This is a genomic window from Curtobacterium sp. VKM Ac-2922 (assembly GCF_022815645.1).
Taxonomy (GTDB): domain Bacteria; phylum Actinomycetota; class Actinomycetes; order Actinomycetales; family Microbacteriaceae; genus Curtobacterium.
This window is the reverse complement of record NZ_JALGRO010000009.1, coordinates 1-56684: the sequence shown is the minus strand read 5'-3', so window position 1 is coordinate 56684 and position 56684 is coordinate 1. Positions and strand designations below refer to the sequence as shown.

Here is a 56684-nt window from a genome sequence, read left to right as displayed (position 1 = left end):
GTGGCGGAGCAGCTCGTTCGGGTCGGCAGCGGGTGCGAGGTCACGCACGAGCACGATGCCGGGCAGGGGGAACGCGACGAGCGCACCGATCATCGAGTTGCGGATCAGCTTGCGACGGCTGAAGCCGGACTCCTTGTCGGCGAGCTGGAAGGCCTCGACGGCCTTCGCCCGAGTCGCTTCGGTGCCACGCGTGGGGTGGCGCATCTCGGTGATCTCGCGGTCGCTGACGAGCGACTTCGACCAGTAGACCGCGCCCAGGCCCAGCGCGAGCAGGGCGAGCGAGATGGACAGGCCCAGCCACAGGTTGGCGCTGCGGACCGTGCCGAAGTCGTCCGAACGGATCGGGAACGCGACGTACGCGGCGATCGACAGGACACTGCCCACGATCGACAGGTAGAAGAACGTGGCGACCTGACGTTCGGCCAGGCGCTGCTTCTTGGGGTCGACGTCGGTGCGACGCGCGCGGTGCGGCGGCTCGCCCGGGTTCTCGAACGGTTCCGCGGGCAGGACCGCGGTGCCGACCGGCTCCGTCGAGTCGTGCTTCTCGACAGCCGAGGACGAGGTCACTGCCTCGTCGTCGTGCTCTGCCATGGTGTTCCCTTCAGTGTCGTGCGACACGGACGATCAGTTGGACTTCGCGGTGAGCCAGACGGTCATCGCGACGACCGCGCCCAGTCCGAAGATCCAGATGAACAGACCCTCGGCCACCGGACCGATGGCACCGAGGCCGAAGCCGCCGGGCGAGGAGTTGTCCTGCACGTACTTGAGGTACGTGATGATGTCGGCCTTCTGCTGCGGCGTGATGTTCAGGTCGTTGAACACCGGCATGTTCTGCGGGCCGGTGAGCATGGCCTCGTAGATGTGCTTGCCGGAGACGTCCGTGAGCTTCGGCGCGTACTTGCCCTCGGTCAGCGCGCCACCGGCGCCGGCCACGTTGTGGCACATGGCGCAGTTGATGCGGAAGAGCTCGGCACCCTCGGCAGCGTCACCGCCGCCCTTGGTCAGCGAGGTGGACGGCACGGCGGGACCGGGGCCCAGCGAGGCGACGTACGCCGCGAGCTGGTCGACCTGCTCGTTGGTGAACTGCGACGGCTTCTCTTCGGCCTGCGGGCCCGATGCTGCCATCGGCATGCGACCGGTCCCGACCTGGAAGTCGACCGACGCCGCACCGACACCGATGAGCGAGGGGCCTTCACCCGTGCCCTGCGCCGACAGGCCGTGGCAGGTCGCGCAGTTCGAGGCGAAGAGCTTCTCGCCCTGGTTCACCTGGGACTGGCTCGACGCCGCGACCGTGCTGACGCTGTCGTCCGCGTTGGCCGACGAGCTGAACAGCGCGTACGCCCCGCCGGTGGTCATGAGACCGACGACGATGAGCGAGACGGTCGCCATCGGCGAGCGACGGCCCTTCTTGTTCTTGGTTCTGTTGAACATGCTGTGGGTGCTGTCCGTTTCCTACTTGAGAAGGTAAATGACGGCGAAGAGGCCGATCCAGACCACGTCGACGAAGTGCCAGTAGTACGACACGACGATCGCGGTGGTGGCTTCCTTGTGACCGAAGTTCTTGGCAGCGAAGCCGCGGCCCAGGGTCAGGAGGAACGCGATGAGCCCGCCGGTCACGTGGAGTCCGTGGAACCCGGTGGTGAAGTAGAACGCGGAGCCGTAGGCGCTCGAGGAGAGCGTGATGCCCTCGTGCCACAGGTTGGCGTACTCGAAGATCTGGCCGCAGACGAACAGTGCGCCCATGCAGTACGTGACGAAGAACCACTCCGTCATGCCCCAGTCGGTCGGCTTCCAGCTGGTGCGGTGCACCTGGAACCGCTCGGCAGCGAAGACCGCGAACTGGCAAGCGAAGCTGGACAGCACCAGCACGATCGTGTTGACCGACGCGAAGGGCACTTCGAGGTGGGACGTCTCGGTCGCCCAGAGCTCGGGGGAGGTGCTGCGCAGCGTGAAGTAGATCGCGAACAGGCCAGCGAAGAACATGACCTCGCTGCCGAGCCACACGATCGTCCCCACGGCAACGGGGTTCGGCCTGTTGAGGACCGTACCGCTGGCTGGTCTGGAGAGAGGGGTGCTTGTCACAACGTCCATTATGGCCGAAACCACCGACAGTGTTTTGCCAGCCAACTGGCGGGTCGTTCGAAAACACTACGATCGAGGTCATGTCCGACCTCCTGACCTGGCCCGCCGTCATCAGCGCCCTCATGGCGCGCGAGGACCTGTCGATCAGGCAGTCCACATGGGCCATGGAGGAGATCGTCCGCGGACAGGCCACGCAGGCGCAGATCGCGGCCTTCGCGGTGGCCCTCCGCGCCAAGGGCGAGACCGTCGACGAGGTGGTCGGCTTCCGCGACGCCATCCTCGACGCCGCCGTCCCGCTGGACGTCGACCCGATGGCGCTCGACATCGTCGGCACGGGCGGGGACGTCGTCGGCACGGTCAACGTCTCGACGATGGCCGCGATCGTGATCGCCGCAGCCGGTGTGCCCGTCGTCAAGCACGGCAACCGCGCGAGCTCGTCGAAGTCCGGTTCGAGCGACGTGCTCGCCGCGCTCGGGCTCGACCTGTCGATGGACGCGACGCGTGTTGCGGACACCTTCCGGCGCGTCGGACTGACCTTCGCCTTCGCCAGCGCGTTCCACCCCGGGTTCGCCCACGCCGCTCCGGTGCGCCGTGAGATCGGGGTGCCGACCGTGTTCAACTTCCTCGGCCCGCTCGTCAACCCCGCGCGGTGCGAAGCGAACGCGGTCGGCGTCGCCCAGCTCGAGCTGGTGCCGATCATCACCGGCGTGTTCCAGACCCGCGGCGCGACGGCCCTGGTGTTCCGCGGCGACGACGGCCTCGACGAGCTGACCACCACGGGTCACAGCCACATCTGGGAGGTCACCGGCGGCCGCGTCACCGAGCACGACCTCGACCCGCGCGACCTCGGCATCGCCCGCGCCGTGACCTCGGACCTGCTGGGCGGTGAGCCGGCCGAGAACGCCGCGATCGTCCGTCGGGTGCTCGCCGGCGAGACCGGCCCCGTCCGCGACATCGTGCTGCTCAACGCGGCAGCCGGCCTGGTGTCCTTCCGCCTGGCCGAGGACCCGGCCGAGTGGGACCGGCCGATCCTGCAGCGCTTCCGCGAACAGCTCACGGTGGCCGCCCAGGCCATCGACTCCGGCGCGGCCGAGCGCAAGCTCGCCGACTGGGTCGGTGCCGCCCCGGCACAGCAGTAGCCGGGCGCGCGGCATGGGCGTTCCCAGGCCAGCAGCAGCAGCACGACCAGGGCGTCCCGAGGGGGTGCACCGGCGACACACCGGAGGCCCGGTGCGGTGCGGTTCAGTGCAGGACTACTGCACGTCCTCGTCGACCCAGTCGAAGGTCTTCGTGACGGCCTTCTTCCACAGGCGCAGCGTGCGCTCGCGCTCGGCGGCGTCGAGCTGCGGCTCCCAGCGACGGTCTTCCTGCCAGTTGGCACGGAGCTCGTCGAGGTTCGCCCAGAAGCCCACTGCCAGACCGGCCGCGTAGGCGGCACCGAGCGCGGTGGTCTCGGCGACGACCGGTCGGACGACCGGCACGTCGAGCATGTCCGCCTGGAACTGCATGAGTGCGTCGTTGGCGGTCATGCCGCCGTCGACCTTGAGCTCGGTCAGGTCCACACCGGAGTCGGCGTTGACGGCGTCCAGGACCTCGCGGGTCTGGAGTGCCGTCGCCTCGAGCGCGGCGCGGGCGATGTGCCCCTTGTTGACGTACCGCGTGAGGCCGACCAGGGCACCACGCGCATCCGGACGCCAGTACGGCGCGAACAGACCCGAGAACGCCGGGACGAAGTAGACGCCACCGTTGTCCTCGACGGTCTTGGCCAGGGCCTCGACCTCCGGGGCGCTGCCGATGATGCCGAGGTTGTCGCGCAGCCACTGGATCAGCGAGCCGGTGACGGCGATCGATCCCTCGAGCGCGTAGTGCGTGTCCTGGTCGCCGAGCTTGTAGCCGACCGTGGTCAGCAGCCCGTTCTCCGAGCGGACGATGTCCGTGCCGGTGTTGAAGATCAGGAAGTTGCCGGTGCCGTACGTGTTCTTCGACTCGCCCTTGTCGAAGGCGGCCTGACCGAACGTCGCGGCCTGCTGGTCGCCGAGGATGCCCGCGATCGGGACCTCGCGCAGCAGGTTCGACGACTCGACGTGGCCGTAGACCTCGGAGGAGCTGACGATCTCGGGGAGCATCGACTTCGGGACACCGAAGTCGGCGAGGATGTCGTCACGCCACTGCAGCGTCTCGAGGTCCATGAACAGGGTGCGCGAGGCGTTCGTGACGTCCGTCTTGTGCACGCCGCCGTCGACGCCACCGGTCAGGTTCCAGAGGACCCAGGTGTCGGTCGTGCCGAAGAGCAGGTCCCCGGCCTCGGCCTTCTCACGGGCACCCTCGACGTTCTCGAGGATCCACATGATCTTCGTGCCGGCGAAGTAGGTCGCCAGGGGCAGGCCGACGATCGCCTTGTAGCGGTCGGTGTCACCGTCGGCGAGCTTGTCGACGATGGACTGCGTGCGGGTGTCCTGCCAGACGATCGCGTTGTAGACCGGCTTGCCCGTGGTCTTGTCCCACACGACCGCGGTCTCGCGCTGGTTGGTGATGCCGACCGCCGCGACGTCGTGGCGGGTGATGTCGGCGCGGGACAGGGCCTGGCCGATGACCTCACGGGTGTTGTCCCAGATCTCGGACGGGTCGTGCTCGACCCAACCGGCACGCGGGAAGATCTGCTCGTGCTCCTTCTGTCCGACCGAGATGATCGAACCGGAGTGGTCGAAGACGATGGCTCGGGTGCTGGTCGTGCCCTGGTCGATGGCGACGATGTAGTCGGCCATGGGTGCTCCTTACGGGTGTTCGGTGCCGGCCGGACCCGACGATGGGTCCGGCCGCCGTTGGCGGGTGGGGGTCAGGCGAGGGGGAGGAGCGCGTACGACAGCCCGGCGGCGATGGCGCCACCGACGAGCGGGCCGACGACGGGGACCCAGGCGTAGGCCCAGTCGCTCGAGCCCTTGCCCTTGATGGGCAGGAAAGCGTGGGCGATGCGCGGGCCGAGGTCACGGGCCGGGTTGATCGCGTAGCCGGTCGGGCCACCGAGGGAGACACCGATCGCGATCACGAGGAAGGCGACGGGGATCGCGCCGAGCTCGGAGGGGGTCTTGCCGTTGGTGAAGGCGATGACGACGAAGACCAGCACGAAGGTGCCGACGATCTCGGTCACCAGGTTCCAGCCGTACGAGCGGATCGCGGGGCCGGTCGAGAACACGCCGAGCTTGGCGGCGGGGTCGGGCTCTTCGTCGAAGTGCTGCTTGTAGGCGAGCCAGACGATGACGGCACCGATGACCGCACCGATGAGCTGGGCGAGCCAGAAGAGGAACATCTCGCCGACGGTGATGTTGCCGAGGATGGCCTGGGCCAGGCTGACGGCCGGGTTGAGCTGACCGCCCGACTTGTACGACACGGTCACACCGGCGAAGACGGCGAAGCCCCAGCCGATCGTGACCATGAGGAAGCCGGCGCCGAAGCCCTTGGACTTCTTGAGGGAGACGGCTGCGACCACACCGCCACCCAGGATGATGAGCATCGCGGTGCCGACGAGCTCGGACAGGAACTTGACGCCGATGTCGTCCATCGGTGACCTCCAGTGCTGTGAGAGGGGGTCCGGGCTGCTCCGGCACTCCCCATCGAGTGATTGGGGCGAGCATACTGCTGGGTTTTCACCCGGGGCGACGGGCACGTGAGCGATCGACGGGAATCTGCACGAACGTGCAAGCGGGGTGTGCGCAGCCCCTCCCTGCGGCCGTCGCGGACGGGATCCGCGGTGCACGAACGTGCATCGCGAGGGAACGCCCGCCCGTTGTAGATTGGCCGCACTCCGGACGACGTCGGCGGTGTGCTGACCTGTTCCGCGTGTGGAGACCCCGTGGAGGCCAGCTCATGAAGAAGCTCATCAACGACCCGCAGGACGTCGTCATCGAGACCGTGCGCGGGTTCGCCGCGGCGCACGCCGGTCACGTCGTGCTGGTCGAGGACCCGATCCACCTGCACCGCACCGACGCCCCGGTGGCGGGCAAGGTCGGCATCGTCAGCGGCGGCGGCAGCGGCCACGAGCCCCTGCACGCCGGGTTCGTCGGCGTCGGCATGCTCGACGCGGCCGTTCCCGGCCCGGTCTTCACCAGTCCGACCCCGGACCCGATCGTCGCGGCGACGAAGGCCGTCGACGGTGGTGCCGGTGTGCTGCACATCGTCAAGAACTACACCGGCGACGTGCTCAACTTCGAGACGGCCGCCGAGCTCGCCGGCATGGACGACGTGCGGGTCGAGACCGTCGTGGTCGACGACGACGTCGCCGTGCAGGACTCGCTGTACACCGCCGGCCGACGCGGGGTCGCGGGCACGGTCGTCGTCGAGAAGTGCGCGGGCGCCGCCGCCGAACGCGGCGACGACCTGGACGCGGTCGCGGCGGTCGCCCGCCACGTCAACGCGGTCACCCGCTCGATGGGCCTGGCGATCGCGCCCGGCACGGTCCCGCACGCGGGCGAACCCTCGTTCACCCTGGCCGACGACGAGGCGGAGCTCGGGATCGGGATCCACGGCGAACCGGGGCGCGAGCGCATCGCGATGGCCCCGGTCGACCAGCTCGTCGACCGCGTGCTCGAGCCGGTGCTGACCGACCTGGACGCCCCGGCCGGCTCGCGCCTGCTGCTGTTCGTCAACGGCATGGGCGGCACGCCCGAGTCCGAGCTCTACATCGTCTACCGGCGCGCCGCCGAGGTCCTGGCGGACCGGGGCTTCGAGGTCGCGCGTAGCTTGGTGGGCGACTACGTCACGTCCCTCGAGATGCAGGGCTTCTCGATCACCGTCACGGTGCTCGACGACGACCTGCTGACGCTCTGGGACGCTCCGGTCGAGACCCCGGCACTGCGCTGGGGCCGCTGAGACCGACACACCGCGCACGAAGGGACACGCATTGGCGCTCGACACCGCATGGGCCATCGACTGGGTACGCCGCACCGCCGCGACGATCGACGAGCACCGGGCCGAGCTCGTCACGCTCGACCGCGAGATCGGCGACGGTGACCACGGCGAGAACCTCGACCGGGGCTTCCGCGCCGTCGTGCAGGCGATCGACGCCGGGTCGTTCGACACCCCGGGAGCGGTCTTCAAGACCGTCGCGACGAAACTCATCTCCACGGTCGGCGGTGCGGCCGGCCCGCTGTTCGGCACCGCGTACCTGAAGGCCGCCCAGGCCGCGGGTGACGCGACCGAGCTGGACGCCGACACGCTCGTCGCCGTGCTGACGGCCGCTCGGGACGGGGTCGTCTCGCGTGGCAAGGCGGCCGTCGGTGACAAGACCATGATCGACGCCTGGACCCCGGCCGTCGACGCTGCGGCCACCGCGGCGGGTGCGGGGGAGTCGCCGGAACGGGTCCTCGCGGCGGCAGCCGACGCCGCGGTCACCGGTGCCGAGTCGACCGAACCGCTCGTCGCCCACAAGGGCCGTGCGAGCTACCTCGGCGAACGCGCCGTCGGCCACCGCGACCCCGGAGCGCAGTCGACCGCGTACATCCTCCGCGCCGCGGTGGACGCGGCGTGACCGTCGGCATCCTGGTCGTCTCGCACAGCGCGGCGATCGCCTCGGGGACCGTCGAACTCGCCCGGCAGATGGCCGCGGACGTCCCGCTCGTGGCCGCGGGTGGCACCGACGACGGCGGCATCGGCACCTCGTTCGACGCGATCACGGCCGGCATCGACGAGCTCGCCAGCGCCGACGCCGTGGTGGTCCTGTGCGACCTCGGCTCGGCGTACCTGACGACCGACACCGCGCTCGACTTCCTCGACGACGACCTGCGGGCACGCGTCCACGTGTCGGACGCCCCGGTCGTCGAAGGCACGGTCGCGGCTGCCGTCGCCGCCCAGACCGGCGGCGACGTGCAGGCGGTGCTGGCCGCCGCGGACACGGCCGCAGCGTCCGAGGCGGACGCGGGGGGAGCCTCCCGTCCGGACCAGACAGCAGGACCTGTGCCGGTGACCGGTACCGCCACCGGTCCCCGCGTGGCCGCGTCCACGACCGTCGAGCTGGTCAACGAGACCGGCCTGCACGCCCGGCCCGCGGCGGAGTTCGTCAAGACGGCCGCTCGCTTCGACGCCGCCGTCCACGTCAACGGTGTCGACGCGAAGAGCCTGCTCGGCATCATGGCGCTGGCACTGCCGAAGGGCGCGACGCTGACGATCGAGGCGACCGGGGACGACGCGCAGGACGCCGTCGACGCCCTGGACGCCCTCGTCCGGTCGGGGTTCGGCGAGCACTAGGCCCGGTCGCGGGCCCCGTCGCGGTGACGGTCAGCGGATGCTGATCGTCGCCGCGACGTCGACGTCCGAGGGGCCCCCGACGGCGCCGGCCGTGGCGAACAACACCGCACCGAACACCGCGCTCCAGAACGTGCGTGCGTCGCGGGGGATCCCGTGCTCGCTCGTCCAGTCGTGCTCGGCGACGACCCGCTCGAGGTAGCGCTCGGACTGCCGGAACAGCACCGCCAGCAGCGTGCCGGTGCGCTCACGCAGTGCGTCGTCGTCCTGCGCGGTCCCGAGGGCGGCGACCAGCAGTCCGGTCGACGGCATCGCGAGGGCCGTGCGGGCCAGGACCTGGCGGAAGGCCTCGGGCGAGGACGCGCGGCGCCCCGCAGCCTGCAGCCGCGTCGTGTCGCGGAGGAACCGGACGAAGGCCGCGTCGACCACCAGCCGGTCCTTCGACCCGAAGTGGTGCGTGATCTGGTTCGGGTACACGCCCGCTGCCCGTGCAACGTCACCGACGGTCATCGCGCGGACACCCCGGTCTGCCAGCAGGTCGGCGGCCGCAGCCAGGATGCGCGCCCGGGTGGCCTGACCTCGTGTGCTTGCCATCCCCGAATTGTACGTGGTACAACTCAATTTGTGCAGCATACAAATCAGGACCGCGACGACATCGTCATCACCGGCCTCGGCGCCGTGTCACCCTTCGGCCACGGCGTCGACCCGCTGTGGGACGCGCTGGTCGCCGGCCGGTCCGGCGTGCACGAGCTCGACCGCCCGGGGGACCTCTGGGCGTCGGTGCCGATCCGGGTCGGGGCGGACGCAGCGCTCGACGCCGATGCGGCGCTCGGACGGGTGCGAGCGCAGCGCCTCGACCGCAGCCAACAGCTCGCGCTCGTCGCCTCGGGCGAGGCCTGGGCGGACGCGGGGCGTCCCGACGTCGACCCGGAGCGGTTGGCCGTCGTGCTGGGCACCGGGATCGGCGGGATCGAGACGCTGCTGGACGCGCACGACGAGCTCGGGCGCAACGGCGCCCGCCGGGTCTCCCCGCGGGCGGTGCCGATGCTCATGGCGAACGGCGCCGCGGCGCAGGTCAGCATCGAGCTCGACGCCCGCGCCGGTGCGTACACGACCGTGTCGGCGTGCGCGTCGGGGGCCGAGGCCATCGCCATGGCGGCGCGGCTGATCCGCACGGGCGAGGCCGACGTCGTGGTGGCCGGCGGGACCGAGGCCGCGGTGACCCCCGTGACGATGGCGTCCTTCGCGCAGTCGCAGGCACTCGCGAAGCCGAACGGCGACGACCCGACGACGCTGTCCCGCCCGTTCGACCGCGACCGCCGTGGCTTCGTGCTCGGGGAAGGTGCCGGCATCGTGGTGCTCGAGCGTGCGTCCCACGCCCGGGCCCGCGGCGCCCGGGTCCACGCCGTGCTGGCGGGATGGGGCATCACCGCGGACGCGTTCCACATCACCGCACCGCGGGCGGACGGCTCCGGGCAGGAGCGCGCGATGACCCAGGCGCTGCGCATGGGTGGGCTGACCGGCAGCGACGTCGACCACGTCGATGCCCACGCCACCGGCACCCCGGTCGGCGACGCGAGCGAGGCGGCGGCGATCGCCCGGGTCGTCGGGCGCGGTGCCGTCGTCACGGCGCCGAAGAGCGCGATCGGGCACATGTTCGGCGCGGCCGGTGCGGTCGAGACGATCCTGACCGTCCGGTCCCTCGAGACCGGGATCGTGCCACCGACGCGCAACCTGCAGCACCAGGACCCGGCGGTCGACCTCGACGTGGTGTCCGGCACCGCCAGGACCCTGCCGATTCGGGCGGCGCTCAACAACGCGTTCGGGTTCGGCGGGCAGAACGCGTCGCTGCTGCTCACCCGGGCGTGAGCTGCTGCAGTCCCGTCACGCGCAGCAGGTCGAGTCGTGCGGCCGACTCCGACCCGGGCACCACGGTGTAGACGACGATGCGCAGGTCGCCGCCGGTCACGGTCAGTGTGTCGCAGTCGACCTCGATGCCGCCGACCGGCGTCCGGACGGTCTTGCGGCTCGCCCGGTGCTCGGCCACCCGGGCGACGGCCCAGCGCCGCTCGAACTCCGGCGACTCCCGACGCAGCCGTGCCACCAGGTCGGCCAGGGCCCGGTCGCCGGGGTAGCGGCCGAACGCCAGGCGCAGGTCGGCCACCAGGTCACCGGAGAACTCCTCGTGGTGGTCGTCGTCGTACTCGACGCCCTCGTGGCCGGCCGTGAAGTACCGCCACACCAGGTTGCGGTCGAGGCCGACCAGCCGCGCGGGGTCGCCGTTCATCGCGGCCCACAGCTCGTTCCACAGCAGGATCTCATGGGTCGCCGTGAACACCGCCAGCGGCACGTCGCCGAGTCGGTCGATCAACCGCTGCACGCCCGGGGTGATGTGCCGCGGCACGACACCACGCGACGGCGGAGCGGCATCGGCGACGCGGAACAGGTGGTCACGCTCCTCGGTGGTCAGGCGCAGCGCGGTCGCCAGCGCACCGAGCAGCTGGGGCGACGGGTTGACCGAGCGGCCCTGCTCGAGCCGCACGACGTAGTCGACGCTGACACCGGCGAGCGCCGCGAGCTCTTCGCGACGCAGACCCGGCGTCCGTCGACCGGGGCCGGCGGGCAGCCCCACCGCCTCGGGGGTGACGCGGTCGCGCCAGGCGCGCAGCACGGTCGCGAACTCGTCCATGCGACCATCCTGCCGCCCGACAGCGGATGTCGGGTGGTACTCCGGGTCCCACCGTCGACGGGCACCTGGGAGCGGCGGGTCTGACGGGGCATGGTGGGCACATGACCACGACACTCATCACCGGAGCCAACCGCAGCCTGGGGCTCGAGACCACCCGCCGCCTGATCGAGGCCGGCCACACCGTGTACGCCGGCATGCGTGACACCGCGAACGGCGACGAGGCCCGGGCCCTCGGCGCGCACGTCGTCCAGCTCGACGTGACCGACCAGGACAGCATCGACGCCGCGGTCGCGTCGCTGCCGTCGCTCGACGTCCTCGTCAACAACGCCGGCGTACTCGGCACCTCGTTCGGCGTCGACGACCTGGACGCCGCCGCGATGGCGTCGGTGCTCGACACGAACGTCACCGGGATCGTGCGCGTCACGCAGGCGGCGCTGCCCGTGCTGCGTGCGTCGTCCGCACCGGTGATCGTCAACGTCGCGTCCGGGGTCGGGTTCGCCCGGTGGCTCACCACGCCGGGGCACGACGAGTTCGCCGTGCCGTCGATCCCGTACGCCGCGTCGAAGGCCGCGGTGATCGTCCTGACCGTGCAGTACGCGAAGAACCTGCCGAGCTTCCGCATCAACGCGAGCGACCCCGGGTACACCGCGACCGAGTTCAACGGCTTCGGTGGACACCAGACCGTGACCGAGGGCACCGATGCCACCGTCGCGCTCGCGACGCTGGTGGCCGACGGCCCGACCGGTGAGCTGCACGACCGGAACGGCCGGGTCGCGTACTGACGTCGGGGCGGACGGGAGGCGCGGTGCTGGCCGGCACCGAGCCTCCCGTCCGGTGGGGCGTGCGTCGGTGACGCTGTCGGTTCCGCGGTGAGTCGGGGCTGGGTCGGTGCCCGCGTCAGTCCTCGTCGGGCGCGCGACGGCGGCGCGACGCGGCGATGACCACGACCGTTGCCAGCAGCACGAGTGCGCCGCCGCCGGCCCACAGCGCCGGGGCGACCGGAACCGGGGTGTCGTCGTCGGCGGTCGGCTCCGCGGTGGCCTCGATCGTCACGTCCGTCTCGGTCGCAGTGGAGCCGGGTCCGGCCGACGCGCTCGGCGTGCTCGTCGGCGCCGCTTCCGGCAGCGCGACCGTGAAGCCGAGCTGCCCCGTGATCGGGTGCCCGTCGGGGGAGACGTACCGCCACAGCACCGTGTAGGCACCGTTGTCGGGGGTGACGGCCTTCGACATCGTCGTGCCGTCGACCAGTACCTCGCCGGTGGAGACGTCCTGTCCGGCGGCGTCGCGCACCTCGATGCGCAGACCGGCGTCGAGGCCGGTGAGCGGCGCCTCGGAGAACGTCAGGTCGACGCGGTCGATCGGCTCGGTGAGGGTCTGACCGTCGGCCGGGGTGCTGGCGATGAGGGCGGAGTGCGCGTCGGCACGATCGGCGACGACCAGGCTGGTGAGTGCGACGACGATCGCCACGACGGACATCCGGACGCTGCGGCGGACCGCGGTGGGGGACATGCTCCGATCCTAGTTCGGCGTGCTGGTCGGTGCCGCCGACCCGGCTGGGGCGGGCCGCGCTTCGGTGGCAGGATGAGCGGATGCGCGCAGTCAGCTACTCCGAGTTCGGTGCCACTCCCGAGGTCGTCGAGATGGACCGTCCCGTGTGCGACGCCGACGGCGTGGTCGTCCGCGTCGCCGCCACGGGCGTGTGCCGGAGCGACTGGCACGCCTGGCGCGGACACGACGACTCGGTCCACCTGCCGCACGTGCCGGGGCACGAGTTCGCCGGCACCGTCATCGCCACCGGCGACGCGGTCCGTGCGCACGCCGTGGGGGACCGGGTCACCGCGCCGTTCGTCTTCGCCTGCGGCACCTGCGACCAGTGCCGGTCCGGTGCCACCCAGGTGTGCACCAACCAGCAGCAGCCGGGGTTCACGCTATCCGGGTCCTTCGCCGAGGAGCTCGTCGTGCCGCACGCCGACGTGAACCTCGTCACGCTGCCCGATGCGGTGCCGTTCGTCGACGCCGCCGGGCTCGGCTGCCGTTTCGGCACCGCCTACCACGCGCTGCACGCCCGGGGTCGGGTAGCAGCGGGGGAGCACGTCGTCGTGGTCGGGTGCGGGGGCGTCGGACTGTCGGCGATCATCGTCGCCGTCGCAGCCGGCGCACACGTGATCGCGGTCGACGTCTCACCCGGAGCCCTCGAGCGCGCCCGGGCCCTCGGCGCCACCACGGTCGCGTCCGGGCCGGACGCCGTCGACCAGGTCCGGCGGCTGACCGACGGGGGAGCGCATGTCTCCGTCGACGCCTTCGGCAGCCGGGCGACCTCGGTCACCGCCGTGGCGACGCTCCGCCCTCGTGGACGGCACGTGCAGGTCGGACTGCTGCTCGACGACGAGGCAGCCCCGGCGATCCCGATGGGCCGGGTCATCGGCGAGGAACTCGAACTGCTCGGCAGCCACGGCATCTCCGTGGGGGAGTACGCCGCCATGCTCGACGACATCGTCGCCGGACGGCTGCGGCTCGACGCCACGATCGGGCAGACGATCACCTTCGACGAGCTGCCCGCGGCGCTGGCGGCGATGGACCGTCCCGCCACGTCGGCCGGCATGACCGTCGCCGTGCTGGACGCCCGGTGACACCGTGCGCCGGGTGACACCGTGACACGGACCCGCGTCGAACTCGGCCGCCGCGAGGACCTGGGCGCCGACTGCGCGAACTGCTTCGGTCTGTGCTGCGTCGCGCTGGCGTTCGCGAAGTCGGCGGACTTCCCGTTCGACAAGGACGCGGGCGAGCCCTGCACGAACCTCGACGACCAGGACGGCTGCCGCATCCACCCGCACCTGCGCGACCGGGGGTTCGCCGGGTGCACGGTGTTCGACTGCTTCGGCGCCGGACAGAAGGTGTCGCGCTCGACCTTCGCCGAGCGGTCGTGGCGCGACGACCCGGCAACCCGCACCGCCATGTTCGCGGTGTTCCCGGTCGTGCGACGGCTGCACGAGCTGCTGTGGTACCTCGACGAGGCGATCCGGCTGGTGTCGGGGTCGCGTGACCCGGCACCGTGGACGTCGGCGTTCGACCGGGTACGGGCGCTGAGCGATGCGGATCCGGAGACGCTGACGGCGCTCGACGTCGATGCGGAGTACGACGCGGCGCGGGCGCTGCTGGTCGAGGCGAGCGAGATCGCGCGGTCGGGTGCGGTCCGTGGTGGGTCTACAGCTGTGCGGGCCCAGGGGAGCCGGGTGCGTGGTCCTGGCAGCGACCTGGCGGGAGCCGCCCTGCGCGGCGCTGACCTGCGCGGCCAGTCGCTCCGCGGCAGCATCGCCATCGGCGCAGACCTGCGCGATGCGCAGCTGGGTCGGTGCGACGTGCTCGGCGTGGACCTGCGCGGGGCCGACCTGTCCGGCGCGGATCTGGTGGGCGCGGTCTACCTGACGCAGCCGCAGGTCAACAGCGCCCGGGGGGACACGCGCACGCGGTTGCCCGAGGGGTTCGCGCGGCCGTCGCACTGGACGGAAGACTGAAGGCGCGCCGACGATGCCACACCACGAACGACCGAGTGCGTTCGCACCGTACGCCCTGGGGGTGCTGCTCTCCACGATCGGCGGAGCCGCCCTGTTGGTGAACGCCATCGGAGGGTACGCCGACGACCCCGGTGGATCGCGCACGTCACTCGTCCTGTTGGTCGCGGCCCCGTGCGCGCTCGCGGTGTTCGGGTTCCTGAGCGCGGTTCCCCACCGTCGTCGGCGACGGAGGCTCGAGGCCATGTTCCCGGAGAGTCTCATCGTCGACGTCATCGTGCTGCCCACGACCCGGGCCACGTTGCAGCTCGACGACGAACTCCGACGGAGCTACACCGCGAGCTTGGTGTTCGCGGCAGGAGGGTTCACCGTGTGGAAACGCGGGACGTTCGGTGTTCGCCGATGCGGCGAGGTCACCCACCAGCTGCGGGACGTCGGGATCGGCACCGCCACGGTGTCGTCGGTCACGGTTGCCGCGCTGACCGGCACACTCGATGGTGGGGCTCCGCTGCAGCTGCCGTTGCTGAGCCCCCGGAGTCCGTTCACCATGGCCGCAGGCAGTGCCTTCGTCGACCGGGTGGTCCGGGCGATCTCGAAGACGACATGATCGGATCTGGGGGAGGGAGCGACCGTCACGCATGTCTGCGGGTGAGCGCCAGTGTGCTCCCTCGTTGAGTGGCGGCCACGGAGACGCTGCTGCGCGGATCGTTCGGCTTGTGGGGATCGCGGATGGAGGGGAGGTTCGGGATTGTCCGGGTGGTGCAACGCCGCGAAGGGGGACTCGCCACGCTCTGCCGCTACCCGCCGGCACCGTGATGAGGTCCGACTGCCTGGGAGCTGACCGGACACGATGGTGGTTCTGATCGCGACGATGACCGGGACATGACCCGATTCCATAGGTGGGCGTTCGAACGACTCAGTGCACGGAGCCAGGTGGGTGTTCGCGTTCATGGCGGGCGAGGTTGCGGATGGAGAGCACAAGGCTGGTGAATGCCCCCGAGAGGGCGGCTATCGCGGCCGTGATCACTGTCGCTGCGAGGTTGTCGGTCACGCTGACCGCGAGGCCGAGCACCCCGGCGCCTGTGATCCCGACCGCGCCAACGAACTGCGGCGCGTAGTGCAGGTCCTCCTGACTGAATCCACGACAGACCCCGGCGGTGAAGAGGGCACCGCCGACGGCGAGTCCCACGGCAAGGATCCGGACTGCGACAACGAGAGCCTTGGAGGAGAGTGTCCCGTCCTCGGCCATGTTCTGGACCAGCTGGATCATCATGAGAGCGCACGCGCTGAGAACAACGACAGCGGCATCGGCACGGAGCGCGCGGAACACAGCTGGCAGTGCAACCAACGGGAACCGCCGATTGAGGACAGTACGCACCGCGAACGCGATGAACACGATCAGGCCGCAGACGCCAACGAGTGCTGGTGCGATCGCCGCGAGGCTGTTGCGTCCGATGGTGATGGGTTCGCCGTCCTGTCGGTCCAAGCTCAGGATGCCGGGTGGGGTGCGTACCGCGAGGAAGGTGACCGTGACGGTGGCGGCGGCCCAGGTAGCCGCGCCCACCCACGGGTACGTGTACCGGGGCCGCCGCGTGTTCATGGTGTGCAGAGCGCAGCGCTGAGCGTGCTGCTGATGCAGACGGACAGGCTCACTGTGCTGATGACGATGGTCGGGGTGGAGTTCACCCCGTCGCGGCTGGGATTGCCGCCCCGGAGGGCTTGCAGATCGAGCATGTGCTTCATCAGTCGAGCTCCTAGCAGAGAGAAGGGACAGGCTGCTGCCACACACCGCGACGCTGACGGTGCTGAAGCGGGGTTCAGCACCTGTGGTGGTCGGCGTAGTGCCGTGTCGTAGCCAACATCTCACCGGATACGTTTCACGTCAAGAGGAGTTCAGGAAGAATCTCAGTCCAGTGGTACTCACCGCTGCATCAGGCGATCGACGGGTGTCTCGCAACGCGGTCGATTCAGGTCAGCCGCGGCAGTGTCAGCTGGTTTGGCGGAGACTCAGATGAGCGTGAGCTGACATAATATGCATTATCGGCGCACACGTCGATCCGGCCAGCGCGGCTCGTCGGTGCTTGTCGGTGCTTGTCGGTGCTCGAACAACGAGAAGCACGCGACACCGTGGATGATCGTGGTGCCGGGTGCTCCCGGTTGTGCGAACGCGTGGTTCAGGCGTCCGAGGTCGGGACGTCGTCCGCGTCGATCTCGAGCGCTGCGTCTTCGCGTCTGGATTCCTCCACCGCGTCGGTGTCGGTGTCGGGCTGCTCGGGAGCGTCGCTCTGGGTGGTCTCTTCCGAAGGGTCTGGCTGGCTGTACGTCATGCGCGGGACGCTACGCGCGCGGTCCTGGGACCGATGACGGGCTGGAGGCTCGGCGTCGGTCGTGCGCGGAGCCTCCGGTCCGGCGGTCTGACCGGTCCGCGGCGGCCGGTCGGCTCCGTCCGTGCGCTCGCGTCGCGGCGTCCGCTGGCTTCGCACCCCGCAGCGGACATCGCGCCCCGGCGCGCCGGTGCGCGATGTCCGCCCGTGGGTGCGACGCGCGCCTGCCGGTGGTCAGGCGCCGACGTAGGCGGCCAGGTGCTGCCCAGTGAGCGTCGACCGGGCCGCGACGAGCTCGGCGGGCGTGCCCTCGAAGACGATCCGGCCGCCGTCGTGGCCGGCACCCGGGCCCAGGTCGATGATCCGGTCGGCGTGGGCCATCACGGCCTGGTGGTGCTCGATCACGATGACGCTCTTGCCGGCATCGACGAGTCGGTCGAGCAGCGCGAGCAGCTGTGCGACGTCGGCCAGGTGCAGGCCGGTCGTCGGTTCGTCGAGCACGATGACGCCCCCGGGTTCGCCCAGGTGCGTCGCGAGCTTGAGGCGCTGCCGTTCACCACCGGACAGCGTCGTCAGGGGCTGACCGATCGTCAGGTACCCGAGTCCGACGTCGACCAGACGCTGCAGGATCGCGTGGGCGGCCGGGATGCGCGACTCCCCTGCGGCGAAGAACTGTTCGGCCTCGGCGACCGGCATGGCCAGGACCTGGCTGATGTCCTTGCCACCCAGTCGGTACTCGAGCACGGACGCATCGAAGCGCTTGCCGTCGCACTCCGCACACGTGGTGGAGATCCCGGCCATCATGCCGAGGTCGACGTAGATCACCCCGGCGCCGTTGCAGACCGGGCAGGCCCCCTCGGAGTTTGCGCTGAACAGTGCGGGCTTGACGCCGTTGGCCTTGGCGAAGGCCTTGCGGATCGGCTCGAGCAGCCCGGTGTAGGTCGCGGGGTTGCTGCGCCGCGAGCCCTTGATCCCGCTCTGGTCGATCGCGACGACATCGTCCCGCGGCGACAGCGAACCGTGGATCAACGTGCTCTTGCCGGACCCGGCGACGCCCGTCACCACGGTCAGCACGCCGAGCGGGACGTCGACGTCCACCACGTGCAGGTTGTGCCGGTCGGCACCGCGGATCTCGATCACGCCGGTGGGAGTCCTGACCGAGGCCTTGACGGCGACGCGGTCGTCGAGGTGGACGCCCGTGACGGTCCCGCTCCCCCGCAGCCCGTCGACGGAGCCCTGGTAGCAGAGCGTTCCACCGCCGGTGCCGGCACCAGGACCGAGGTCGACGACGTGGTCGGCGATCGCGATGACCTCGGGCTTGTGTTCCACCACCAGGACGGTGTTGCCCTTGTCCCGCAGGCGCAGCAGCAGGCGGTTCATCCGCTCGATGTCGTGCGGGTGGAGACCGGTGCTCGGTTCGTCGAACACGTAGGTGACGTCGCTCAGGGCCGATCCGAGGTGCTTGACCATCTTGACGCGCTGCCCTTCGCCCCCGGAGAGCGTGCCGGTCGGACGGTCGAGCGACAGGTAACCGAGGCCGATCTCGACGAACGAGTCGACCGCGTCACGGAGTCCGTCCAGCAACGGCCGGACCGAGGGTTCGTCCAGTGCGTGCAACCACGTGGCGAGGTCGGTGACCTGCATCGCGCTGACGTCGGCGATGCTCTTGCCCGCGATCTTCGACGAGCGCGCGACGTCGTTCAACCGCGTGCCGTCGCAGTCCGAACAGGTGGTGAACGCCACAGCACGGTCGACGAACGCCCGGATGTGTGGCTGCATCGCGCCGCGGTCCTTCTGCAGGAACGAGCGCCGGACCCGGAGCACGAGCCCTTCGTAGGTCATGTTGATGCCGGCGATCTTCTGTCTGACCGGTTCGTGGTACAGGAAGTCCTGCAGCTCCTGCGGCGTGAAGTCGCGGATCGGCTTGTCACGGTCGAAGTACCCGGACTCGGCGTACAGCCGGACGTTCCACCCGTCGGTGCCGTACCCGGGGATCGTGAGGGCTCCGTCGGACAGGGCCCGGCTGTCGTCGAAGAGCTGGGTCAGGTCGATGTCCGACACGCTCCCCCGGCCTTCGCACCGCGCGCACATCCCGCCCAGGCGACTGAACGAGACCTTCTCGGCCTTGGCGTCGAGACCGCGCTGCACGGTGATCGCGCCACCGGCGGTGACCGTCGCCAGGTTGAACGAGAACGCGTTCGGCCCGCCGATGTGCGGCTGCCCCAGACGACTGAACAGCACCCGGAGCATCGCGCTGGCGTCCGTGACCGTCCCCACGGTGGACCGCGGGTCGGCGCCGATGCGTTCTTGGTCGACGACGATCGCCGTCGTCAGGCCGTCCAGCACGTCGACGTCCGGGCGTCCGACCGACGGCATGAAGCCCTGCAGGAAGGCACTGTAGGTCTCGTTGATCATGCGCTGTGACTCGGCAGCGACGGTCGCGAAGACCAGCGAGCTCTTGCCGGAACCGGAGACCCCGGTGAAGACGGTCAACCGGCGCTTCGGCAGGTCGACGTCGACGTCCCGCAGGTTGTTCTCACGCGCACCCCGGACGCGGATGCGGTCGTGGCTGTCAGCAGCCGGGGCCTGGGGTGTGTCCATGCGATCAGGCTACCGACGGGTACCGACCCGGCAGAAGACCCGGACACGACCTGTGGAGAACGGCCATACTGACCCGCATGGCACTCCGCTGGTACTCGATCGTCGTCGACAGCCACGACCCGCACGCGCTCGCGCGGTGGTGGGCCGAGACCCTCGCCTGGCCCGTCGTGTTCGAGGCCGAGGACGAAGTGGTCATCGCTCCCCCGGGCTCCGAGCAGCTCGAGGGCACGGTCCCCCGCGAACAGCTGCCCCAGGGCTGGGTGTTCGTCCCGGTTCCCGAGGACAAGACCGTCAAGAACCGACTGCACATCGACCTGGCTCCGGCGCCGGACGACGACCACCAGGGGCAGGTCGACACCCTCCTCGTCCGTGGCGCGACCCTGGCCGACGTCGGTCAGGCGGATGCACCGTGGGTGGTGCTCGCCGACCCCGAGGGCAACGAGTTCTGCGTCCTCACTCCACGGGAGTGACGCCGACCCCTTCGCCCGCGCCAGCCCGACGCACCAGGTCGGGCAGCTCGGCGGGCTCGAACGGCTGGTCGGTGGTGTCGAGTTCGTCCGCGGTCCACCACCGCCAAGCGTGGATGTCGACCCGCTCGTCGTCGGTCCACTCGTCGTCGGACATCGTGAACCCCGGCGTGCGGACGACGTAGAACTCGGAGTGCCCACGGTCGTGGTCCGCCTGGTCCCAGGTGACGTCGAAGTCCCACGACCACACCGGCTCACCGGGGTCGGTGATGACGATGCCCGTCTCCTCGCGGAGTTCGCGGACCGCGGCTTCCCGGTGGGTCTCCCCCGGGTCGACGCCGCCGCCCGGCGTGATCCAGCGGTGGAACCCGTCGCTCGACGGTGCGTTCGTGTCCATCAGGAACACACGACCCCGGGGGTCGAGCAGCAGGATTCGGGAGGTTCGGCGCAGGCCGGGCTTGGCGGTCACCGGCCCGACGCTACCGCGCGGGTCAGGACTGCGTGAAGCCCGAGACGTCCCCCACCAGCCGGGTGTGGTCGGACGGGATCGGCTCGACAGCGGCCAGGGCGATCTCGGCCGCGAACTCGGACACGCTGTACAGCTTGCCCACCTCTTGCCGACGCCCCTCGATCGCGCCCGGGTTCAGGCGGTTCAGGAGCGTCGCGGTGATCGTGCCCTCGATCATGTCGCCGGAGACGACGACGAACTCGATGCCGGCTGCTTCGAGCTGCGGGACGAGCTCGCGGAGGGCCAGTTCCCCGGCACGCTTGCTCTTGGCGACGGGGAGGTACTCGTCCATCGTCTGGGCGGTCTCGACGAAGTGGGCCTGGTGGCTCGTGACGAACACGACACGCGAGCCCGCCGCCATGTGCGGCACGGCCGTCTGCAGCATGTCGACCTGCGCGTCGCGGTTCAGCCGGAGCGCGTAGTCGTCGCCCATACCCGACTCCATGCCGCCCGAGGCGTTGAGGACCAGCAGGTCGATGCCGCCCCAGGCCCCGACGACCGCATCGACCATGGCCTGCACCGAGGCGCGGTCGGTCAGGTCAGCGCCGACGGCCAGCGCGTCCCCACCGGCAGCGACGATGCCCTCGGCGATCTGCTCGGCGCGACGGGCCTTGTTGCGGTAGTTGACGACGACCTTCGCGCCGGCCTCGGCCAGGTACCCGACCGTGTCGGCCCCGATCCCGCGCGAGGACCCGGTGACGAGGGCGCGCTTGCCTGCGAGTGCTCCGGCTGCGAGGGGGTTGCTCACGGTGTCCTCCTGTGGTTCGGGCCCGCTCGTCGGGCCCGGACGAGCCTACCAATCCCCCGGAACGGCCCGATCCGCAGCCCGATGTCGGTCGTCATCAGATATGTTGAACGGACTTGAACCGGTCGAGCGCGAAGCCGCGCCGCCGAACGCGTCCGAGGGAGGGAGGACCGCGTGAACATCACCGAATGGGTCCAGGCACTCGTCTGGATCGCCCTGGTGCTGGTGCTGGGGGTCGTCGAGGTCTTCACACTCGACTTCATCTTCATCATGCTGGCCGCCGGAGCCGCAGGCGGGCTCATCGCCGCACTGATCGGGGCACCGTGGTGGCTGTCCGCCATCATCGCCGCGGTGTTGGCGCTCGTGCTGCTCGCCCTGGTGCGACCGCGCGTGCTGCAGGCACTCGGCCGCAACGCCGACCCGCACCGCACCGGCGTCGAGGGACTGGTCGGCATGCCCGGCACGGTCGCCGTCGCCTTCACCCCGTCGTCGCCCGGCCAGGTCCGCCTGGCCAACGGCGAGACGTGGAGCGCGCGCATCGACGCCGCAGCACCCGAACGCACACCCGCGCTCGGCACCCATGTCGTCGTCGAGTCCATCGAGGGCTCGACCGCCGTCGTCCGCATCCAACAGAAGGCAGCTCCATGACCCTCGCACCCGGGACGATCGTGCTCCTCGTACTGATCGTCGTCATCGTCATCTTCGTGATCACCGTCCTCGCCAAGGCGATCCGCATCGTCCCGCAGGCGACCGCGGGCGTCGTGGAACGGCTCGGCAAGTACCACAAGACCCTCTCCCCCGGGCTGAACCTGCTGGTGCCGTTCATCGACCGTCTGCGGCCGCTGCTCGACATGCGCGAGCAGGTCGTCTCGTTCCCGCCCCAGCCGGTGATCACCGAGGACAACCTGGTGGTCTCGATCGACACCGTCGTCTACTTCCAGGTCACCGACGCCCGCGCCGCGACCTACGAGATCGCGAACTACCTCGGCGCCGTCGAGCAGCTCACCACGACGACGCTCCGCAACGTGGTCGGTGGCCTGAACCTCGAAGAGGCGCTGACCAGCCGCGACAACATCAACGGCCAGCTGCGTGTCGTCCTCGACGAGGCGACGGGCAAGTGGGGCATCCGGGTCGGGCGCGTCGAGCTCAAGGCGATCGAGCCGCCCGTGTCGATCGTCGACGCCATGGAGCAGCAGCTGCGTGCCGAGCGCAACCGTCGTGCCGCGATCCTGCAGGCCGAGGGCACGAAGCAGTCGCAGATCCTCGAGGCCGAAGGGCAGCGACAGGCCTCGATCCTGGCGGCCGAGGGTGACGCCAAGGCCCAGGTGCTCCGCGCCGAGGGTGAAGCCCAGGCCATCGCGACCGTGTTCGAGGCGATCCACACCGGTGACCCCGACGAGAAGCTGCTGTCGTACCAGTACCTGCAGACGCTCCCGAAGATCGCCGAGGGCTCGTCGAACAAGCTCTGGATGATCCCGAGCGAGTTCACCGAGGCGCTGTCCGGCATCGCGAAGGGCTTCACGGCGACACGCTCGGGCGGAGCCACGGGCGGCCCGAGCGCCGGCGGTGGCGCCGACTTCCTCGAGAAGATCTCCAAGCTCGCCAACGAGAGCCTCGCCACCACCGCGGCGACCGCGGCGACGACCTCCGCGGGCCGTCCGTCCGCTGATGCCACCGCGGCCGACATCGTGCCGGACTCCGCGCTCGACGAGCGCCTGGCGGAGTCGAACCGCAGCGTCGAGGAGAAACTGGCCGCTGCGGCCGACGCCACCCGCCGCCAGCTTCGTGACGACGAGCGCCAGCGCGATGACGAGCGCCAGCGCGACGGCGAGCAGACGTCGCCGCAGCACGAGCAGTAGCTCCGCCCCCGCACGGCACGTTGAAGGCCCGCTCCCCCGATGGGGAGCGGGCCTTCGTGTTCGTCGGTCTGCTAGGCGCCGCGACGGGCACGCAGGAACGCCAAGCGCTCCTGCAGCAGTTCCTCGAGCTCTTCACGTGAGCGACGCTCGAGCAGCATGTCCCAGTGGGTGCGGGGTGCCTTGACGTCCTCTGCCGCGACCTCGACGGGGACTCCGTCGTCGCCGAGCAGTCGGCCCTCGCGCCCGCTGCGCGGGTCGTTCCAGCTCTGCGGGACCTCGGCGTCGGCCGAGAAGACCACGTCGAACGTCTCGCCGGACTCGTCCTGGTAGACCGCACGCTTGCGGTCAGAGAGCTCGACGCCCTCTTCGCTCTGGAGGCTCTGACTCCCGAGCCGCATGCCGCGGAGACTCCGATCAGCCATGGTGGACTCCTCTCAGTCGTTCACCCCTTGCAACACTGTCCCACGCGCTGCCGTTCCGACACCGGCGCATTCACAGTCCCTTCCCAGTGCCGCGCCGGACGCACACACCGTGATGCGACGACCGTGCAGCACGCGGTGGGTCGACCCGGGGTCAAGAGCGGCGGCCTCGACGCCCCCAGGGTGCGCAGGCCAGCAGCACGAGCAGCCCGCCGAGCGACAACACCAGCGCGATGAGCCCGGAGGCCACGGTCGCCGGGGTCGTCGACGTCCCGAGGGGCACGTCGGTCACCATGGACGTCGCGGTGTACTCCGGCACCCGGTCGATCGTCCGACCGCTGGGGTCGATGACCTGCGAGGCGCCGACGGTGGAGATGTTGACCAGTGATCGCCCGGTCTCGATCGCTCGCATCCGCGCGATCTCGAGCTGCTGCAGGTTCTCGTCGGTACCGGAGAAGTCCGCGTTGTTCGTCTGCGCGAGGATCACCTGCGCTCCCCCGCGCGCCATGTCGCGGGTCAGCCCGTCGTCGACGATGTCGAAACAGATCGCGATGCCGGCGCGGATGCCCGCGACCGGCAGCACGTTCGGCTTGGTCCCCGGCGTGTAGTCGCGCTGCAGCAGACCGATCAGCGACGGCGCGAGCTTGGAGAAGAACCAGCGGTCGGGCACGTACTCCCCGAAGGGCACCGGCCGCTTCTTGTCGTACGAGGCCTGCCACCCGTCGGCGGTCCACACGAAGGACGTGTTGTGCAGCACTCCCGACGGGGTCTGCGTGATGGCACCGGCGACCAGGGGCGCATCGACCGACCGGACGACGCTGTCGAGAGCGGTCGCGATGACGGGTTGCACACGCGGGTCGAACTCCGCCGAGGCCTCGGGCCACACGACCAGGTCGACGTCCTTCGCGTCGACGTCGGTCGCGGCGACCTGCGACTGCAGGACCTCGCCGGGTTGCGCGCGGTCGAAGTAGCCGGCCGGACCGTTGCCCTGCACGGACTCGATGCGGATCGTGCCCTGCGTCGCGGTCGGCCAGGCGGGCACCGCCAGCACGGCGGCGACGAGCAGGCCCGCCGTCGCGACGCGCATCGGCAGCCGGATCCCGCCGACGAGTGCGAGCGACACGACCACGGCGACGCAGTAGACGACGACGAACGACAGCCCGAGCACGCCCACGTACGCGGCCAGGTGCGCGAACGGGCTGTCGGACTGCGACAACCCGACCCGCCCCCAGGCGAAGCCGCCGTAGGGCCAGCTGCCCGAGAACCACTCACGTCCGGTCCACAGGGCGGCGATCACGGCCGGGAGGCCCCACACCCGTCCGGCGGTCGAGGGCACGACCCGCGCGACCCACCGGTACGCGAGCGCGATGACGACAGTGCCGAGCGCGAACATCGCCGCTTCGAACAGCGCCAGTGCCAGCCACGGGACGGGGCCCAGGTAGCGGCCGGCCCACGAGATGGCCGGCACCCAGAACGCGACACCGCCGAGGTACCCGATCCATGCTGCACGCCGCCAGCCCTGTCCCATGGCGGCCAGCAGCAGACACGCGACCGCTGGGTAGGCCAGGAACCACCAGCCGGGTGACGGGAAGGACAGCGCGAACAGGATCCCGCCGACCACCGCGAGCGGGAGCGCCTGGGCGACCGGCAGCGCCGAGAAGGGGCCGCGCGGACGCGCGGCAGTGTCGAGGACCTGCACCGGGCCTCCTGTCAGACCGTCGCGTAGGCAACGATGCCGCGGCGCACCGCGTCCGTCGCACGGCGGGCGGTGTCGGCGAGGTCCGGGTCGCCGGCGTTCTTGATCTGGTCGAGCAGGTCGATGACCTGCTTGGACCAGCGGACGAAGTCGCCGGCGGCCAGGTCGAGCGAGCGCAGCACGTCGTCGAGTGCGGACCCGGACGCCCAGCGGAACATCCCCAGCGCGATCGCGGGCGTGGGCGGTTGCGAACCGGCGAGCCGGGCGTCGCGTTCGACGTCGTCCAGGCGCGACCAGATGGTCAGGGTCTGGTCGAGGGCCGGACGGAACGGTCCCCGGGGCAGGGCGTGCTCGGTGCCGGGTGCGTCCTCGCGGCGGGGCTGGTAGACGATCGTCGCGGCCATCGCCGCCAGGTGGCCCGGGGTCAGGTCCTTCCAGACGCCGGCTTCGAGGCACTCGGCGACCAGCAGGTCGCGCTCCCCGTAGATCCGCTGCAGGCGACGGCCACCGGCGGCGACCACGAGCTCACCGTCGCCACGGGCGGTCGAGTGCTCGTCGGCCGGGTCTGACGGCACCAGGTACCCCAGCTGCAGGAGCACGTCGGTGACACGGTCGAACGTCGTGGCGACCGCACCGGTGCGGGACCGGATCTGTTGCAGGAGCTTGTCGTTGACGCGCTTGAGCTTGTACCAGCGCTCCGCCCACCGGGCGTGCGCCTCGCGGTCGGGGCAGGCGTGGCAGGGGTGGCGCTGCAGTGCGCGGCGGACCTCGGTGATGGCGGCCTGCCGCTCGGCGCGCGCCCCGTGCGAGGCCTCGCGCCCACCGGGGACGTTCGTGCGCTCCAGGTCGGACAGTTCGCGGCGCAGAGCAGCGTACTCGGTGAAGTCACCGAGGTGGCACGCCATCGACTTCTGGTAGCCGTCGAGCGACTCCTGCTGCGAGCGGACCTTGCGCGCCAGGTCGACGACCGAGCGGTCGGCCTGGAACTGCGCGAACGAGGTCTCGAGGACCTCACGCGTGCGCTGCCGACCGAACTGCTCGATCAGGTTGACGGCCATGTTGTAGGTCGGCTTGAACGATGAGTTCAGCGGGTAGGTGCGGCGGCTGGCCAGCGACGCGACGGCCTGTGGTTCGAGGCCGTCCGACCACTGGATCACCGAGTGGCCCTCGACGTCGATGCCCCGTCGACCCGCGCGACCTGTCAGCTGCGTGTACTCCCCGGGGGTGATCGGGACGCGGGCCTCGCCGTTGAACTTCTCGAGCTTCTCGAGCACGACGGTGCGTGCGGGCATGTTCACGCCCAGCGCCAGCGTCTCGGTGGCGAACACGACCTTGAGCAGCTTGCGCTGGAAGAGGTCCTCGACCACTTCCTTGAACGCGGGCAGCATGCCAGCGTGGTGGGCCGCGACGCCCCGCTCGAGTCCTTCGAGCCACTCCCAGTACCCCAGGACCGCCAGGTCCTCGTCGAGCAGGGTGCGGCAGTGGTACTCGGCGGTCTCACGGATCTCGTTGCGCTCGTCACGCGTCGTCAGCGACAGCCCGGACCGGACGACCTGGCGGACGCCCTGGTCGCACCCGTTGCGGCTGAAGACGAAGAAGATCGCGGGCAGCAGCATCCGCTCGTCGAGCATGTGCGCGATGTGCTCGCGGTGCGCCTTCTCGGTGCGTGGGCCCCGGCGGTCGACGTAGCCGCCGTGCCCCCGGCGGCCGCGGTGCCCGCCGCGCGCGTCGTTGCGCGACCCGCCGCCGACCAGCCGCAGCAGTTCGGGGTTCACGCGGTTCGTCGCCGCCGCACCGGACGAGTCGAACAGGTCGACCATCTTGTTGCCGACCAGCACGTGCTGCTCGAGCGGGACGGGTCGGTCCTCGGACACGATGACGTCGGTCTCGCCCCGGACGGTCTGCAGCCAGTCGCCGAACTCCTCGGCGTTGGAGACCGTTGCCGACAGCGACACCAGACGGACCTCGGTCGGCAGGTGCAGGATCACCTCTTCCCACACGGCTCCGCGGAACCGGTCGGCCAGGTAGTGCACCTCGTCCAGCACGACCCACGCCAGGTCGTCGAGCAGGTCGGAGTCGGCGTAGATCATGTTGCGCAGGACCTCGGTCGTCATGACGACGACGCGGGCGCGCGGGTTGACGTTCGTGTCACCGGTGAGCAGCCCGACCTCGGACTCGCCGTAGGCCTGCACGAGCTCGGCGTACTTCTGGTTGCTCAGGGCCTTCATGGGCGTCGTGTAGAACACCTTGGCGGTCGGCTGCCGCATGGCCAGCCAGATCGCGAACTCGGCGACGATCGTCTTGCCGGCGCCGGTCGGGGCCGCGACCAGGACACTGCGGCCCTGGTCGAGCGAGTCGCACGCGGCGAACTGGAACGGGTCGAGATCGAAGCGCAGGTCGCTGCGGAACAGCTCGAGGTTGCGCGAACGGTTCCGGATGCGCGCTGCCTGGAACCGTTCGGCAGCGCTGAGACTCGTGTCGGTCACAGGCCGTACTCGGCGTCCAGCTTGGCCTGACGCTTGGCGACGCGGCGGTCGTGGAACCACGTGATCACGCACGCGGCGACGTAGAGCACCGTCATCGGCACGGCGAGCAGGAACATCGAGATGACGTCGGCGCTCGGGGTGACGATCGCGCAGAACACCAGGATGCAGAGGATCGCCACACGCCAGGACTTGATGATGGCCGCCGCGGTGAGCACGCCGACGAAGTTGAGCAGCACCAGGAACACCGGCAGCACGAACGCGATGCCGACCGCCACGATGAGCTTGATCGTGAAGTCGTAGTAGGCCTTGGCGTCGACGATCGACGTGTCCTGGCTGGAGACGAAGCTGCCGAGGATCCCGACGATGTGCGGCAGGACGTACCAGCCGAAGTAACAGCCGGCGAAGAACAGCGGGATGGCGGTGCCCAGGAAGCCCCACACGTACTGCTTCTCGCGGCGCACGAGGGCCGGGACGATGAACGCCCAGATCTGGTAGAGCCACACCGGGCTGGCGATGACCACACCGATCGTGATCGCGATCTGCAGCTTCAGGTCGAACGCGCCCGTGATCATCGGGAAGTTCAGCTCGGCCGTGTGCCCGCCGACCTTGGCGAGCTCGGAGACCGGCGCACGCAGCGAGTCGAGCACGAACGGGGTGAGGAACCACCCGCCGACCGCCCCCACCAAGACCGCCAGCACCGCCTTGAAGAGCCGGTTGCGCAGCTCGATGAGGTGCTGCCCGAGGGACATGCGGCCTTCGGGTTCCTTGGGACGGCGACCCTGCCGCTTCTCTCGCCCGCTCGCGGTCGTCGAAGCCATGCTCCGATCCTACGGCAGCGGGACCGACAGTCCCCGGCAGCGCCACGAACGCACAGGTCGCGCGCGTCGAGTGGCCACGACACCCCGCTCACGTTCGCCGAGCGGTCGGAGAGCGTCGGCTCCGGCTCGCCGAACCGACGGCCAGTGACCACCCGGCGGTCGGCAGACGGGGTGTCGTGGCCGGTGGTCGCCGGACTGGAGGCCCGTGGCGGCGCCGCCGCGGGCCTCCCGTCCGTCACGGCCCGGCCACCTGCCCGCGCGACCGGTCACGACACCCCGCTCATGTCCGCCGAGCGCCGGCCATCTGCCGGAGCGACCGGTCACGACACCCCGCTCACGTCCGCCGAGCGGCCGGCCACCTGCCCGAACGACTGGTCACGACACCTCGCTCACTGGCGCCGAGCGGTCGGAGACCGTCGGATCCGCCAGCGCCAGCCGACCGTTCGTGACCACTCGCCGGCCACCGGCCGGGGTGTTGCGACCGGTGGACGGGCATGCCGGCCTCACCCGCCGGGCGCGAACCCGCCGGCCTCACCCGCCGGGCGCGAACCCGGCAACGGCGCGAACCCGGCGGGGACGTGCGTCGGCGACGGGGTCGTCGGCGGTGGGTCAGCCGGCGGCGAGTGCGGCCGCGGCGAACGCGCGGACCGCGTCGCGGGCCGCGGGCGGATCGAGCACGACCGCGCGGCCGGGCAGCCCCGCGACCAGCCGGACCACGCCGTCGAACCCGGCGGACGCCGCCAGACGGATGCGGACGCGGCCGTCCCCGTCGGGCGCGTCGGCGGTGTCCGCGAGGAAGTCCGCCACCAGGGGCAGCGACGATGCCTCGAGCTCCACCGTCACGATGACGTCCGTCGCCGACTGCTGGAACAGCGTGTCCGGGATCTCGACGTCGTCGATGGAGTGGGTCGCGGCGCGCTCGTCGACCCGCACGGCCGACATCCGGTCGAGGCGGAACGTCCGGAGCGCCTGGCGGTCGAGGTCCCAGGCCCGCAGGTACCAGTCGGTGTCGATCGACTCCACCCGCAGCGGGTCGACCCGACGGGTGCTGCCCTGCGTGCGCGGGCCGACGTAGTCGAACACCAGACCACGGTGACCGGACATCGCCTGGCGGATGGTGGTCAGCGTGGCGTCGTGGAGTTCCTGTCCCACGGCGACCGTGCCGGCGGCGCCGCCAGCACCCCGCGACAGCTTCGCCATGAGCGAGCGGATCGCGTCACGGTCGGCGGCCTCGGGCAGCGCGGACAGGTACTGCAGTCCGGCGATGAGCGCCGAGGCCTCGCGCGCCGACAGCCGCGGCGAGTCGTCGATCGCGACCAGGTTGGTCAGCACGATCATGTCGTTCTGGTCGAAGTCGTCCCAGGCGATGTCGAACAGGTCACCGTGCTGGTACTGCATGGTCTCGCCGGGGATCCCCGACACGGCGATGAGCTCGACGGCACGGCGGATGCGGGTCTCCGAGACGCCGAAGTGCCGGGCGGCCTCGGCCACCGAGACCCGTTCGCGATCGATCAGGTACGGCACCAGGGCGAGCAGGAACGCGAGCTTGTCCTGCGCCTGCAGGGGTTGGTTCTCAGCCACGAGCCCGCCCTTCGTCGCCGTCGGGTCCGCCGTGGTCGGCGACCAGACCGCGCAGCCGAGCGGTCACCCGGTCGCGCATGTCGTCGGGCTCGAGCACGTGGACCTCGGGTCCGAAGGCGGCGAGTTCCTCGGCGAGGATCTGCGGATCGACGTAGTGCACGAGCAGGACGCCGGGTTCGCGGGTGGTGGTGTGGCGCCGGCGACTGAGCCGCCGTTCGGCATCGGACCCGCTGGTGACGGCGATCGCCGCCGTGCGCTCGGACCAGATCCGGTCGAGCTCGGCCAGCGCGTGCTCTCCTGCTCCGGCCGGCGCCGGGTGCTTGCCGGCACCGAACTGCGACACCGTGCCGACGATCCGCGACAGCAGGTAGTTCTTGTTGCCGCCCGTCGACGGCTCGTGCGCGGTGAGCATCCACCGGCCGCCGTGTTGCACCAGTGCCAGGGGTTCGACCTCGCGGCGACGGGCCTGGTGCTCCCCCGGCGTGATGTAGTCGAACCGCACGGCCGCTGCCCGGTCGAGGGCCGAGCGCAGCGGCTCGAACGCAGCGTCGCGCGCGCGGAGCCGCGGTGCGTAGGCCGCGGTCTCGAGGGCCCCGGCAGCGGTCTCGTCGTCGCCGGCGGACCGCACCTTGAGCAGTGCTCGTCGGGAGTCCGACGACAGAGCGCCCTCGCGCCACGCCATCGCGGCGAGGGACAGCAGCGCGGACTCGTCCGGGGTGAACCGGACGTCGAGGGGCAGGTCGTACTCGCCCTTCGGGATCCGGTACCGCAACGTCTGGTTGTTGCCGGCGGCTCCGGGGGTCTCGATGGTCTCGAGCGGGATACCGAGGTCGCGGACGTCGTCCTTGTCCCGCTCGAACTGGCGCTCGAGCGACGCGTTGTCACCGCCGGCGGCGAACCGCTGCCGGTAGCCCTGCACGTTCGCCAGGATCTCGGACTTGGTCAGACCCGACTCGGTGGACAGCAGCGCGAGCACCAGGCTGAACAGGCGTTCCTCTGCCGGGACGCGCGGCACACGGGTGGTCGGCACGGCGTCCTAGGACCTGACGGATCCGAGCACGTCGATGACGTACGCGTACGCGGCACCCTGCTGGTGCACGATCGCCAGGACCTGGTCGCCGACGCGACTGCCCACCAGTGCGCTGCGGACGCCCTCGGCGATCTGGCCCTTGGCGAGCGGGATGGTCTGCGCGCCGGTCCCGTCGGTCCAGCTCGACCCGGCGACGGTGGAGTCCGCCCCCCACGAGACGGCCGTGTACTTGACGATCGCGGTGTCCTTCGCCGTGAGCCGCGAACCGGAGCCCTTGCGCAGCAGGTGGGTCTGGTCGCCGGAGGGCGCGGCCGTGGACGGCACGGTGATGCCCGGTGCACCGTCGGGAGCCAGCACGACGGCGGGCATCCCCTCGGCGGCGAGCTGCGGCGTGCCGGTGGCCCGGGCGTCGAAGGCCTTCTCGACGTCGATCACGGCGACGACGGCGGACTCGGACTTGGAATTGCTGGTGGAGGCTGCGCCGCTGCTCAGCGCGCTCTGGGGCAGAGCGACCGCGAGTCGGTCACCGACGCGGGCGCACTCGAGTGCCGTGCCGAGCGCACCGGCGTTCTTCGAGCCCGCCGTGATCGGGGCCACCTGGCCGTTGTAGCCGCTGGTCTGCGCGACCTTGCCGGTCGTGCCGTCGACCAGCGTGTACTCGATGAGCACGGGCGTGCCGTCGCCGATCTGCCGGCCGGTGCCCTGCTTGACCACGGAGACCTGCGTGCCCTTGGTGGTCAACCCCGTCGGGATCGAGACCTTCGGTTCCTTCCCGAACGCACCCGTCGCGGTGACCGCCTCGGACGCAGCCCCGGGGGCGTTGCAGCTCGACGGCGTCGACCCGGCGCCGTTCGACGCGCATGCGGTGAGCGATGCGGCCAGGGCGATGGTGACCAGGAGTGCGGGGATGGTGCGCACGGACCCTCTTTCCGTTGGGTGCAGGACGAGCGACGGAGGTAGCCTACCGGTCCTCGGCAGGGGTCTCGGCCGTCTCCACAGCCGGGTGTCCGGTGGTGTCGGCGGCCCCGGCAGCGGCGACCTTGCGGGCCTGGGCCGCCGCCTGGCGCGCCACCTTGCGGAGCTTCTTGTCGCTGGCGGACCGGTCTCCGACCGCTCCGGGCGTCCAGGCCTCGACGTCCTCGTCGGAGAACTCGGCCTTGCCTGCGCGACGCTTCAGGTTGGGCAGCACGACGCCGTCGGCCAGGCGTCGAGCGGTCACGAGGAACCCGGTGTGGGCCACCATGCGGTGGTCCGGACGCACCGCCAGGCCCTCGACGTGCCAGGTCCGCACGAGGGTCTCGCTCGACTGCGGATCCGTGAAGCGCCCGGTGTCACGGAGCGCCTCGGCCGTGCGCGAGAGCTGGGTCACGGTCGCGACGTAGCAGACCACGAGTCCACCGGGCACCAGGGCGTCGGCGGCGACGTCGACGCACTCCCACGGCGCGAGCATGTCCAGCACGACACGGTCGAGGCTCTGCGGTTCGGCGGCGGCAGGCAGCTCCTCGACCAGGTCGCCGACGGTGACGCTCCAGTTGTCCGGCACCGCACCCAGGAAGGTGCCGACGTTGCCCCGCGCGATCTCGGCGAACTCGTCGCGGCGCTCGAACGACTGCAGACGTCCGGTCGGACCGATCGCCCGGAGCAGCCAGAGCGACAGCGCACCGGAACCGACGCCGGCCTCGACCACGCGGGCCCCGGGGAAGACGTCCGCGAAGGCCACGATCTGGGCGGCGTCCTTCGGGTAGACGATCGCGGCACCGCGGGGCATCGACATCACGTAGTCGTTCAGCAGGGGCCGCAGCGCCAGGTACTCGTCGCCCGAGCTCGCCGTGATGACGGAACCGTCGGGCTGGCCGATCACGTCGTCGTGCGCGAGCATGCCGCGGTGGGTGTGGTAGATCACACCGGGCTCGAGCGACAGCGTCGTGAGCTTGCCCTTCGGACCGGTCAGCTGGACGCGGTCGCCGGCCCGGAACGGGCCGCGCGGCGGGGTGTGCGGCGCACCGCCGGCCGTGTGCGGCAGGCCGGTGGTGTCGGGCAGTTCGGCGTTCATCGCGCACCGCCGTCCGCGACGGGCGCCGACGCGTCGACCGCAGCCGGGCCTCCTGTGCGGACCTGTGCGGCACCGCGACCGGACGCGCCGGACCGTGCCGCCAGCGCGGGCGACGTCAGGGCGACCAGGCGGTCCACGTCGACGCCGGCCAGCGACGTCAGGTAGACGTCGCCGGCGGTCTCGGGCAGCGGGACGATGTGCTCGACGGCGATGGTGACGGCCCCCGAGGCCACCGCGGCGGCGACGCCCGTGGCGGAGTCCTCGATCGCGACGCACGCGGTGGCGTCGACCCCGAGCTGGGCGGCGGCGGACAGGTAGGCCTCGGGGTGCGGCTTCGGGTGCTCGACGTCGTCCCCCGCCACGACGACCCGGAACGGGTGGTCGGCCAGCGCGTCGGCAGCGACGAGCGCCATCGTCCGGCGCGACATCGTGACGAGCGCGGTCGGGATGCCGCGGGCGTGGAGCTCCTCGATGAGCTCACGGGCACCGGGCCGCCAGGGCAGGTCGTCGTGCGACAGGCGCTCCATGACGTAGGCGGTCATCCACTGGACGATCTCCTCGACCTCCATGTCGACGCCCTTGTCGCGCAGGATCTCGCCCGAGCGCTCGAGGCCGCTGCCCACCAGGGACAGCCCGTCCTCGTGGGTCCACTCGGCTCCGTACCGGGCGGTCAGTTCCACTTGGGACTGCTGCCAGATGGGCTCGGTGTCGATGATCGTGCCGTCCATGTCCCACAGCACGGCTGCGGGCTGGACGAGGGCGGGAGGATGCGCGGTCACGGGCGTCGAGTCTACCGGGGCGGACCGACCGTCCCGGGCGCACGCCGGCGGACCGACCGTCCACGACTCACGCGGGCGGACCGACCGTCCACGGCGCACGCGGGCGGACCGACCGTCCGTGGCGCACGCGGGCGGACCGACCGTCCCGGCCCCACGCGGGCGGGCCGGGCTCGGGCGGCGCGCGTCCGGGGGCCTACAGTGGATGCCTGATCGTGCGGGGCGTCCGTCGCGCCCCGCTCCACCCTCCGAGAGGTCCGCTCCGTGCCACAGCACTCCCCCTTCCAGGACGGCCGACTCCTGGTCGTCGCGTTCGAGGGCTGGAACGACGCCGGTGAAGCCGCCAGCGGTCTCGCTCGACGGATCGTCGACGCACTCCAGCTCGACGAGCTGCGCGAGATCGACGGTGAGCAGTACGTCGACTACCAGTTCAACCGACCGAACGTGGGCAGCGACGACAACGGCGTCCGCGGCATCCAGTGGCCCCGGATCGTCCTGCACGGCCCCGGTGAGCTCGGACGGCCCGTGATCGGCGCCGGCGGCTCCCCCGCGGACCGCGACGTCTTCGTCCTGGTCGGCCCCGAGCCGTCCCGCACCTGGCGTGCGTTCTGTGCCGAGGTCATCGACCTGGCCGACGTCTACTCCATCGACGCGGTCGTGTTCGTCGGCGCGATGCTGGCCGACGTCCCGCACACCCGGCCGATCTCGGTGTTCGTCTCGAGCGAGAACGCCTCGGTCCGTCAGGCCTTCGACGTCGACAAGTCCTCGTACGAGGGCCCGACCGGCATCCTCGGTGTGCTGTCCGACACGATGGACAAGGCCGGCCTGACGACGCTCTCGCTCTGGGCATCCGTGCCGCACTACGTGCACAACGCGCCGTCACCCAAGGCCACGCTGTCGCTGCTCGACAAGATCGAGGAGCTCGCCGACGTCACGGTCCCGCGCGGCACCCTGCTCGACGACGCCACCGAATGGGAAGAGGGCATCGACGCACTCGCGGCCGACGACGAGGACATGGCGTCCTACATCGGGCAGCTCGAGCAGGCCCGCGACACGGTGGACTCCCCCGAGGCCTCCGGCGACGCGATCGCGCAGGAGTTCGAGCAGTACCTGCGGCGCCGGGAGCGCAAGGACGGCAAGGACGGGGGCGGTCAGGCCGGCGAAGGGCCCTGGCGGCCACCGCAGCCGCCGCAGTAGCGGCGACCGACCGACGGACGGGAGGCCCGGTGCCAGCTGGCCCCGGGCCTCCCGTCCGTCCGCGGTGCGGTCTGGTGCGGTCTGGTGCGGTCCCCGGCCGACTGGTCACGACACCCCGCTCACCTCTGCCCACCGGTCACGGAACGTCGTTCCGCGCGGCCCCACCCGACGATCTTCGACCAGTCGACGAGCGGCGGGCGGGGTGTCGTGACCAGTCCCGACGCCCGTTCGTCCCGACGGACGCGTCGCGGTCCGGCAGTGCGCGGGGCCGACCGCCGGCGTCAGCGCCAGCCGACAGCGTCAGCCGATGCGGATGCCGAGCAGGGCGTCGACGGCGTCGACCAGCTCGGGCGTGGACCGCGTGCCACCGGCGACGGCAGTGTCGACGACCGCTACGGCCCCGGGCGTGTCGAGGTCGTCCGCCACGCGAGCCCGCAGGCGCGCGACCACGTCGTCCGCGTCGTCGGCGTGTCCCGCGCCGCCGCCCGCCCAGGCGTCCCAGGTGGCCAGTCGACGAGTCGCGCTCGACAGCTCGGTGTCGAACCACTCCCAGTCGTCCGAGTAGCGGTGCGACAGGAGCGCCAGCCGGATCGCCCGCGGGTCGGCCCCGTCGTCGAGCAGGCCGCGCACGGTCACCAGGTTGCCCAGTGACTTCGAGATCTTCTCGCCCTGGAAGGCGATCATCCCGGTGTGCACGTAGGCGTTCGCGAGCGGCTGGTGCGCCAGGGCTGCGGCGTGCCCGGCGCTCATCTCGTGGTGCGGGAACACCAGATCGCTCCCGCCACCCTGCACGCTGATCGGCAGGCCCAGGCGGTCGCCGGCGATGACGCTGCACTCGATGTGCCACCCGGGTCGGCCCGGTCCGACCGCACCGTCCCAACTGGGTTCGCCGGCACGGGCAGCGCGCCAGAGCAGCGGGTCGAGCGGGTCGCGCTTGCCCGCGCGGTCCGGGTCGCCACCGCGCTCGGACGACAGCGCGAGCATGGTGTCGCGGTCGAGTCGGCTCTCGTCGCCGAGCGACCAGGACTCGGTCGGACGGTTGACGTCGAAGTACAGGTCGTCCCCCGCGGAGTCGGGCGTGGGGACGGGGTACGCGTAGCCGGTCTCCTGCAGGAACGCGACGGCCTCGGCGATGCGCTCGACCTCGTCGGTGACGGCCACGTAGTCGTCCGGCGGCAGGATGCGCAGGGCCTCCATGTCGCGGCGGAACAGGTCGATCTGCGACGCGGCGAGGTCCTGCCAGTCGACCCCGTCGCGGGCGGCACGCTCGAGCAGCGGGTCGTCGACGTCGGTGGTGTTCTGGGCGTACTCGACGTCGAAGCCGGCGTCGCGCCAGGCCCGGCCGAGCGTGTCGAACGCCAGGTAGGTCGCCGCGTGCCCCAGGTGGGTCGCGTCGTAGGGCGTGATGCCGCAGACGTACAGCGCTGCCCGGTCGTCACCACCCGTCGGGTCGACGGGCCTGCCGAGCGCCGTGTCGTGGACCACGGGACGTGGACCAGAACCCGGGACCTCGGGGACGGACGGGGCCTCCCAGGCCCTCACGGCTGGATCACCTGGAACGACAACAACACGATGAGCACGATACCGAGTGCGATCCGGTAGTACACGAAGGGCATGAAGCTGCGCTTGCTGATGTAGTTCATGAACGCCGCGATCACGACGAACCCGACGCCGAACGCGACGACCGTGGCGATGACCGTGTCGACGACGCCGAACGGGGCGCCGGTGTCACCGAGACTCGTGGCGGCTTCGTACAGCCCGGACAGGAACACCGCCGGCACGGCGAGCAGGAAGGCGAACCGGGCGGCGGCCTCGCGGGTGTACCCGAGTGCCAGTCCCATCGACACCGTGGCGCCGGACCGCGAGACCCCGGGCACCAGCGCCAGGACCTGTGCGAGCCCGATCAGGATCCCGCCACCGAAGGTCATGTGCTCGATCCGCCGTTCCTTGCGCCCGACGCGGTCGAGCACGCCGAGCACGACACCGAATACGATGAGCACGATCGCGACGATCCACAGCGACCGGAACGTGGTCTCGATGGTGTGCTGCAGCAGGAGACCGACGACGCCGATCGGGATCGTGCCGAGGATCACCAGCCAACCGAGTCGGGCGTCGGGGTCGTTCCGCGGGACCCTGCCGGTCAACGAGCCGAACCACCGTCCGACGATGCGGACGATGTCGCTCCAGAAGTAGATCAGGACCGCGGTCTCGGTGCCGAGCTGCGTCACGGCGGTGAAGGCCGCACCGGGGTCCTTTGCGTCCGGCAGGAACAGCCCGACGATGCGCAGGTGCGCACTGGAGGACACGGGCAGGAACTCGGTCAGTCCCTGCACGAAGCCGAGGAAGATCGCCTCGAGGATGTGCACTGGCGCGGCCTTTCGGTCGTTCGGTGGTCGGTCGTGTGCGACTGCGGAGTGGACCGAGCGCGACCGCTCAGTCTGTCAGTACGAACCGAACAGGTCCCCGAGCACGCGCCGACCGAACGCGAGTGCGTCGAGCGGCACCCGCTCGTCGACACCGTGGAACATGGCCGGGAAGTCGATGTCGGCGGGCAGCTGCAGCGGCACGAAGCCGTAGCCGGCGATGCCGAGCGTCGACAGCGCCTTGTTGTCGGTGCCGCCGGAGAGCAGGTAGGGCAGCACCGGCGCGCCCGGGTCATGGCGCCCCAGCACGTCGCGGACGGCGTCGACCAGGGGGCCGCCGAAGTCCTGCTCGAGCCCGATGTCGCGGAACGACGTGACGACCTGCACGTCGTCGCCGGCGAGCTCGCGCACGCGGGCCAGCACCGTCTCTTCGTCACCTGGCAGGCACCGGACGTCGATCAGGGCCTCGGCTGCGTCCGGGATGACGTTGTGCTTGTACCCGGCCTGCAGCACGGTGGGGTTCGACGTGGTGTGCAGCGCCGCGTGGATGAACCGCGACGCCGAGCCGGTGGCCAGGGCGACCTCGTCCGGTCCGGTGACCTCGGGGTCGACGCCGAGGAACCGGGCGACCTCGGACACCATCGCCTCGGTCGTGGCGGAGAGCCGGACGGGCCACTCCTCGCTGCCGATCCGGGCGACGGCGGCCGCGAGCTTGGTCACCGCGTTGTCGCGGATGACGTGCGAGCCGTGCGCCGCGGTGCCGGTCGCGACGAGCTTCAGCCACATCAGGGCCTTCTCGCCGGTCTGCAGCAGGTAGGCACGCCGGTCGCCGAGGGTGATCGAGTAGCCGCCGACCTCGCTGATGGCGGCTGTCGCGCCGGCGAAGACCTCGGGGTGGTGCTCGACGACGTGGTGCGAGCCGAGGACTCCCCCGGCTTCCTCGTCCGCGAAGTACGCGATCACCAGGTCACGCTCGGGCGCCCCCTGCGCCGCGATGACGTCGCCGAGCGCGGTCAGCATCATCGCGTCCATGTTCTTCATGTCGACGGCTCCGCGGCCCCACAGCATGCCGTCCTTGACCACGCCACCGAAGGGGTCGACGCTCCAGTTCGCCGGGTCGGCGGGGACGACGTCCAGGTGCCCGTGGACCACCAGCGCCGGCTTTTCGGCGCTGCGCCCGCGGACTCGCGCGACGACACTGACCCGGCCGGGCTCGGACTCGAACACCTGCGGCGTGAGCCCCAGGTCCTGCAGCGCCGCTTCGACGTAGTGTGCAGCCTCGGTCTCACCCGCCGACTTGCCGTTGCCCCAGTTGCTCGTGTCGATCCGGATCAGGTCACGAGCGATCGCGGCGGTGGCCTCGAGCTCGGTGTCGGTCGTCGCCGAGTGCGCATCCGTCGTCATGCCGCCACGCTACCGGGGACCCGTGACGCCGGACGCGCCCGGGATGGCCGAACGTGTTCAACGCCTGTTCAGACCCGTGCTAATGTCTTCTCCGGCAGCAAAGCCGGGGCAACCCCGGATCAGCGGCTCGACAACAGAACAACATCTGTCCGGATGGCGGAATTGGTAGACGCGCTAGCTTGAGGTGCTAGTGCCCGTATTAGGGCGTGGGGGTTCAAGTCCCCCTTCGGACACGCAGTGTTGAGACACGCGGCGAACGGCTCACCTTCGGGTGAGCCGTTCGTTTTCGTGCGCCCGGATCCGCTCTGCGGCCGTAGCGCCCACCGCACGACATCCCCGACGTCGTACGACATCGACCTTGTCGCGCCGCTGGCACGCCGCCGCCCACGCGACAGCTCCGACGTCGTACGACATCGACGTTGTCGCACCAGCGGCAGCGCCAGCGGCAGCGGCAGCGGCACGACGCCACCACGGAACGGACAGGAGGCCCGGTGCCAGCGGGCCCCGGGCCTCCTGTCCGGTATCCGGCGCGTCACAGCACGTCGGACGTGGCGAGGCGATCGGCCAGCCACCGTCGCGCACCGGCCTCGTCGTCGAAGACGCCGTCGTCCTGCGCGTCGGCGGCGTCGGTGAGCACGGCATGGAAGACCGGACCGGGACGCAGCCCGGCGTCGACGAGGTCGCGGCCCGTCAAGAGCCGCGACGGACGCCCACTGGCGGCGTCCCTCCGCATGACGTCGATCCAGGCTGCCGCCGGACTGCCCGTCGACGCGCTCCCCCGGCCTCGTGTGTCGGCGTCGCACACACGCGCCCACTGCTCCGCCACGGCGAGCGAACCTCCGAGCCGACGGAGGAGGCGGCGCGCTGCCGACACGGACGGCCCACCGCTGGCGGTCGAGTGGACGACCATGTGCTCGCGGACGAGCAGCGCGATCCGCTCGGTCGTCGACCGGGGCGCGCCGACACGACCCAGGAGCGCCCGGGCTGCAACGGCACCGGACCGCTCGTGGCCGATGCTCCGAATGCGGGTGGTCCCACCTTGGTGCACCAACTGGGTGCCTCGGCCGGCCTTGCCGACGTCGTGCAGGATCGCCGCGAGCACGACCACGACGCGGTCCTCGCCGGTCATCCCGTCCTCGGTGCAGGCACGAGCGGCGGCGTCCCCGGCGAGACCGAGGTGGATGTGGACGGCGCCCTCCGGGTGCCAACGGGGATCCTGCGGGACATCCCGTACGGCCGCCAGCTCCGGGAAGTGACGTTCCCAGTCAGTGCGGTGCAGCACGTCCAGAGCGAGCGTGATGTGGTCACCAGATGCCAAACGGCGGATCTCCGGCCAGACACGGTCGGTCACGACCTCGTCGAACCGGTCGGACAGGGACCGGGCGACCGCGATCGTGTCCGGGTGCACGGTGAGCGCGAATCGGGCGACGAGCTGCACGGCGCGCAGGACCCGGAGCGGGTCCTCACCGAAGCGGTCCGACGTGTGACGGAGGATCCCTGCAGCGGCGTCGTCGATTCCGCCGAATGCGTCGAGGAGCACGTCCGCGGCGGGATCCCACGCGACCGCGTCGAGCGTGAAGTCCCGCCGCGACGCAGCCTGCCGGAACCCGGCGTCCTGGTCGGGCTGCCATGGTGCGACGGCGACGTCGAGATGGGTGTCGTCGATCACCACACGGAGCACCTCGAACCGGGCGCCGGCCGTCACCACCGATGCGCCAGTGGACCGCAACAGTGCGACGACCGCGTCGAGCCCGACCCCGGTGTGCAGCTCGATGTCGACGTCGGACGGGGCTTCGGGCACGAGGTGTCCGGCCGCACGGAGCAGCGCGTCGCGGACCAGACCGCCGACCACGAGCGGCCGGCCGACGGTTCGGAGGGCAGCGAGTGCTCGTCCGGCACCCGGGGTGCCTTCGACGACTCGTCGGACGTCCGCGGTGTCACAGCACCGGTGCACGCGGTCGTGGCGGGTCCGTCCGCATCGAGGACAGATCGAGTGGGTGGTCACGAGGTGGCTCCTCCGGGGACCTCGTCACGCACGGTTGCCGAGGGAGTCAGTCTGCCGCACCGAGCGGCGGAAGACCACCACGGAACGGACGGGAGGCCCGGTGCCAGCTGGCACCGGGCCTCCCGTGTGTGGATGGTGGCGGCTACGGCCGCTGGTCGCCCTGGTCCTCGACCTCGCCGTCGACCGTCTCGGGCGGGGTCTCGACGGCGACGCGTTCGGCCGTCAGGTCGGCGGCGCGGCGGGCCAGCACCCGGTCGAGGACGATCGCCACGAGCGCGCCGACGAACCCGCCGACCGCGACGCCCCACAGGCCGAAGTAGCCGACCAGGCCGCCGAAACCGACGGACTCGGTCTGCCCGCCCCGGTCGATGTCCAGGGTGAGCGCGATGACGACGACCACCACGAGGAAGCCGACCACGCCGCCGCCGATGATGAACACGCCGAACTTGGGAGCACGGCGGATGGTCACCCGGTCCGAGGACGAACCGGCGGCGGGCCGCGGATCCGGGGTGTCGTCAGGTCGGTCGGTGTTGCTCACATCCCCATTGTCCCCCACTGTGGGACGTCCCGTGGCCTGCCACCGCACCCGGTTCCGGGAGAGGATGGTCCGTACTGATCGGTATCCCACCGGGGAGGTGACGCTGGATGACACGGACGGACGAGCTGGGCTCGCGCGGTCGTCGGGTTCCGGCGCGCATCGCGTGGCCGATCGTGCAGCGTGCGGAAGAGGACCGCGCCGTCGCGGTCGTGGCCGAACACCACACCAGCGTGGCGCTCGTGGGTGCGCCGGGGCTCGGCAAGAGCACCGCTGCCGCCCGCGTGACCGATCGGGTCGCTGGGCGTGACCCCGACGGGCGCACGCTGCTCGTACCGATCACGGCGGTCGCCACGGGGACCTCGATGCCCTTCGGCGCGATCTCCGAGCGCTTCGGCGACCTGCCGGCCGAGGTGCTGTCCGACGAGACCGGGTCAGAACGACGACTGCGCGAAGCGGCTGACGCGGTCGACCGTGACCTGCTGATCCGGATCGACGACGCCGACCACCTGGACGCGATCTCCGCGCGCTACGTCGCCTGGCTGGTCCGGAACCAGCACGCACGCCTGGTGCTGACCTGCCGCGACTTCACCGCGCTGGCCGAACCGCTGCGGTCACTGTGGCAGGACGACCTGCTCGAGCGGATCGACCTGGGCCCCCTCGACCTGCAGGACACCGCACGCCTGATCGAGCAGGCACTCGACGCGCCCCTGGAGTCGGCCTCGGTCGAGCGGGTCCACCGCGCGACCGACGGCAACCCGCTGTACCTGCGCGAGGTCGTGCGCGCGGCGCTGACGTCCGGTGCGCTCGAGCACACCGCGTCCGGGTGGTACTGGCGCGGACGGATCACGGCGTCGAACAGCCTGGCCGACATGTACCGCACCGAGCTCGGGTCGCTGCCGGGGGACCTGCGCGACGTCGTCGACATCGTGGCCCTGGCCGACCCGATCCCGCTGTCCCGCCTGCTCGGGCTGGTCGGTGGCGGGGACGTCGACCACGTGGTCGCACTCGGCCTGGTCCGCATCGACAGCCTGGCGGACGGCGCACCGATCGTCCGGCCCTCGCACCCGCTGATCGGCGAGGTCGTGCGCTCCCTGGTGCCCGTCGCCCGCCGGACGACGCTCTTCGCCCGTGCCAACGCCTTCCGGGCGGACCACCACGAGGGCGCGACCCCGGCGGCCCGGCTGCGTGCTGCGCTGTGGGCACTCGAGTGCGGCGTCCGGCCACCGGTCGCACAGCTGCTCGACGCGGCACAGGTGGCCAGCGGCCTGCAGGAGCTCGAGAGCGCGATCGCCCTGAGTTCCGCAGCGCTGCGGGTGGACCTGACCCCGACCGAACGCGTCGTCGCCCTGTGCCTGCGGTCGCTCGCCCGGGGGTACAGCATCGGGCGTGAAGCCGGGCGCGCCGACGCGCAGGCTGCGTGGGACCTGGTGCGGTCGCGCCGTGGCGAGGTCGCCGACGCCGTCGTGATCGACGCGTGCGAGACCCTGGCCAACATCCGGCAGTTCCACGACGACGACACGATGGCGGCCGTGGCGATGACCGACGCCGCCGTCGACTACGTCGCGAGCCCCGACGCCGTCGAACGGCTGCGGCTGCTCGGCCTGGCGCACCTGGGGTGGGGCGGGCACTTCACCGAGGTCCGCGATGAGGTCGAGCGCTCCGGGATCGTGCACGCACCGACCGTGCCGATGGGGTTCCTGTGCCTGGCGCCGTGTGCCGTGACGGCCCTGGCGACCGCCGGTCGCCTGGACGACGCAATGGCCCTCGGGACGGCGTGCCTCGCCACCGCGACCGTGCACGTCGAGGACGCACCCTGGAGCGTCGGCGAACTGCTGTCGGTCATGCACCAGGTGCAGGTCTGGCGCGGCGACTTCGACGACATGATCACGTCGATCTCGGTCAAGCGGTCGAACCCGTTCCTGAAGTACGACTTCACGCTCGAGCTGATCGGCGCCGGCAACCTGGCGATCGGGCAGCGCCGGTGGGACGACGCGGTCAGTGCGTTCTCGGCGGCATGCGAGCGGTACGCGATCGCCGACTCCGGTGGTTTCGGCGCGTACCCCTGGGCGCGACTGGCGATGGCGCTGGCGTCCGCCGGCCGCGCCGAAGAAGCGACGGCCGCGATCGAACGGTGGCGCGCCACCCCGCAGCGGGCGATGCGCATCACGGGCGAACAGATGGCCTCGTCGGTCGCCTGGGCCGAGGTGCTGCTCGGCAACCCGCTCGGCCTCGAGCACGCAGAGGACATCATCGCCCGGTCGACCGCCGCCGGGTCGTGGACCGAGGTGTTGTCCGGCCAGATGATCGTGCACGCCGCGGCGCTCGTCCGTGGACAGGACCTCGCGCCCACGCTCGACGCACTCGGTGTCGCTGCGGGCCGCGTGGACGGCCCCCTCGCACACGCCGTGCGGGAGTACGTCGCCGCGAACCAGTCCGGGGACCGCACCCGGATCGTCGCCTCGTACGGTGCCCTGGCACGGTGCGGGCTCTACGTCACCGACAACCTGGCCCGCCCGCCGTTGACGCGGCGCGAGTACGAGGTCGCCGAGCTGGCGGCGCAGGGGCTGTCGAACCGGCTCATCGCCGAACGGCTCGGACTGTCCGTGCGGACGATCGACGCGCACCTGTCGCGGGTGTTCCAGAAGTGGGAGCTGCACGCGCGGTCGGAGCTGGCGGACCTGCTGCACGTCGCCTGACGCCCGGAGCGGACGGCCGGCGGGACGTCGTCGTCGACGCCTGGACCGGACGGCCGGCGGGACGTCGTTGTCCTGTCGGTCGAGCGGGTGCGGGGCGTCCACATCCGGCGGATTCGTTGCGCATTGCAGCACGCCACGCCGGACGGTTTGACACGGGACGCAGAACATCGCGTACCGTTGCCCCTGTTGCCGGGTTCGGACCCGTTCGGGTCGGGTCCGAATCCCGGTGACACCAACGCTATGACCGCGACGCGGATCGGCACATCGGTAGGTGCTACCTAATTCGATCCCCGCGGGTACGCACCGGCGTGTCGAGCCGGCTCGTGTTCGGATCAGCTCGTGTTCGCTCGTCAGGGTGTCGTGCGCACCGGCAGGAACGACGCCAGGTCGGCACGCGACCCCGAGGCGCTGACCTTCGTCGCCACGGCCGGGTCGTCCCAGCGCATCGCACCGGTCGCCAGCGCGATCCACGTGGCGGCATCCGTCTCGATCACGTTCGGCGGGGTGCCGCGGGTGTGTCGCGGCCCCGGGACGGCCTGGACCGCCGCGAACGGCGGCACCCGGACCTCCACGCTGTTGCCCGGCACGTCCTCGGCCAGACGCTGGAGCGTCCACCGCACGGCCGTCGCGACCGAGGGGCGGTCCGTCGCTCCGTCGACCACGGCCCGCAGCGCGGCCGACCCAGCAGCGTCGTCGATCGTCCTGCCCGGCATGTCCACAGGCTAGCCGGTGCACTGCGGCGGGGCGCTCCGTCTCGGTAGGGTGATCGGGTGCGAATCCTCGTCCTCGGTTCCGGTGCCCGCGAGCACGCCATCACCACGGCGCTCCTGGCCGAACAGGCCGGTCACGTCATCACCGTCGCGCCCGGCAACGCCGGCATCGCGGCCGACGTCGAGACCGTGTCACTCGACCCCACCAACGGCCCGCTCGTCGCCGAGTACGCGCTCGAGAACGACATCGAGCTCGTCGTCGTCGGGCCCGAAGCGCCGCTGATCGTCGGTGTCGCCGACCCGCTCCGCACCCGGGGCATCGCCGTGTTCGGGCCGAGCAAGGCCGCGGCGGCGCTCGAGGGCTCGAAGGCCTTCGCCAAGCGCGTGATGGCCGAAGCGGGGGTGCCGACGGGCCGTCCGGTCTCCGCGGGCACCCTCGACGAAGCCGTCGCCGCGATCGACGAGCTCGGTGCTCCCCACGTCGTCAAGGCCGACGGGCTGGCCGCGGGCAAGGGCGTGCTCGTGACCGAGGACCGCCAGGCCGCGATCGACCACGCCACGTACTGGCTGCAGCACGGTCCGGTCGTGATCGAGGAGTTCCTCGACGGCGAAGAAGTCTCCCTGTTCTTCCTGAGCGACGGACACGACGTCGCGGCACTCAGCCCGGCCCAGGACTACAAGCGCCTGGGCGACGGCGACGTCGGCCCGAACACGGGCGGCATGGGTGCGTACTCACCGCTGCCGTGGCTCGCCGACCGGTGGGGCTCGGAAGCCGCGTTCGTGGCCGAGGTCGCCGACCTGGTGGCACTCCCCACGATCCGCCGGCTCGAGCACGAGGGCACCCCGTTCGTCGGCCTGCTGTACTGCGGGCTCATCGTCACCGAGCAGGGCGTGCGGGTCATCGAGTTCAACGCCCGCTTCGGCGACCCCGAGACCCAGGTCGTCCTGCCCCGGCTCACCACGCCGCTCAGCACGCTCCTGCTCGCAGCCGCCACCGGACAGCTCGGCGGCGTGCCCGCGCCGGCGTTCAGCGACCAGGTGGCGGTCACCGTCGTCCTGGCCAGCGAGGGCTACCCGGAGAGCCCGAAGACCGGCCGCACCCTGACCGGTGTCGATGCCGCGAACGCCCGCCCGGGCGTCTCGGTGCTGCACGCCGCCACCGGGGTGCTCGACGGCGAGCTCGTCGCGACCGGGGGCCGGGTGCTCAGCGTCGTCGCCACCGGCACCGACTTCACCCAGGCCCGCGAGCGCGCGTACGCCGGCCTGCACGACATCACGCTGCCGGGTGGCCAGTTCCGCACCGACATCGCGGCGAAGGTCACCCGATGACCGCCCCGCACGTCGACGGCTGGCGGCACGTGTCGTCCGGCAAGGTGCGCGAGCTCTACGTGCCCGCAGACGCGGCGACCGTGGCCGGTGCAACCGAACTGCTGCTGGTGGCGTCGGACCGCGTCAGCGCCTACGACTTCGCACTCGAACCGCCCATCCCCGGCAAGGGCGAGCTGCTCACGCGGTTGTCGCGGTTCTGGTTCACCCAGCTCGGTGACGTCCCGAACCACCTGCTCGGCCCGTCGGCCACCAGCACGCCGGTGCCGTCGTCCGTCGCGGCACGCTCCATGCACGTCATGCCGCTGACGATGTACCCGGTCGAGTGCGTCGTCCGCGGGTACCTGGTCGGCAGCGGGTGGCTCGAGTACCAGCAGTCGGGCAGTGTCTGCGGCGTCGAGCTGCCGGCCGGCCTGTCGAACGGCGACCGACTGCCCGAGCCGATCTACACGCCGGCGTACAAGGCACCCCAGGGCGAGCACGACGAGAACATCTCCTACGAGCGCACCGAGGAACTCGTCGGGCCGGACGTCGCCGCGACCCTGCGCGAGGTGTCCCTGCACGTGTACTCCGAAGCGGCGGCCATCGCACTGCAGCGCGGGGTCATCATCGCGGACACCAAGTTCGAGTTCGGCCACGACGCCGCCGGACAGATCCGCATCGGCGACGAAGTCCTGACCAGCGACTCCAGCCGCTACTGGGACGCCCGCTCGTACGACGACGGCAACCGCACAAACTCGTTCGACAAGCAGATCGTGCGCGACTGGCTCAGCGCCCACTGGGACAAGCAGGGCACCCCACCCGTGCTGCCCGACGAGATCGTCGAGCGGACGGCTGCGCGCTACCGCGAGCTCATCGAGCGCCTCGGCGCCTGACCCGCACGGCGTCTGCGTCTGCGTCGCCCGGCACCCGCACGGTCGCCCGACCGGTCGCAACACCCCGCTCACGTCCGCCGACCGGTCACGTGCGAACCCTTCCGTGCCTGGCTCCGTCGCCCGACCGGTCACAACACCCCGCTCACGTCCGCCGACCGGTCACGAACCGTCGCTCGGCACGCCTCGGAACGACGATCTGCGACCACTCGGCGGCCGCCGACGGGGTGTTGCGACCAGTGAGCGGAGGAACACGCACGAGCACGCGCCCGACATCCGGCGCCCGTCAGGCGTCGCGCGCCACCACGACGACGGTCAGGTCGTCGCCCGGGTCGTGCGACAGTGCCCGCGCCCGGATCCGCCCCAGGAACGTCTCGACGTCCGCCGACCCGCGGTACAGCCCCCCGAGGCGGGACAGCGACGCCAACGTGGAGTCCCACAGCTCGAGCGCGCCGTCGCTGACCAGGATCAGGACGTCACCGGGCTCGAGCTCGAGCGACCCCGTCGAGCGTGCGAACCCGATCGGGTGCAGGCCGAGCGGCAGGTCGAGCGACCGGTGGATGGTCTCGGTGCCGTCGTGGTGCAGCTGGAGCACGAGCCCGTGTCCCGCGTCGATGAACTCGACCGTGCCGGTGGCGGGTTCGAGCACCCCGTGGAAGAGCGTGGCGAAGGACTCGGCGCGGCTGAGTTCGGGCGCCACCTGGGCCTCGACGGCGCCGATGGCCCCCGGCGCCGGCGCGGCACCGTGGGCGAGCAGCGCGCCGCGGATGTTCGCCGCCAGCAGCCCGGCGGACATGCCCTTGCCCATGACGTCGGCGAGGGTGACGTGCAGGCCCCGGTCGGAGACGTGCCAGTCGTGGAAGTCGCCGGACACGACGCCGTGGGGCACCGACATCCCGGTGACGCGGTACCCGGGCACCTCGACGGCGCCCGGCTCGAGCCCGGCCAGGACGGAGCGCACGCGGTCCTCGTCGGCGCCGGCGGCGAGTTCGCGTTCGGCCCAGATCCCGAGTTCCTGCAGCAGGGCGACGTCGTCGTCGTCGAGCGTGCGCGGTGCGGGGTCGATCAGGCAGAGCGTCCCGACCTTCACGTGCTCGTCGCCCAGGCGGAGCGGCACCCCGGCGTAGAACCGGATGTTCGGGTCGCCCGTGACCATCGGCAGGTCGCGGAAGCGGGCATCGGCGGTGGCGTCGGGCACCAGGACCGGTCCGGGGCTGGCGAGCGAGCGACCGCAGAAGGTGTCCTGCAGCGGGATCGTCGGGCCGAAGGGCTTCTCGCCCTGCTGCGACTTGATCGTCAGGTGCTCGTCACCGGCCAGGTTGAGGAAGGATCCCGAGACGCCGAACGCCTCGCGCGCGATACGGGTGATCCGTTCGAATCGTTCCTCGGCACCGCCCTGCACGACGTCGAGGGCCGCCAGGAGCGCCGCCCGCCGCACCGCGTCCGTTGCGGGAGAGGTCGACTGCACCGCGCTCGCGGTCTCGGCTGCCATGCCCTCCACGGTAACGCGCCGACCGGACAGCGCCTGTCCCCAGATCGGAGGACGTCTGCCCCCAGAAGGCGGGCCACGCGCGAGCAACCCCTGGTCACGAGGCTGCCGCCCGAGCGGCCCCGCCCGTGACAGAAGTCATGCCACATCCGTGACGGACGCCCCATGGGCGTGTTGTGGACGAGCGGGACGCTGGAGCCATGAACGAGACAGCGGCCCGGGACACCCCGGTCATCGAACTCAGCGGCCTGCGCAAGCGCTTCGGCGCCGTGACCGCCGTCGACGGCATCGACCTGACGATCCGTCCGGGCGAGGTCGTCGCCCTCCTCGGCCCGAACGGCGCCGGCAAGACCACGACCGTCGACCTGGCGCTCGGCCTGTCGACCCCCACCGAGGGGTCGGCCCGCCTGTTCGGCGCGGACCCGCGCCGTGCGGTCGTCGACGGCCGGGTCGGCGCGATGCTGCAGGGCGGGGCGTTGCTGCCCGACATGACGGTGCGCGAGGCCGTCGCCCTGGTCGCCGCGGCGCACCGCACCCCGATGCCGATCGCCGAGGCGCTGGAGCGCGCCCGGTGCACCGACATCGCCGGGCGGCGGGTGAACAAGCTGTCCGGCGGGCAGCTGCAGCGCGCACGCTTCGCCGTCGCGGTGGTCTCGGACCCCGATCTGCTGGTGCTGGACGAGCCGACCGCCGCGATGGACGTCGAGGCCCGGCACACGTTCTGGGCGTCGATGCGGGACTTCACGGACGCCGGCCGCACGGTCGTCTTCGCCACCCACTACCTGGACGAAGCCGACACGTTCGCCGACCGCATCGTGATCCTGCGGCACGGGCGGGTGGTCGCCGACGGCTCCCCCGCCGAGATCAAGGCCGTCGCCGCCACACGCACGATCCGTTTCCGCGGTGTCGCTGACAGCGAGCACGTCGCGCTGGCCGCGCTGCCCGGCACGGTCGGCCTGGAGGCCCGGCACGGCTCCGTCACGCTGCGCACCGACGACTCGGACACCACGCTCCGGGCCCTGCTCACCGCGTTCCCCGCGGCCCACGACGTCGAGGTGTTCGCCTCGACCATGGACGACGCTTTCCTCGCCCTGACCTCGGACACCACGTCCGTCGACCCGATCGGAGTCTCCGCATGACCGCCACCACCGCGACCGACGTCGCTCCCACCGCCAGCCCGGTCGCCCCTGCCCTCGGCGGTGGTCGCCTGCCGGTCCGCTACGTGCTGCTCGAGACGAAGCGCCAGCTGCGCAACGTCCGCGCGATGGTCTTCACCTTCGCCGTCCCCGTCGTGATGCTGCTGGTCTTCGGTGCGGCCTTCGGGTCGCAGCTCGACCCCGCGACGCACCTGCAGTACCTGGTCGTCACGACACTGCAGATGGCGTCGTACGGTGCGATGATGGCGGCACTCAGCCAGGCCTTCGCGATCGTCAACGAACGCTCGATCGGGTGGAACCGGCAGCTCCGCGTGACGCCGCTGTCCGGCTGGGGGTTCCTGGTGTCGAAGGTGATCGCGGCGATGGCCTTCGCGGGGATGTCGATCGTCGTCACACTGCTCGTCGCCGTGTTCGCCCTGCATGCCTCGCTCGACGTCGGGCACTGGGCCGCGGCCGCGTTCGGCATCTGGTGCGGTGTCGTGCCCTTCGCGCTCATCGCGATCCTGATCGGGCAGTTCGCCAAGCCTGCGTTCGCGCAGCCGCTGTTCATGGTGGTGTTCATGGGCCTGGCGATCCTGGGCGGGCTGTGGGTGCCGCTGTCGGTCATGCCGGCGTGGATGGGCGACGTGGCGCACCTGCTGCCGTCGTACTGGCTCAACCGCATCGGGCAGATGGGTGCTGGTGCGACCGGCACGGCGGGCATGCTCGAGCCCGCGCTGGTGCTGACCGGGTGGGCGGTGCTGCTCGGCGCCGTCATCGTGTGGCGCTACCGCCGCGACGCGGCGCGACAGTGACCGAGCGCCCTACGCTGGCCCACGTGGACGACGTGACCGATGCGCGCAAGGCCCCACGGGCCTCCCGTCCGTCACGCTCGTTCCCGTGGGCCGCACCGCCCAGCACCGACCAGGCGGAGATCGCGCACGCGCGCCGACGCTGGTACGGCGGGGCGGTCTTCGGGCTGCTGTGGCAGTCGCTGCTGATCGTGGCACTGTGGACGGACGGCGGATCGGTCGGCGACCACCTCGGTATGACCGCGGCGCTCGTCGTCCTGTACGCGCTGTACATGGTCGCGCCCGAACTGATGTGGCGCCGCGGGATCACGGGACGCCTGGTCGTCGTCGGGGGCTTCGCGCTCTGCTCCGCGCTGATGCTCGCGGTCCTCGGCCCGTTGGCGGTGTGGTCGTGGCTGCTGCTGGTGTCGCTGTCGGGCTTCGTCGCGGCGCGGCTGTGGGTCGCGATGGGCGTCACCGGGCTGACGGTCGTCGCGCAGCTGGGGGTCGCGGCCACGATGGGCTGGGACGCTGCTTCGGCGTCGGGCATCCTGTTCGCCCCCTTCATCACGGTGTCCGTGGGCGCGTCGATGCTGTTCTTCGGCCGGCAGCGCGAGGCCGAGGACCGCCTGGGCGATGCGCAGGACGAGATCACCCGCCTGGCGGTGGTCGAGGAACGCGCGCGGTTCTCCCGCGACCTGCACGACGTGCTCGGGCACTCGCTGACCGTCGTCACGATGAAGTCCGAGCTGGCCGCCCGCCTGGTCGACAGTGACCCGGCACGCGCGAAGGCCGAGATGCAGGACGTGGAACGGCTGTCGCGCGAGGCACTACAGGGGCTGCGCCAGGCGGTCAGCGGGTACCGCGAGGCCTCGCTCGACGCCGAGCTGGTGTCCGCCCGGGCCGCGCTGTCGGCGGCGCAGATCGAGGCGGACCTGCCCGCGACCGGGGACGCTGCCGCGACCGACGTGCGCAGTCTGTTCGCGTGGGTGCTGCGCGAGGGCGTGACGAACGTCATCCGGCACGCGGCGGCCTCGGCGGTGCGCATCACCATCACCCGCACGGCGCTGACCGTCGAGGACGACGGCACCGGGGCGCTCGGCTCGCCCGCCGGGCCGACGGGCGGTGCGCCCGGGGTCGGTGCGCCCGTCGTGGGTGCGCCCGTGTTCGGCGGCAACGGGCTGCGCGGGCTGTGCGAACGGGCGGACGCCGTCGGGGCCACCGTCCGGACCGGCACGAGCGACCTGGGCGGCTTCCTGCTGCGGGTGGAACGAGGACGACGATGACCGACACCATCCGGGTGCTGCTCGCCGACGACCAGGCGCTCGTGCGCGGGGCGTTGGCGTCGCTGCTGTCGCTCGAGCGGGACATCGACGTCGTGGCCCAGGTGGCGCGGGGCGACCTGGTGCTCGACGCCGCGCGGGAGAGCGGCGCGACCGTGGCCCTGCTCGACGTCGAGATGCCCGGCGCCGACGGGCTGACCGCGGCAGCTCAGCTCGCTGCCGAGCTGCCCGGCTGCCGGTCGCTCATCGTCACCACGTTCGGCCGACCGGGGTACCTGCGGCGAGCGCTGGAGTCCGGCGCGGCGGGCTTCGTCGTCAAGGACACCCCCGCCGAGCAGCTTGCCGACGCCGTCCGTCGCGTCGCCGCCGGGCTGCGCGTGGTCGACCCGGTGCTGGCGGCCGAGTCCCTCGCTGCGGGACCGTCGCCGCTGACCCCGCGCGAGACCGACGCGCTCATCGCGTTCCGCACCGCGCCGACCGTGGCGGGCGTCGCGGCTGCCCTGCACCTGTCCGAGGGCACCGTGCGCAACCACCTGTCCGCCGCGATCGGCAAGACCGCCGCACGGAACGCGACCGAGGCACTGCGCGTCGCCGCCGACAACGGGTGGCTGCTCGGGTCCGCGTAGGCTTGCGGGGTGTTCCGTCGCCCCGCCACCGTCCTGATCGTCGGGCTCGCAGCCGCCCTGGTGCTGACCGGCTGCAAGGCCCAGGACTCCACCGGGCGCGTGACCGTGACCGTCTCGCCGAACGAGGCCGAGCACGCCTACATGGTCGAGGTCCTGGTGCCGAACGGCCGGACCGCGGCGCACCAGAAGGCGTTCCCGGGCGATCGGCTCGAGTTCGCCGGCATCGCCGTGGGCAAGGTCCGCGTCCGTGCCGACGACCTGTGCACGCAGACGACGACCGTGCTGAGCGGGCAGGTCACCGACGTCACGCTGTCGTCCACGGGCTGCTGACTGGCGCGGGGGCGCTTCCCGCACCGTGCTCGGCTGGCGGCTCGTGCCCGCCTGACCGCCCCGTGCGCGGTTGTTCCGCCGCACCACCCGGCCAACCCCGCACCACGCAGCGCCCGCCCCGCAACCCCGCACCGTGCTCGGCTGGCCGCCCGTGCCCGCCTGACCGCCCCGTGCGCGGTTGTTCCGCCGCACCACCCGGCCAACCCCGCACCACGCAGAGCCCGCCCGCCCGGCCCCGTCACCCGCGGCGTGCGCGCGGCCCCGCTCAGGGCGCCGGCACCCCGTCCCACTCGTCGCCGTACCGCGACAGCACCGACCACCGACCGGCCGGCCACGTGATGACGAACGCCCGGCCGACCACGTCCGCCTCGGGCACCGTCCCGTGGACCCGCGAGTCCGCCGAGTCGTACCGGTTGTCCCCCATCACCCAGAGCGCACCGGCGGGCACCGTCACGGAGAAGTCGTCCCGCACCACCCGGTCGGACCCCCGCGAGAGCACCACGTAGGGCTCGTCGACCGCGTGCCCGTTCACCGACAGGCGGCCACGGGCGTCGCAGCACGCCACCGTGTCGCCCGGCAGGCCGATGACCCGCTTGACCAGGTCGTCGCCCATGCCCGGTCCGAGCCACCCGCCCGGGTCGCGGAACACGATCACGTCGCCTCGACGGAGTGGTGCGACCTTCGGCACGAGCTCGTTCACCAGCACCCGGTCGTTGATCATCAGCGTGTTCTCCATCGACCCGCTCGGGATCCAGAACGACCGCACCAGGTACGCCTTGACCAGGAACGAGGCCAGCAGCGCCGCGACGACGATGATCACCAGATCGCGCAGGAACGTCGAGCGGCGCTTCGGTGCCGGTGCTGGTGTCGGTGCTGTCTCGCTCAATGCGTCAACACCACCTTGACGAGCCCGATGACGAACGCGACCGCCGCCAGCGCGATCCCGCCCCACAGCGCGGCGAACGTCGGCTTCTGCCCGCTGAACCGCTGCATGAAGACGCCGACCAGGCCGATGCGGACGACCAGGATGACGAGCGCCGCGGTCTGCGCCCCGGTGCCGGGGATCCACCCCGCCCACGCCACCGCGTACAGGACGGCCGGGATGAGCCCCGAGGTGGCGATCGGGTTGGCGTTCCGTGCGATCGTCGCGAACGACTCGCGGCGGGCATCGTCGGACGCGTCGTCCGCCCCGATGCCGTGCGCCACCAGGTGCGACAGCACGTGCGCCGCGTAGGTCAGCACCGCGGTCCCGAGCACCGCCCACACCGCCGAACCGTCCTCGATCGCGTGCGGGTCCACAGCGATCGCGGCGGCGAGCACGGTGATGTTGCCGTACACGTACGACGACAGCCGGTCGCGCACGTGCTCGACGGAGAGGTCGCCCGGAGCGGGGCGGGAACGGGCCATCTGCCCATCCTGCCCCTGTGCCAGGCTGGACGGGTCGCCGCACCGTCGCGGCGGTCCGGACAGGAGGCCCGCCCCATGACCCAAGCACCCCTCACGTCGCGCAGACCGCTGGCCCTGGTGACCGGGGTCGGCCGGCGGGCCGGCATCGGTGCCGCGATCGCGGCGCGGCTGGCGACGGACGGCTGGGACCTGGCCCTGTCGTGGTGGAGCCCGTACGACGAGCGGGTGCACGGTGCCGCAGATCCAGACGGCATCGACGCCGTCGTCGCCGGGTGCGAGCACGCGGGTGCACGGGTGTCGCGCCTCCCGGTCGACCTGGCGGACCCGGAACAGGCGGCCGCACTCGTCGGCCGCGCCGAGGAGCAGGCGGGCGCACCCGTGACCGCGATCGTGATGTCGCACTGCGAGTCGGTGGCATCCGACTTCGCCACGACGACGATCGCGTCGTTCGACCGGCACCTGGCCGTCAACGTCCGCGCACCGTTCCTGCTCGTGCAGGCATACGCGGCACGGCTGCGTGCCGGGGCGGACGCGCCGATCGACCGCCGCCGGGTCGTCGCGCTCACCAGTGACCACGTCGGGTTCAACCTGCCGTACGGCACGAGCAAGGGCGCCCTCGACCGGCTGGTCATCGGCGCCGCACAGGAGCTCGGCGACGTCCGGGTGAGCGCGAACCTGGTCAGCCCGGGGCCGAACGACACGGGGTGGATGACCGACGAGATCCGACGCTCCGCAGCCGAGCAGACGCCACTCGGCCGGCCGTCGCTGCCCGCGGACACCGCTGCGCTCGTCGGGTTCCTCCTCGGGTCGGATGGCGGCTGGGTGAACGGGCAGCTGCTCAAGTCGGACGGCGGGTTCAGCGCACGCTGAGGCCGATTTAGTTGACGCGTCAACCAAATCGGCGCACACTGGTCCGATGCACACGCAGGACCTCCTCGCCGCCGACACCGGGATGGGCGCCGTCACGCTCCGGGTCGCCGACCTCGACCGGATGATCGCCTACTACCGGGACGGCATCCGGCTCAGCCTGCTGTCGAACGCCCGCGGGGTCGCCGTGCTCGGACGCGGCACGACGCCGATCGTCATCCTGGAACACGCCCCCGCGATGCAGCACGCCGGGCCGCACGAGGCCGGGCTGTTCCACACCGCGATCCTGTTCGACACCCGCGCCGACCTGGCCGCGGCGCTGTACTCGGTCGCCACGCAGTACCCGCAGACGTTCACCGGCAGCGCCGACCACCTGGTCAGCAACGCCTTCTACTTCAGCGACCCCGAGGGCAACGGCGTCGAGCTGTACTGGGACCGGGACCGCACCGAGTGGTCGTGGACGCACGGCATGGTCGACATGGCCACGATCTACGTCGACCCGAACCAGTTCCTGCAGGAGCACCTGACCGAGTCCGCGCTGTCCGGCGCCGCGGCACGGCCGGGTCGCGTCGGGCACGTGCACCTGTCCGTCGGCGACGTGGCCTCGGCGAAGGCGTTCTACGTGGACCAGCTCGGGTTCGCGACGACAGCGGGGTGGGGCGAGGCCCTGTTCGTCAGCGCCGGCGGGTACCACCACCACATGGCGATGAACACGTGGAACTCCCGTGGCGCCGGGCGTCGGCAGCTCGCACTCGGCCTGGGCCTCGTGCGCATCGAGGTGCCGGGGACGGACGATCTCGGCGCGCTGGTCGCCCGGATGCACGACACCGGGGTGCAGACCGCGGACGACGGGCGGACCGTGGCGTTCGAGGACCCGTGGGCGAACCGCATCGAGGTGACGGCGCCGGGTCGCGGCTGACGCCGCGCGCGCGTCGGCCGCGCGCGTCGGTCGCGGGCCGCGGGCCGCTCGCCGAGTCTCGGCTCCGCGGACATCCTGCGCCGTCCGCGGCCCGCAAGATGTCCGCATGGCCGAGACTCGGCCATGCGGGGATCCGGCCGGGGCGCCACCCGGGCAGGATGGACGCATGAGCGACGACATCCGGTGGGAGGTGGTCGAGGAGAGCACGCTGAGCCTCCCCGACCACGAGGCGATCGCGGCGATGCTGGGGCAGGCGTTCCCGGACTGGTCGCACTGGTACGTGGGCGGTCGGAGCTGGTCCGGCATGCAACCCGAGCGCCGGGTGATCGCCCGCGATGCCGACGGCGTCGTACTGGCCCACGTCGGGATCCGCCGGATGTTCATCGGCGTCGGCGGCCAGGACGTCCTGATCGGCGACACCGGACTGGTCGCCGTCGCACCGCGGATGCAGGGCACCGGCATCGGCCGCGAGCTGATGACCCGCACGCAGACCGTCCTCGAGGGGCTCCGCGTGCCGTACGGGTTCCTCGGCACCGGCGAGGCGACCGTGCCGTTCTACGTCCGCATGGGATGGCACCTGATGGACGACGCCGTCACCACGTTCAGCGCCTTCACCGCCGAGGGCGCCGGCGTCTCCGAGACCGAGCAGGGCGGCTGGCTGATCCTGCCGGTCACCGACAGGGTCGACGACTGGCCGTCTGGACCGATCTGGCTGAACGCGCAACAGGTCTAGGCCGAGGACTGGACGCGCTGATCAGACCTGGCCCGATCTGGCTGAACGCGCAACAGGTCTAGGCCGAGGACTGGACGCGCTGATCAGACCTGGCCCGATCTGGCTGAAC

The 56684-nt window shown here is 71.5% G+C and carries 56 protein-coding genes and 1 tRNA gene (1 of these 57 running past the window's edge); 25 read left to right on the top strand and 32 right to left on the bottom strand.

The window, feature by feature from the left end:
* The 3 genes in view from MT346_RS11695 to MT346_RS11685 are tightly spaced (at most 33 nt apart) and all read right to left on the bottom strand, a layout consistent with a single transcriptional unit that may run on beyond the window.
* Positions 1-591, bottom strand: the 5' portion of a protein-coding gene (locus MT346_RS11695) for a ubiquinol-cytochrome c reductase iron-sulfur subunit (protein WP_243563251.1). 474 nt of this gene lie to the left of the window's left edge; 591 of the gene's 1065 nt are visible here — the first part of the coding sequence; its start codon is at positions 589-591; its stop codon lies beyond the left edge, outside the window.
* A 33-nt stretch (positions 592-624) separates the two neighbouring features.
* Positions 625-1431, bottom strand: coding sequence for a cytochrome c (locus MT346_RS11690; RefSeq protein ID WP_243563250.1), 807 nt, complete (start codon positions 1429-1431; stop codon positions 625-627).
* Between the two features lie 21 nt (positions 1432-1452).
* Positions 1453-2091 (bottom strand): heme-copper oxidase subunit III, encoded by a 639-nt coding sequence (locus MT346_RS11685; protein ID WP_243563249.1) that lies wholly within the window; start codon positions 2089-2091, stop codon positions 1453-1455.
* Between the two features lie 71 nt (positions 2092-2162).
* Between MT346_RS11685 and trpD the strand changes: the two genes are divergently transcribed.
* A complete protein-coding gene (gene trpD, locus MT346_RS11680) occupies positions 2163-3221 on the top strand; it encodes an anthranilate phosphoribosyltransferase (RefSeq protein ID WP_243563248.1) in 1059 nt (352 codons plus the stop codon).
* A gap of 114 nt (positions 3222-3335) precedes the next feature.
* On the opposite strand, the gene glpK is transcribed toward trpD, so the two are convergent.
* Positions 3336-4847 (bottom strand): glycerol kinase GlpK, encoded by a 1512-nt coding sequence (gene glpK / locus MT346_RS11675; protein WP_243563247.1) that lies wholly within the window; start codon positions 4845-4847, stop codon positions 3336-3338.
* A gap of 71 nt (positions 4848-4918) precedes the next feature.
* Positions 4919-5641, bottom strand: coding sequence for an MIP/aquaporin family protein (locus tag MT346_RS11670; RefSeq protein WP_243563246.1), 723 nt, complete (start codon positions 5639-5641; stop codon positions 4919-4921).
* A gap of 305 nt (positions 5642-5946) precedes the next feature.
* Between MT346_RS11670 and dhaK the strand changes: the two genes are divergently transcribed.
* Genes dhaK through dhaM form a run of 3 tightly spaced genes read left to right on the top strand, consistent with a single transcriptional unit; the run spans position 5947 to position 8322 of the window.
* Entirely contained in the window at positions 5947-6948 is a 1002-nt protein-coding gene (gene dhaK / locus MT346_RS11665; protein ID WP_243563245.1) for a dihydroxyacetone kinase subunit DhaK, read from the top strand.
* Between the two features lie 31 nt (positions 6949-6979).
* The gene (dhaL, locus tag MT346_RS11660; protein WP_243563244.1) at positions 6980-7606 is read left to right on the top strand and encodes a dihydroxyacetone kinase subunit DhaL; all 627 of its coding nucleotides are present in this window, start codon (positions 6980-6982) and stop codon (positions 7604-7606) included.
* The gene (gene dhaM, locus MT346_RS11655) at positions 7603-8322 is read left to right on the top strand and encodes a dihydroxyacetone kinase phosphoryl donor subunit DhaM (RefSeq protein WP_243563243.1); all 720 of its coding nucleotides are present in this window, start codon (positions 7603-7605) and stop codon (positions 8320-8322) included. Before dhaL ends, dhaM begins: the two co-directional genes overlap by 4 nt.
* Positions 8323-8352: 30 nt before the next feature.
* Here the strand turns inward: dhaM and MT346_RS11650 are convergent, their stop codons facing one another.
* Positions 8353-8913: a TetR/AcrR family transcriptional regulator C-terminal domain-containing protein gene (locus tag MT346_RS11650; RefSeq protein ID WP_243563242.1), complete on the bottom strand. Its 561-nt coding sequence runs from the start codon at positions 8911-8913 to the stop codon at positions 8353-8355.
* A 30-nt stretch (positions 8914-8943) separates the two neighbouring features.
* Here MT346_RS11650 and MT346_RS11645 point away from each other — a divergent pair, with 30 nt between their 5' ends.
* A complete protein-coding gene (locus MT346_RS11645) occupies positions 8944-10188 on the top strand; it encodes a beta-ketoacyl synthase (protein WP_243563241.1) in 1245 nt (414 codons plus the stop codon).
* Here the strand turns inward: MT346_RS11645 and MT346_RS11640 are convergent.
* Positions 10175-11008, bottom strand: coding sequence for a helix-turn-helix domain-containing protein (locus MT346_RS11640; protein WP_243563240.1), 834 nt, complete (start codon positions 11006-11008; stop codon positions 10175-10177). The genes MT346_RS11645 and MT346_RS11640 overlap by 14 nt on opposite strands.
* A gap of 101 nt (positions 11009-11109) precedes the next feature.
* Between MT346_RS11640 and MT346_RS11635 the strand changes: the two genes are divergently transcribed.
* Positions 11110-11790: an SDR family NAD(P)-dependent oxidoreductase gene (locus MT346_RS11635; protein WP_243563239.1), complete on the top strand. Its 681-nt coding sequence runs from the start codon at positions 11110-11112 to the stop codon at positions 11788-11790.
* Positions 11791-11905: 115 nt separating this feature from the next.
* Here MT346_RS11635 and MT346_RS11630 read toward each other — a convergent pair whose 3' ends face one another.
* The gene (locus MT346_RS11630) at positions 11906-12517 is read right to left on the bottom strand and encodes a copper resistance CopC family protein (RefSeq protein ID WP_243563238.1); all 612 of its coding nucleotides are present in this window, start codon (positions 12515-12517) and stop codon (positions 11906-11908) included.
* An 80-nt stretch (positions 12518-12597) separates the two neighbouring features.
* On the opposite strand from MT346_RS11630, the gene MT346_RS11625 reads away from it, so the two are divergent.
* Genes MT346_RS11625 through MT346_RS11615 form a run of 3 tightly spaced genes read left to right on the top strand, consistent with a single transcriptional unit; the run spans position 12598 to position 15127 of the window.
* Positions 12598-13638 (top strand): alcohol dehydrogenase catalytic domain-containing protein, encoded by a 1041-nt coding sequence (locus MT346_RS11625; RefSeq protein WP_243563237.1) that lies wholly within the window; start codon positions 12598-12600, stop codon positions 13636-13638.
* A 21-nt stretch (positions 13639-13659) separates the two neighbouring features.
* Positions 13660-14523 carry a pentapeptide repeat-containing protein gene (locus tag MT346_RS11620; protein WP_243563236.1) on the top strand — a complete coding sequence of 288 codons (864 nt, stop codon included), beginning with the start codon at positions 13660-13662 and terminating at the stop codon, positions 14521-14523.
* A 13-nt stretch (positions 14524-14536) separates the two neighbouring features.
* Positions 14537-15127: a hypothetical protein gene (locus MT346_RS11615; protein WP_243563235.1), complete on the top strand. Its 591-nt coding sequence runs from the start codon at positions 14537-14539 to the stop codon at positions 15125-15127.
* 309 nt (positions 15128-15436) lie between these two features.
* Here MT346_RS11615 and MT346_RS11610 read toward each other — a convergent pair whose 3' ends face one another.
* The 4 genes from MT346_RS11610 to MT346_RS11595 all read right to left on the bottom strand — a co-directional run bounded on the left by MT346_RS11610 (position 15437) and on the right by MT346_RS11595 (position 19445).
* On the bottom strand, positions 15437-16120 hold the full coding sequence (locus MT346_RS11610; RefSeq protein WP_243563234.1) for a hypothetical protein: 684 nt from the start codon (positions 16118-16120) through the stop codon (positions 15437-15439).
* Complete coding sequence (locus MT346_RS11605; RefSeq protein WP_243563233.1) at positions 16117-16263, bottom strand: SapB/AmfS family lanthipeptide; 147 nt, start codon at positions 16261-16263, stop codon at positions 16117-16119. The genes MT346_RS11610 and MT346_RS11605 overlap by 4 nt, the downstream gene beginning before the upstream one ends.
* A 431-nt stretch (positions 16264-16694) precedes the next feature.
* Positions 16695-16847: a hypothetical protein gene (locus MT346_RS11600; protein WP_243563232.1), complete on the bottom strand. Its 153-nt coding sequence runs from the start codon at positions 16845-16847 to the stop codon at positions 16695-16697.
* 231 nt (positions 16848-17078) lie between these two features.
* Entirely contained in the window at positions 17079-19445 is a 2367-nt protein-coding gene (locus MT346_RS11595) for an excinuclease ABC subunit UvrA (protein ID WP_243563231.1), read from the bottom strand.
* Positions 19446-19522: 77 nt separating this feature from the next.
* Here MT346_RS11595 and MT346_RS11590 point away from each other — a divergent pair, with 77 nt between their 5' ends.
* Positions 19523-19915 (top strand): VOC family protein, encoded by a 393-nt coding sequence (locus MT346_RS11590; RefSeq protein WP_243563230.1) that lies wholly within the window; start codon positions 19523-19525, stop codon positions 19913-19915.
* Here MT346_RS11590 and MT346_RS11585 read toward each other — a convergent pair.
* Complete coding sequence (locus MT346_RS11585; protein WP_243563229.1) at positions 19899-20381, bottom strand: NUDIX hydrolase; 483 nt, start codon at positions 20379-20381, stop codon at positions 19899-19901. The genes MT346_RS11590 and MT346_RS11585 overlap by 17 nt on opposite strands.
* A gap of 22 nt (positions 20382-20403) precedes the next feature.
* Entirely contained in the window at positions 20404-21168 is a 765-nt protein-coding gene (locus MT346_RS11580; protein WP_243563228.1) for an SDR family oxidoreductase, read from the bottom strand.
* A 171-nt stretch (positions 21169-21339) separates the two neighbouring features.
* Between MT346_RS11580 and MT346_RS11575 the strand changes: the two genes are divergently transcribed.
* Both MT346_RS11575 and MT346_RS11570 read left to right on the top strand, forming a co-directional pair.
* Positions 21340-21813 (top strand): NfeD family protein, encoded by a 474-nt coding sequence (locus MT346_RS11575; protein ID WP_243563227.1) that lies wholly within the window; start codon positions 21340-21342, stop codon positions 21811-21813.
* Positions 21810-23024 (top strand): SPFH domain-containing protein, encoded by a 1215-nt coding sequence (locus MT346_RS11570; RefSeq protein WP_243563226.1) that lies wholly within the window; start codon positions 21810-21812, stop codon positions 23022-23024. The genes MT346_RS11575 and MT346_RS11570 overlap by 4 nt, the downstream gene beginning before the upstream one ends.
* A gap of 71 nt (positions 23025-23095) precedes the next feature.
* Here MT346_RS11570 and MT346_RS11565 read toward each other — a convergent pair whose 3' ends face one another.
* The 9 genes from MT346_RS11565 to MT346_RS11525 all read right to left on the bottom strand — a co-directional run bounded on the left by MT346_RS11565 (position 23096) and on the right by MT346_RS11525 (position 33886).
* Positions 23096-23446 (bottom strand): RNA polymerase-binding protein RbpA, encoded by a 351-nt coding sequence (locus tag MT346_RS11565; protein WP_071300770.1) that lies wholly within the window; start codon positions 23444-23446, stop codon positions 23096-23098.
* A 151-nt stretch (positions 23447-23597) separates the two neighbouring features.
* Positions 23598-25142, bottom strand: coding sequence for an apolipoprotein N-acyltransferase (lnt, locus tag MT346_RS11560; RefSeq protein WP_243563225.1), 1545 nt, complete (start codon positions 25140-25142; stop codon positions 23598-23600).
* Between the two features lie 11 nt (positions 25143-25153).
* Positions 25154-27625: an RNA helicase gene (locus MT346_RS11555; RefSeq protein ID WP_243563224.1), complete on the bottom strand. Its 2472-nt coding sequence runs from the start codon at positions 27623-27625 to the stop codon at positions 25154-25156.
* Entirely contained in the window at positions 27622-28374 is a 753-nt protein-coding gene (gene tatC / locus MT346_RS11550; protein WP_243563383.1) for a twin-arginine translocase subunit TatC, read from the bottom strand. The genes MT346_RS11555 and tatC overlap by 4 nt, the downstream gene beginning before the upstream one ends.
* A gap of 678 nt (positions 28375-29052) precedes the next feature.
* Entirely contained in the window at positions 29053-30024 is a 972-nt protein-coding gene (locus tag MT346_RS11545) for a YafY family protein (RefSeq protein WP_243563223.1), read from the bottom strand.
* Entirely contained in the window at positions 30017-31054 is a 1038-nt protein-coding gene (locus MT346_RS11540; RefSeq protein ID WP_243563222.1) for a YafY family protein, read from the bottom strand. The genes MT346_RS11545 and MT346_RS11540 overlap by 8 nt, the downstream gene beginning before the upstream one ends.
* Positions 31055-31060: 6 nt before the next feature.
* The gene (locus MT346_RS11535; protein ID WP_243563221.1) at positions 31061-31972 is read right to left on the bottom strand and encodes an FKBP-type peptidyl-prolyl cis-trans isomerase; all 912 of its coding nucleotides are present in this window, start codon (positions 31970-31972) and stop codon (positions 31061-31063) included.
* Between the two features lie 43 nt (positions 31973-32015).
* Positions 32016-33107, bottom strand: coding sequence for a tRNA (adenine-N1)-methyltransferase (locus MT346_RS11530; protein ID WP_243563220.1), 1092 nt, complete (start codon positions 33105-33107; stop codon positions 32016-32018).
* The gene (locus MT346_RS11525) at positions 33104-33886 is read right to left on the bottom strand and encodes an HAD family phosphatase (protein ID WP_243563219.1); all 783 of its coding nucleotides are present in this window, start codon (positions 33884-33886) and stop codon (positions 33104-33106) included. The genes MT346_RS11530 and MT346_RS11525 overlap by 4 nt, the downstream gene beginning before the upstream one ends.
* 261 nt (positions 33887-34147) lie before the next feature.
* Between MT346_RS11525 and MT346_RS11520 the strand changes: the two genes are divergently transcribed.
* Complete coding sequence (locus tag MT346_RS11520; protein WP_243563218.1) at positions 34148-35080, top strand: proteasome assembly chaperone family protein; 933 nt, start codon at positions 34148-34150, stop codon at positions 35078-35080.
* Between the two features lie 300 nt (positions 35081-35380).
* Here the strand turns inward: MT346_RS11520 and mshC are convergent, their stop codons facing one another.
* From mshC to MT346_RS11505, 3 genes are all read right to left on the bottom strand, one after another.
* Positions 35381-36622: a cysteine--1-D-myo-inosityl 2-amino-2-deoxy-alpha-D-glucopyranoside ligase gene (gene mshC / locus MT346_RS11515; RefSeq protein WP_243563217.1), complete on the bottom strand. Its 1242-nt coding sequence runs from the start codon at positions 36620-36622 to the stop codon at positions 35381-35383.
* Positions 36619-37446, bottom strand: a complete 828-nt coding sequence (locus tag MT346_RS11510) for an undecaprenyl-diphosphate phosphatase (RefSeq protein ID WP_243563216.1) — start codon at positions 37444-37446, stop codon at positions 36619-36621. Before MT346_RS11510 ends, mshC begins: the two co-directional genes overlap by 4 nt.
* A 75-nt stretch (positions 37447-37521) precedes the next feature.
* Complete coding sequence (locus MT346_RS11505) at positions 37522-38847, bottom strand: M20/M25/M40 family metallo-hydrolase (protein ID WP_243563215.1); 1326 nt, start codon at positions 38845-38847, stop codon at positions 37522-37524.
* A 147-nt stretch (positions 38848-38994) separates the two neighbouring features.
* Between MT346_RS11505 and MT346_RS11500 the strand changes: the two genes are divergently transcribed.
* Positions 38995-39080, top strand: a tRNA-Leu gene (locus MT346_RS11500).
* A 299-nt stretch (positions 39081-39379) separates the two neighbouring features.
* On the opposite strand, the gene MT346_RS11495 is transcribed toward MT346_RS11500, so the two are convergent.
* Positions 39380-40852, bottom strand: coding sequence for an HD domain-containing protein (locus MT346_RS11495; protein ID WP_243563214.1), 1473 nt, complete (start codon positions 40850-40852; stop codon positions 39380-39382).
* A 142-nt stretch (positions 40853-40994) separates the two neighbouring features.
* Complete coding sequence (locus MT346_RS11490; protein WP_243563213.1) at positions 40995-41390, bottom strand: hypothetical protein; 396 nt, start codon at positions 41388-41390, stop codon at positions 40995-40997.
* 107 nt (positions 41391-41497) lie between these two features.
* On the opposite strand from MT346_RS11490, the gene MT346_RS11485 reads away from it, so the two are divergent.
* Positions 41498-44086 (top strand): LuxR C-terminal-related transcriptional regulator, encoded by a 2589-nt coding sequence (locus tag MT346_RS11485; RefSeq protein WP_243563212.1) that lies wholly within the window; start codon positions 41498-41500, stop codon positions 44084-44086.
* Between the two features lie 350 nt (positions 44087-44436).
* Here MT346_RS11485 and MT346_RS11480 read toward each other — a convergent pair whose 3' ends face one another.
* Positions 44437-44799, bottom strand: coding sequence for a sterol carrier family protein (locus MT346_RS11480; protein ID WP_243563211.1), 363 nt, complete (start codon positions 44797-44799; stop codon positions 44437-44439).
* A gap of 57 nt (positions 44800-44856) precedes the next feature.
* Between MT346_RS11480 and purD the strand changes: the two genes are divergently transcribed.
* Both purD and MT346_RS11470 read left to right on the top strand, forming a co-directional pair.
* Positions 44857-46125, top strand: a complete 1269-nt coding sequence (gene purD / locus MT346_RS11475; protein ID WP_243563210.1) for a phosphoribosylamine--glycine ligase — start codon at positions 44857-44859, stop codon at positions 46123-46125.
* Entirely contained in the window at positions 46122-46997 is an 876-nt protein-coding gene (locus tag MT346_RS11470; protein WP_243563209.1) for a phosphoribosylaminoimidazolesuccinocarboxamide synthase, read from the top strand. Before purD ends, MT346_RS11470 begins: the two co-directional genes overlap by 4 nt.
* Positions 46998-47280: 283 nt before the next feature.
* Here the strand turns inward: MT346_RS11470 and MT346_RS11465 are convergent, their stop codons facing one another.
* Complete coding sequence (locus MT346_RS11465) at positions 47281-48486, bottom strand: PP2C family protein-serine/threonine phosphatase (protein ID WP_243563208.1); 1206 nt, start codon at positions 48484-48486, stop codon at positions 47281-47283.
* Positions 48487-48683: 197 nt separating this feature from the next.
* Between MT346_RS11465 and MT346_RS11460 the strand changes: the two genes are divergently transcribed.
* The 5 genes from MT346_RS11460 to MT346_RS11440 are packed head-to-tail and all read left to right on the top strand — an operon-like array spanning position 48684 to position 52649.
* A complete protein-coding gene (locus tag MT346_RS11460; protein WP_243563207.1) occupies positions 48684-49622 on the top strand; it encodes an ABC transporter ATP-binding protein in 939 nt (312 codons plus the stop codon).
* Positions 49619-50434 (top strand): ABC transporter permease, encoded by an 816-nt coding sequence (locus MT346_RS11455; RefSeq protein ID WP_243563206.1) that lies wholly within the window; start codon positions 49619-49621, stop codon positions 50432-50434. The genes MT346_RS11460 and MT346_RS11455 overlap by 4 nt, the downstream gene beginning before the upstream one ends.
* 23 nt (positions 50435-50457) lie before the next feature.
* Positions 50458-51696 (top strand): sensor histidine kinase, encoded by a 1239-nt coding sequence (locus MT346_RS18430; protein ID WP_243563205.1) that lies wholly within the window; start codon positions 50458-50460, stop codon positions 51694-51696.
* Complete coding sequence (locus tag MT346_RS11445; RefSeq protein WP_243563204.1) at positions 51693-52319, top strand: response regulator transcription factor; 627 nt, start codon at positions 51693-51695, stop codon at positions 52317-52319. Before MT346_RS18430 ends, MT346_RS11445 begins: the two co-directional genes overlap by 4 nt.
* Positions 52320-52328: 9 nt before the next feature.
* Positions 52329-52649: a hypothetical protein gene (locus MT346_RS11440; RefSeq protein WP_243563203.1), complete on the top strand. Its 321-nt coding sequence runs from the start codon at positions 52329-52331 to the stop codon at positions 52647-52649.
* Between the two features lie 265 nt (positions 52650-52914).
* Here MT346_RS11440 and lepB read toward each other — a convergent pair whose 3' ends face one another.
* Both lepB and MT346_RS11430 read right to left on the bottom strand, forming a co-directional pair.
* The gene (lepB, locus tag MT346_RS11435) at positions 52915-53535 is read right to left on the bottom strand and encodes a signal peptidase I (RefSeq protein ID WP_243563202.1); all 621 of its coding nucleotides are present in this window, start codon (positions 53533-53535) and stop codon (positions 52915-52917) included.
* Positions 53532-54056 carry a hypothetical protein gene (locus tag MT346_RS11430; RefSeq protein ID WP_243563201.1) on the bottom strand — a complete coding sequence of 175 codons (525 nt, stop codon included), beginning with the start codon at positions 54054-54056 and terminating at the stop codon, positions 53532-53534. Before MT346_RS11430 ends, lepB begins: the two co-directional genes overlap by 4 nt.
* A gap of 75 nt (positions 54057-54131) precedes the next feature.
* Here MT346_RS11430 and MT346_RS11425 point away from each other — a divergent pair, with 75 nt between their 5' ends.
* From MT346_RS11425 to MT346_RS11415, 3 genes are all read left to right on the top strand, one after another.
* Positions 54132-54926, top strand: a complete 795-nt coding sequence (locus MT346_RS11425; RefSeq protein ID WP_243563200.1) for an SDR family oxidoreductase — start codon at positions 54132-54134, stop codon at positions 54924-54926.
* Between the two features lie 46 nt (positions 54927-54972).
* Positions 54973-55842: a VOC family protein gene (locus tag MT346_RS11420; protein WP_243563199.1), complete on the top strand. Its 870-nt coding sequence runs from the start codon at positions 54973-54975 to the stop codon at positions 55840-55842.
* 166 nt (positions 55843-56008) lie between these two features.
* On the top strand, positions 56009-56575 hold the full coding sequence (locus MT346_RS11415; RefSeq protein ID WP_243563198.1) for a GNAT family N-acetyltransferase: 567 nt from the start codon (positions 56009-56011) through the stop codon (positions 56573-56575).
* The last annotated feature ends 109 nt before the right edge of the window (positions 56576-56684 follow it).

What these genes read in the sequence shown, in the direction of transcription:
- MT346_RS11690 (WP_243563250.1), bottom strand. Translation starts at nt 1,431, where the DNA reads ATGTTCAACAGAACCAAGAACAAGAAGGGCCGTCGCTCGCCGATGGCG.
- MT346_RS11685 (WP_243563249.1), bottom strand. Translation starts at nt 2,091, where the DNA reads ATGGACGTTGTGACAAGCACCCCTCTCTCCAGACCAGCCAGCGGTACG.
- trpD (WP_243563248.1), top strand. Translation starts at nt 2,163, where the DNA reads ATGTCCGACCTCCTGACCTGGCCCGCCGTCATCAGCGCCCTCATGGCG.
- glpK (WP_243563247.1), bottom strand. Translation starts at nt 4,847, where the DNA reads ATGGCCGACTACATCGTCGCCATCGACCAGGGCACGACCAGCACCCGA.
- MT346_RS11670 (WP_243563246.1), bottom strand. Translation starts at nt 5,641, where the DNA reads ATGGACGACATCGGCGTCAAGTTCCTGTCCGAGCTCGTCGGCACCGCG.
- dhaK (WP_243563245.1), top strand. Translation starts at nt 5,947, where the DNA reads ATGAAGAAGCTCATCAACGACCCGCAGGACGTCGTCATCGAGACCGTG.
- MT346_RS11650 (WP_243563242.1), bottom strand. Translation starts at nt 8,913, where the DNA reads ATGGCAAGCACACGAGGTCAGGCCACCCGGGCGCGCATCCTGGCTGCG.
- MT346_RS11640 (WP_243563240.1), bottom strand. Translation starts at nt 11,008, where the DNA reads ATGGACGAGTTCGCGACCGTGCTGCGCGCCTGGCGCGACCGCGTCACC.
- MT346_RS11635 (WP_243563239.1), top strand. Translation starts at nt 11,110, where the DNA reads ATGACCACGACACTCATCACCGGAGCCAACCGCAGCCTGGGGCTCGAG.
- MT346_RS11630 (WP_243563238.1), bottom strand. Translation starts at nt 12,517, where the DNA reads ATGTCCCCCACCGCGGTCCGCCGCAGCGTCCGGATGTCCGTCGTGGCG.
- MT346_RS11625 (WP_243563237.1), top strand. Translation starts at nt 12,598, where the DNA reads ATGCGCGCAGTCAGCTACTCCGAGTTCGGTGCCACTCCCGAGGTCGTC.
- MT346_RS11615 (WP_243563235.1), top strand. Translation starts at nt 14,537, where the DNA reads ATGCCACACCACGAACGACCGAGTGCGTTCGCACCGTACGCCCTGGGG.
- MT346_RS11610 (WP_243563234.1), bottom strand. Translation starts at nt 16,120, where the DNA reads ATGAACACGCGGCGGCCCCGGTACACGTACCCGTGGGTGGGCGCGGCT.
- MT346_RS11605 (WP_243563233.1), bottom strand. Translation starts at nt 16,263, where the DNA reads ATGAAGCACATGCTCGATCTGCAAGCCCTCCGGGGCGGCAATCCCAGC.
- MT346_RS11600 (WP_243563232.1), bottom strand. Translation starts at nt 16,847, where the DNA reads ATGACGTACAGCCAGCCAGACCCTTCGGAAGAGACCACCCAGAGCGAC.
- MT346_RS11595 (WP_243563231.1), bottom strand. Translation starts at nt 19,445, where the DNA reads ATGGACACACCCCAGGCCCCGGCTGCTGACAGCCACGACCGCATCCGC.
- MT346_RS11590 (WP_243563230.1), top strand. Translation starts at nt 19,523, where the DNA reads ATGGCACTCCGCTGGTACTCGATCGTCGTCGACAGCCACGACCCGCAC.
- MT346_RS11570 (WP_243563226.1), top strand. Translation starts at nt 21,810, where the DNA reads ATGACCCTCGCACCCGGGACGATCGTGCTCCTCGTACTGATCGTCGTC.
- MT346_RS11565 (WP_071300770.1), bottom strand. Translation starts at nt 23,446, where the DNA reads ATGGCTGATCGGAGTCTCCGCGGCATGCGGCTCGGGAGTCAGAGCCTC.
- tatC (WP_243563383.1), bottom strand. Translation starts at nt 28,374, where the DNA reads ATGTCCCTCGGGCAGCACCTCATCGAGCTGCGCAACCGGCTCTTCAAG.
- MT346_RS11530 (WP_243563220.1), bottom strand. Translation starts at nt 33,107, where the DNA reads ATGAACGCCGAACTGCCCGACACCACCGGCCTGCCGCACACGGCCGGC.
- MT346_RS11505 (WP_243563215.1), bottom strand. Translation starts at nt 38,847, where the DNA reads ATGACGACGGATGCGCACTCGGCGACGACCGACACCGAGCTCGAGGCC.
- MT346_RS11485 (WP_243563212.1), top strand. Translation starts at nt 41,498, where the DNA reads ATGACACGGACGGACGAGCTGGGCTCGCGCGGTCGTCGGGTTCCGGCG.
- MT346_RS11480 (WP_243563211.1), bottom strand. Translation starts at nt 44,799, where the DNA reads ATGCCGGGCAGGACGATCGACGACGCTGCTGGGTCGGCCGCGCTGCGG.
- MT346_RS11470 (WP_243563209.1), top strand. Translation starts at nt 46,122, where the DNA reads ATGACCGCCCCGCACGTCGACGGCTGGCGGCACGTGTCGTCCGGCAAG.
- MT346_RS11465 (WP_243563208.1), bottom strand. Translation starts at nt 48,486, where the DNA reads ATGGCAGCCGAGACCGCGAGCGCGGTGCAGTCGACCTCTCCCGCAACG.
- MT346_RS11460 (WP_243563207.1), top strand. Translation starts at nt 48,684, where the DNA reads ATGAACGAGACAGCGGCCCGGGACACCCCGGTCATCGAACTCAGCGGC.
- MT346_RS11455 (WP_243563206.1), top strand. Translation starts at nt 49,619, where the DNA reads ATGACCGCCACCACCGCGACCGACGTCGCTCCCACCGCCAGCCCGGTC.
- MT346_RS11445 (WP_243563204.1), top strand. Translation starts at nt 51,693, where the DNA reads ATGACCGACACCATCCGGGTGCTGCTCGCCGACGACCAGGCGCTCGTG.
- MT346_RS11430 (WP_243563201.1), bottom strand. Translation starts at nt 54,056, where the DNA reads ATGGCCCGTTCCCGCCCCGCTCCGGGCGACCTCTCCGTCGAGCACGTG.
- MT346_RS11425 (WP_243563200.1), top strand. Translation starts at nt 54,132, where the DNA reads ATGACCCAAGCACCCCTCACGTCGCGCAGACCGCTGGCCCTGGTGACC.
- MT346_RS11420 (WP_243563199.1), top strand. Translation starts at nt 54,973, where the DNA reads ATGCACACGCAGGACCTCCTCGCCGCCGACACCGGGATGGGCGCCGTC.
- MT346_RS11415 (WP_243563198.1), top strand. Translation starts at nt 56,009, where the DNA reads ATGAGCGACGACATCCGGTGGGAGGTGGTCGAGGAGAGCACGCTGAGC.